Origin of the sequence: Ancylobacter rudongensis, from assembly GCF_900100155.1 — a bacterium.
Lineage (GTDB): Bacteria > Pseudomonadota > Alphaproteobacteria > Rhizobiales > Xanthobacteraceae > Ancylobacter > Ancylobacter rudongensis.
The window spans coordinates 395,127-452,309 of record NZ_FMTP01000002.1 but is presented as its reverse complement, the minus strand read 5'-3'; the positions used below and the strand labels follow the sequence as shown (position 1 = coordinate 452,309).

At 65.9% G+C, this 57,183-nt stretch carries 46 protein-coding genes, 1 tRNA gene and 4 pseudogenes (2 of these 51 running past the window's edge); 26 read left to right on the top strand and 25 right to left on the bottom strand.

From position 1 onward, the window contains the following. Positions 1-1,195, bottom strand: the 5' portion of a protein-coding gene (locus tag BLO63_RS07085) for a winged helix-turn-helix domain-containing protein (RefSeq protein WP_162841778.1). 437 nt of this gene lie to the left of the window's left edge; 1,195 of the gene's 1,632 nt are visible here — the first part of the coding sequence; its start codon is at positions 1,193-1,195; its stop codon lies off the left edge, out of view. 509 nt (positions 1,196-1,704) lie between these two features. On the opposite strand from BLO63_RS07085, the gene BLO63_RS07080 reads away from it, so the two are divergent. Then, positions 1,705-2,529, top strand: coding sequence for an AraC family transcriptional regulator (locus tag BLO63_RS07080; protein WP_244517706.1), 825 nt, complete (start codon positions 1,705-1,707; stop codon positions 2,527-2,529). A gap of 67 nt (positions 2,530-2,596) precedes the next feature. Here the strand turns inward: BLO63_RS07080 and BLO63_RS07075 are convergent, their stop codons facing one another. After that, a complete protein-coding gene (locus BLO63_RS07075) occupies positions 2,597-8,272 on the bottom strand; it encodes an autotransporter domain-containing protein (protein ID WP_091438179.1) in 5,676 nt (1,891 codons plus the stop codon). A 414-nt stretch (positions 8,273-8,686) separates the two neighbouring features. Between BLO63_RS07075 and BLO63_RS07070 the strand changes: the two genes are divergently transcribed. Further along, complete coding sequence (locus BLO63_RS07070; protein WP_091438176.1) at positions 8,687-12,304, top strand: autotransporter outer membrane beta-barrel domain-containing protein; 3,618 nt, start codon at positions 8,687-8,689, stop codon at positions 12,302-12,304. Between the two features lie 91 nt (positions 12,305-12,395). Beyond that, complete coding sequence (locus BLO63_RS07065) at positions 12,396-13,916, top strand: serine hydrolase (RefSeq protein WP_244517704.1); 1,521 nt, start codon at positions 12,396-12,398, stop codon at positions 13,914-13,916. Positions 13,917-14,047: 131 nt separating this feature from the next. Here BLO63_RS07065 and BLO63_RS21515 read toward each other — a convergent pair. Beyond that, positions 14,048-14,558, bottom strand: a pseudogene (locus BLO63_RS21515) (integrase core domain-containing protein). Then, positions 14,555-15,244: pseudogene (locus BLO63_RS07050) on the bottom strand (ferric reductase-like transmembrane domain-containing protein); the annotation flags it as partial. The pseudogenes BLO63_RS21515 and BLO63_RS07050, both read right to left, overlap by 4 nt. A gap of 77 nt (positions 15,245-15,321) precedes the next feature. Here BLO63_RS07050 and BLO63_RS07045 point away from each other — a divergent pair. The 4 genes from BLO63_RS07045 to BLO63_RS07030 all read left to right on the top strand — a co-directional run bounded on the left by BLO63_RS07045 (position 15,322) and on the right by BLO63_RS07030 (position 18,931). After that, positions 15,322-15,642: a nuclear transport factor 2 family protein gene (locus BLO63_RS07045; protein ID WP_091438169.1), complete on the top strand. Its 321-nt coding sequence runs from the start codon at positions 15,322-15,324 to the stop codon at positions 15,640-15,642. Beyond that, positions 15,642-16,421, top strand: coding sequence for an SDR family oxidoreductase (locus tag BLO63_RS07040; RefSeq protein ID WP_091438166.1), 780 nt, complete (start codon positions 15,642-15,644; stop codon positions 16,419-16,421). The genes BLO63_RS07045 and BLO63_RS07040 overlap by 1 nt, the downstream gene beginning before the upstream one ends. Before the next feature lie 382 nt (positions 16,422-16,803). Then, positions 16,804-17,535 (top strand): alpha/beta fold hydrolase, encoded by a 732-nt coding sequence (locus tag BLO63_RS07035; RefSeq protein ID WP_244517751.1) that lies wholly within the window; start codon positions 16,804-16,806, stop codon positions 17,533-17,535. A 277-nt stretch (positions 17,536-17,812) separates the two neighbouring features. Then, entirely contained in the window at positions 17,813-18,931 is a 1,119-nt protein-coding gene (locus tag BLO63_RS07030; RefSeq protein WP_425284320.1) for a GAF domain-containing protein, read from the top strand. 139 nt (positions 18,932-19,070) lie between these two features. On the opposite strand, the gene BLO63_RS07025 is transcribed toward BLO63_RS07030, so the two are convergent. Both BLO63_RS07025 and BLO63_RS07020 read right to left on the bottom strand, forming a co-directional pair. Continuing rightward, the gene (locus BLO63_RS07025) at positions 19,071-20,687 is read right to left on the bottom strand and encodes a GMC family oxidoreductase (RefSeq protein ID WP_091438159.1); all 1,617 of its coding nucleotides are present in this window, start codon (positions 20,685-20,687) and stop codon (positions 19,071-19,073) included. A 297-nt stretch (positions 20,688-20,984) separates the two neighbouring features. After that, a complete protein-coding gene (locus BLO63_RS07020; protein ID WP_091438156.1) occupies positions 20,985-21,410 on the bottom strand; it encodes a nuclear transport factor 2 family protein in 426 nt (141 codons plus the stop codon). Positions 21,411-21,623: 213 nt separating this feature from the next. Here BLO63_RS07020 and BLO63_RS07015 point away from each other — a divergent pair, with 213 nt between their 5' ends. From BLO63_RS07015 to BLO63_RS07000, 4 genes are all read left to right on the top strand, one after another. Then, positions 21,624-22,133 carry a DUF305 domain-containing protein gene (locus BLO63_RS07015; RefSeq protein ID WP_244517702.1) on the top strand — a complete coding sequence of 170 codons (510 nt, stop codon included), beginning with the start codon at positions 21,624-21,626 and terminating at the stop codon, positions 22,131-22,133. Positions 22,134-22,143: 10 nt separating this feature from the next. Further along, on the top strand, positions 22,144-23,601 hold the full coding sequence (locus tag BLO63_RS07010; protein WP_091438152.1) for a YncE family protein: 1,458 nt from the start codon (positions 22,144-22,146) through the stop codon (positions 23,599-23,601). Between the two features lie 78 nt (positions 23,602-23,679). After that, a complete protein-coding gene (locus tag BLO63_RS07005) occupies positions 23,680-24,198 on the top strand; it encodes a sigma-70 family RNA polymerase sigma factor (RefSeq protein ID WP_091438810.1) in 519 nt (172 codons plus the stop codon). Next, positions 24,195-24,974 carry an anti-sigma factor family protein gene (locus BLO63_RS07000; RefSeq protein ID WP_091438149.1) on the top strand — a complete coding sequence of 260 codons (780 nt, stop codon included), beginning with the start codon at positions 24,195-24,197 and terminating at the stop codon, positions 24,972-24,974. Before BLO63_RS07005 ends, BLO63_RS07000 begins: the two co-directional genes overlap by 4 nt. Positions 24,975-25,138: 164 nt before the next feature. Here the strand turns inward: BLO63_RS07000 and BLO63_RS06995 are convergent, their stop codons facing one another. From BLO63_RS06995 to BLO63_RS20925, 3 genes and pseudogenes are all read right to left on the bottom strand, one after another. Continuing rightward, positions 25,139-25,561 (bottom strand): cupin domain-containing protein, encoded by a 423-nt coding sequence (locus BLO63_RS06995; RefSeq protein ID WP_091438146.1) that lies wholly within the window; start codon positions 25,559-25,561, stop codon positions 25,139-25,141. A 177-nt stretch (positions 25,562-25,738) separates the two neighbouring features. After that, positions 25,739-26,638, bottom strand: coding sequence for a helix-turn-helix domain-containing protein (locus BLO63_RS06990; RefSeq protein WP_091438143.1), 900 nt, complete (start codon positions 26,636-26,638; stop codon positions 25,739-25,741). 326 nt (positions 26,639-26,964) lie between these two features. Next, positions 26,965-27,088, bottom strand: a pseudogene (locus tag BLO63_RS20925) (IS3 family transposase); the annotation flags it as partial. Between the two features lie 2 nt (positions 27,089-27,090). Here BLO63_RS20925 and BLO63_RS06985 point away from each other — a divergent pair. Next, on the top strand, positions 27,091-27,354 hold the full coding sequence (locus BLO63_RS06985; protein WP_091438141.1) for a hypothetical protein: 264 nt from the start codon (positions 27,091-27,093) through the stop codon (positions 27,352-27,354). A 323-nt stretch (positions 27,355-27,677) separates the two neighbouring features. Here the strand turns inward: BLO63_RS06985 and BLO63_RS06980 are convergent. From BLO63_RS06980 to BLO63_RS06970, 3 genes are all read right to left on the bottom strand, one after another. Further along, positions 27,678-27,754: transfer RNA gene (locus BLO63_RS06980), tRNA-Arg, on the bottom strand. Positions 27,755-27,895: 141 nt separating this feature from the next. Then, entirely contained in the window at positions 27,896-29,581 is a 1,686-nt protein-coding gene (locus tag BLO63_RS06975) for an alpha-keto acid decarboxylase family protein (protein WP_091438807.1), read from the bottom strand. A gap of 111 nt (positions 29,582-29,692) precedes the next feature. Then, on the bottom strand, positions 29,693-30,916 hold the full coding sequence (locus BLO63_RS06970) for a glycine hydroxymethyltransferase (protein WP_091438139.1): 1,224 nt from the start codon (positions 30,914-30,916) through the stop codon (positions 29,693-29,695). Between the two features lie 93 nt (positions 30,917-31,009). Here BLO63_RS06970 and BLO63_RS06965 point away from each other — a divergent pair, with 93 nt between their 5' ends. Then, positions 31,010-31,858 carry a HesA/MoeB/ThiF family protein gene (locus BLO63_RS06965; RefSeq protein WP_425284319.1) on the top strand — a complete coding sequence of 283 codons (849 nt, stop codon included), beginning with the start codon at positions 31,010-31,012 and terminating at the stop codon, positions 31,856-31,858. 395 nt (positions 31,859-32,253) lie between these two features. On the opposite strand, the gene BLO63_RS21205 is transcribed toward BLO63_RS06965, so the two are convergent. Together BLO63_RS21205 and BLO63_RS06960 are read right to left on the bottom strand one after the other, a co-directional pair. Then, entirely contained in the window at positions 32,254-32,646 is a 393-nt protein-coding gene (locus tag BLO63_RS21205) for a hypothetical protein (RefSeq protein ID WP_205409278.1), read from the bottom strand. Between the two features lie 295 nt (positions 32,647-32,941). Continuing rightward, positions 32,942-33,223, bottom strand: a pseudogene (locus BLO63_RS06960) (transposase); the annotation flags it as partial. A 322-nt stretch (positions 33,224-33,545) separates the two neighbouring features. On the opposite strand from BLO63_RS06960, the gene BLO63_RS06955 reads away from it, so the two are divergent. Further along, positions 33,546-33,797, top strand: a complete 252-nt coding sequence (locus BLO63_RS06955) for a hypothetical protein (protein WP_091438136.1) — start codon at positions 33,546-33,548, stop codon at positions 33,795-33,797. Between the two features lie 796 nt (positions 33,798-34,593). On the opposite strand, the gene BLO63_RS06950 is transcribed toward BLO63_RS06955, so the two are convergent. After that, the gene (locus BLO63_RS06950; protein ID WP_091438134.1) at positions 34,594-35,595 is read right to left on the bottom strand and encodes a 2-hydroxyacid dehydrogenase; all 1,002 of its coding nucleotides are present in this window, start codon (positions 35,593-35,595) and stop codon (positions 34,594-34,596) included. 201 nt (positions 35,596-35,796) lie between these two features. Here BLO63_RS06950 and BLO63_RS06945 point away from each other — a divergent pair, with 201 nt between their 5' ends. Next, positions 35,797-36,381 carry an SH3 domain-containing protein gene (locus BLO63_RS06945; protein WP_244517700.1) on the top strand — a complete coding sequence of 195 codons (585 nt, stop codon included), beginning with the start codon at positions 35,797-35,799 and terminating at the stop codon, positions 36,379-36,381. A 3-nt stretch (positions 36,382-36,384) separates the two neighbouring features. Here BLO63_RS06945 and BLO63_RS06940 read toward each other — a convergent pair whose 3' ends face one another. Further along, a complete protein-coding gene (locus BLO63_RS06940; protein WP_091438129.1) occupies positions 36,385-36,789 on the bottom strand; it encodes a tautomerase family protein in 405 nt (134 codons plus the stop codon). Between the two features lie 96 nt (positions 36,790-36,885). Here BLO63_RS06940 and BLO63_RS06935 point away from each other — a divergent pair, with 96 nt between their 5' ends. After that, positions 36,886-37,752 (top strand): LysR substrate-binding domain-containing protein, encoded by an 867-nt coding sequence (locus BLO63_RS06935; RefSeq protein ID WP_091438128.1) that lies wholly within the window; start codon positions 36,886-36,888, stop codon positions 37,750-37,752. Positions 37,753-37,844: 92 nt separating this feature from the next. Here BLO63_RS06935 and irrA read toward each other — a convergent pair whose 3' ends face one another. Then, positions 37,845-38,369, bottom strand: coding sequence for an iron response transcriptional regulator IrrA (gene irrA, locus BLO63_RS06930; RefSeq protein WP_091438125.1), 525 nt, complete (start codon positions 38,367-38,369; stop codon positions 37,845-37,847). A gap of 451 nt (positions 38,370-38,820) precedes the next feature. On the opposite strand from irrA, the gene fabA reads away from it, so the two are divergent. The 3 genes from fabA (at position 38,821) to fabI (BLO63_RS06915) (ending at position 41,499) form a co-directional block, all read left to right on the top strand. Further along, positions 38,821-39,327 (top strand): 3-hydroxyacyl-[acyl-carrier-protein] dehydratase FabA, encoded by a 507-nt coding sequence (gene fabA, locus BLO63_RS06925; protein ID WP_091438124.1) that lies wholly within the window; start codon positions 38,821-38,823, stop codon positions 39,325-39,327. Between the two features lie 83 nt (positions 39,328-39,410). Continuing rightward, positions 39,411-40,631 (top strand): beta-ketoacyl-ACP synthase I, encoded by a 1,221-nt coding sequence (gene fabB, locus BLO63_RS06920; RefSeq protein ID WP_091438120.1) that lies wholly within the window; start codon positions 39,411-39,413, stop codon positions 40,629-40,631. A gap of 34 nt (positions 40,632-40,665) precedes the next feature. Continuing rightward, entirely contained in the window at positions 40,666-41,499 is an 834-nt protein-coding gene (fabI, locus tag BLO63_RS06915; protein ID WP_091438117.1) for an enoyl-ACP reductase FabI, read from the top strand. A 133-nt stretch (positions 41,500-41,632) separates the two neighbouring features. Here the strand turns inward: fabI (BLO63_RS06915) and BLO63_RS06910 are convergent, their stop codons facing one another. Further along, complete coding sequence (locus BLO63_RS06910) at positions 41,633-42,484, bottom strand: prephenate dehydratase (protein WP_091438115.1); 852 nt, start codon at positions 42,482-42,484, stop codon at positions 41,633-41,635. Next, the gene (locus BLO63_RS06905) at positions 42,481-43,263 is read right to left on the bottom strand and encodes a 3-deoxy-manno-octulosonate cytidylyltransferase (RefSeq protein WP_091438112.1); all 783 of its coding nucleotides are present in this window, start codon (positions 43,261-43,263) and stop codon (positions 42,481-42,483) included. Before BLO63_RS06905 ends, BLO63_RS06910 begins: the two co-directional genes overlap by 4 nt. 217 nt (positions 43,264-43,480) lie before the next feature. Between BLO63_RS06905 and BLO63_RS06900 the strand changes: the two genes are divergently transcribed. The 7 genes from BLO63_RS06900 to BLO63_RS06870 all read left to right on the top strand — a co-directional run bounded on the left by BLO63_RS06900 (position 43,481) and on the right by BLO63_RS06870 (position 53,236). After that, complete coding sequence (locus BLO63_RS06900) at positions 43,481-44,275, top strand: c-type cytochrome (protein ID WP_091438109.1); 795 nt, start codon at positions 43,481-43,483, stop codon at positions 44,273-44,275. Between the two features lie 244 nt (positions 44,276-44,519). Further along, complete coding sequence (locus tag BLO63_RS06895; protein WP_091438106.1) at positions 44,520-46,394, top strand: extracellular solute-binding protein; 1,875 nt, start codon at positions 44,520-44,522, stop codon at positions 46,392-46,394. Positions 46,395-46,501: 107 nt separating this feature from the next. Then, entirely contained in the window at positions 46,502-48,430 is a 1,929-nt protein-coding gene (locus tag BLO63_RS06890) for an extracellular solute-binding protein (protein WP_244517698.1), read from the top strand. A gap of 252 nt (positions 48,431-48,682) precedes the next feature. Continuing rightward, the gene (locus BLO63_RS06885) at positions 48,683-49,789 is read left to right on the top strand and encodes a microcin C ABC transporter permease YejB (RefSeq protein ID WP_091438100.1); all 1,107 of its coding nucleotides are present in this window, start codon (positions 48,683-48,685) and stop codon (positions 49,787-49,789) included. Positions 49,790-49,791: 2 nt separating this feature from the next. Continuing rightward, positions 49,792-50,958, top strand: a complete 1,167-nt coding sequence (locus tag BLO63_RS06880) for an ABC transporter permease (RefSeq protein WP_091438097.1) — start codon at positions 49,792-49,794, stop codon at positions 50,956-50,958. Next, positions 50,955-52,592, top strand: coding sequence for an ABC transporter ATP-binding protein (locus BLO63_RS06875; protein WP_091438093.1), 1,638 nt, complete (start codon positions 50,955-50,957; stop codon positions 52,590-52,592). The genes BLO63_RS06880 and BLO63_RS06875 overlap by 4 nt, the downstream gene beginning before the upstream one ends. Continuing rightward, positions 52,589-53,236 carry an NUDIX domain-containing protein gene (locus BLO63_RS06870; protein WP_091438090.1) on the top strand — a complete coding sequence of 216 codons (648 nt, stop codon included), beginning with the start codon at positions 52,589-52,591 and terminating at the stop codon, positions 53,234-53,236. Before BLO63_RS06875 ends, BLO63_RS06870 begins: the two co-directional genes overlap by 4 nt. Here BLO63_RS06870 and BLO63_RS06865 read toward each other — a convergent pair. The 6 genes from BLO63_RS06865 to fabI (BLO63_RS06840) form a co-directional block, all read right to left on the bottom strand. Next, complete coding sequence (locus BLO63_RS06865; protein ID WP_205409276.1) at positions 53,233-54,090, bottom strand: C40 family peptidase; 858 nt, start codon at positions 54,088-54,090, stop codon at positions 53,233-53,235. The genes BLO63_RS06870 and BLO63_RS06865 overlap by 4 nt on opposite strands. Continuing rightward, positions 54,087-54,437, bottom strand: a complete 351-nt coding sequence (locus BLO63_RS06860; protein ID WP_091438086.1) for a MarR family transcriptional regulator — start codon at positions 54,435-54,437, stop codon at positions 54,087-54,089. The genes BLO63_RS06865 and BLO63_RS06860 overlap by 4 nt, the downstream gene beginning before the upstream one ends. 113 nt (positions 54,438-54,550) lie before the next feature. Continuing rightward, positions 54,551-55,930 carry a leucyl aminopeptidase family protein gene (locus BLO63_RS06855; RefSeq protein ID WP_091438083.1) on the bottom strand — a complete coding sequence of 460 codons (1,380 nt, stop codon included), beginning with the start codon at positions 55,928-55,930 and terminating at the stop codon, positions 54,551-54,553. A gap of 21 nt (positions 55,931-55,951) precedes the next feature. Beyond that, entirely contained in the window at positions 55,952-56,539 is a 588-nt protein-coding gene (locus tag BLO63_RS06850) for a histidine phosphatase family protein (protein ID WP_091438081.1), read from the bottom strand. Then, on the bottom strand, positions 56,536-57,153 hold the full coding sequence (locus BLO63_RS06845) for a hypothetical protein (RefSeq protein ID WP_091438078.1): 618 nt from the start codon (positions 57,151-57,153) through the stop codon (positions 56,536-56,538). Before BLO63_RS06845 ends, BLO63_RS06850 begins: the two co-directional genes overlap by 4 nt. 25 nt (positions 57,154-57,178) lie before the next feature. Beyond that, a protein-coding gene (gene fabI / locus BLO63_RS06840) for an enoyl-ACP reductase FabI (protein WP_205409285.1) crosses the window boundary here: on the bottom strand, positions 57,179-57,183 show its 3' end. 811 nt of this gene lie beyond the right edge of the window; the window shows 5 of its 816 coding nt (coding positions 812-816); the start codon falls outside the window, past its right edge; the stop codon is at positions 57,179-57,181.

Here is a 57,183-nt window from a genome sequence, read left to right as displayed (position 1 = left end):
CGAAGAACGCTACCGCAGCAGCGAAGTCGCCGCGTGCCTGCCGCAGCTGCCCGAGCACGGGCAGCGCGGCGGGAGAGTCTCCCATATGAGCGAAGGCCCTGTCCGCAAGATCCTCGGCAAGCTCGAGATGGCCGCGGTCGACGAAATAGAGCAGCTTCGCGGCAGTCAGCACCAGCAGCGGGTTGGTGTCGATGAGCGGTAGGCAGTCCAGCACCGTCGCCTCGATCTCGTTCTCGATTTCGTCGCGCTCGTCGCGGCTTATGCCGGTGAAGGGATTGGCGAGGACAAGGCGCGCAAAAAGATGCAGGCACCATTGCAGGGCAATGTCGGCGCTTGCAGGATTCTGCGTCCGCGCGTCGCGCAGCTCCCGGCCCTTCTCCAGCCATTTGGGATTGGACGCCGACAGCAGGGTTGACGCCTTGAGCTGGCGGATTTCGTGCGGTTGGTCAACGGGCGTGCCAAGCCCCTCCGAGGCCTCTGCCAAGTTGCGCTGCAACGCCTCGCTGATGCCGATCGAGGCGCGTTCCACCACCGGCGCGAACGAGGCCATGTCGGCGTCACCGAACTCGAGCCGGAAGGCCCGGATAATGCGCCGTGACGGCCCCTCGCGCAGGGTGGCGGTGCAATCCAACCGATTCCCGCTGTGTTGGAAACTCACCTTCAGGACATAGCGCATCGCCTGCATCACCGTGCCCTCGTCGCGCTTCACGACGATCACGCTCTCGTCGGTGCTGAGCCGGCCCGCTATCATGTCGCGCATTTGACCGGTAATGACCTCGGCACGTTCGGCAAGGTGCTTGTCATGCGGTGGAATGACAGCCGCTATCGCCAGAAATCCGCTGACCGGCGTCGGATCGTGCTTCGGTGCAACGGCCGGCAGTTTCGCGGCGATCCAGACATAGCCCTCGCCATATTGCGTGGCGATGAATCTTGGCGACCGAGCGTTATCGCCGAGCTTGGTGCGCAGGCGATTGACGAGAAAGTCAACGTTGCGGTCGGACGCATCGGATTGGGTTGGCGCGATCGCGTCGAGCAACTGGCTGCGCTGCATCAGGCGATGCGGATTCCGGGACAGCACAAGAAGGAGTGCGCGCTCGCTGCGCGTGAATCGAATCTCCTCCCCGTTGCGATGGGCGAACAGGCACGTCTCATCCAGTACGATGTCGCCGAAGAAAAGGCGGTCCGTCGGCAGCATTTTTGATTCCATCCGCACTCGCCTCCGATTGCCGGTCGGCACGGCATACAGTCCCGAAAACACACGATACCAGAATGTCCCAAGCCTGACCTTCGGCCCATGCCGTTAGGGCATGCATGTGCGCTGTCGTTTCCCTGCGACCGCGCAACGGATGGGCGAGATCGGCCCAAATGTGCCGAGAACGGCATCCCGCGCAACAGCGTCGCCCACCCAACGATGTTTGCTTTCAAATATCAGGCAAACAATCGCCTGATATAGGCCGATCCATGGCTGCGTGGACATGCTGCCCGCCACCATCTTTGCGCTAAAGAGGGAGCCTTGTTTCGATGAGCGAGCGGAGGGGCAGGGCTCATGTCAAAATGGTATTCCCGCAGGAGGGCGATACTGGTCTCTACCGCCTGAAGAGGCTATCCACCTCGGACTTCGACCTATCCGAGCGCTTCGATGCCTGGCGCGAGACGGCCTACAGTGTCGTCGATCTTGAGCCCCCCCCTGCCGGGGAGGCCGACTTGTTCGCCATCAAGCGATCGGTCAGCGGCGAGATGGGTGTGTTCGCCAGCCAGGAAGGATCTGAGCACAGGACGGTATTCTCGCGGGCCGCCAGCCTCAGCGGCGCAGGCGATGCCGTTGTGATTTCAATGAGGCCGGTAGGCGAACTCGGGCTGGAGAGCCTCGGCGGCGCGCAGTCGATCTCGCCGCATGGCCGGCTCGCCGCCTATGATGCGACACGTCCCATGCGCTATCATTGGAGTTCGGGGAGGGAGATTTATCTTCTTCTTCCGCGTGCCAAGGCGCTCGAAGCTCTAGGCGGTAGCATTCCTGGCCTTTTCCTGCCGCTCGACACGATCCCGCTTGGCGTCATGGTCCGTGAGCAAATGCTGGGCCTCGATCGCCATGCCGAGCATCTCGAGCCAAAGGAGATGGCGACCGCGCTCGACGCACTTCACACGCTGGCGCTGCTCCTGCTCCAGCGCATAGGGCGCGATTTGAACGGCTCGCGTGTGGCCGACGCGAACGCACTCTTCCTTGCGGCAAAGCGCTATATCCAATCCCACTACAACATGATCGACCTCTCCCCCGAAGCGATCGCTCGGGCGCTCGGATGCTCGCGCGCGACCCTTTACCGGGCCTTCACGCAGCACGACGCGACGATCATGGATACCGTTCGCGAGGTAAGGCTCGCAATGTCGCGCAAGTTGATCGAGGCGGCCACCGGCCGAAGCATATCGGTCATTGCTTATGATTGCGGCTTCAAGGATGCGTCCTCGTTCGGAAGGCTGTTCCGTAGCCGGTTCGGCGTCTCGCCCAGCGAGTGGCGCGACCAGTTCAGTTGAGCCCGCGCCGCAGCAGCGCTGACGCCGGGATATGCGGAACCGCCAAAACAGTAGTCCCGCATCCCGCTCACCACGAGAAGCGGATGCCGCCCCAGAGCTGATGGTTGTCGCTGCCGCCGCCCAGTTCCGCGTCGTAGCTGGCGAACAGCGTCGTATTTTCCAGGATTTGGGCCTGCGCGCCGACACCGATGAGGGCGCTGTCGCGCGGCTCCGGCGCTCCGTACACGGTGAACGACGCCCAGGGCGCGGCGGTGAAGGCCGCGGTGAATGGGCGGGTGGTGTCACCGAACTCGTGCACCCAGCCGAGCCGGGTGCTGAGTTCCACCGCCGTGCCTCCGACGTCGAGCCGGGTGCTGAAATCGGCGCCCAGCGTGGTGCGTACCGAGGTCAGGGTCTGCCCGCTCGCGGTGAGATTGAAATCGCTGAAGCCGGTTTCGGTGAACCCGCCCTGATTGACGCTCACCACCTGCAGACGGCCGAACGGCGTGATCGTGCTGGTGGAGCTGGCGTCGATGGGGAAGCGGTAGCCGGTCTCGATCTGGCCGAGGAACTGGTTGGAGGATGAGGCGCCATTGGCGATGCCAAAGACGCCCGGTACCGCGATCTTGCGCTCCAGATCATTGCTGGCATAGGCATAGCCGAGCAGACCGTCGACATAGAGCGGGCCTTCCGCGAAGGAGCCGTGCAGGGCGACGCTGCCCGCCTCCGTGTTGCCGTCGCCCATGAAGCCGTCGACCGACTGCGAGCCGCCGACATAGGCGCCGGCGATGCCGATCTGGACGCGCGGATCGACCCGATAGCCGATGCCGAAAGCGGTGCCGCCCAGCGAATAGGAGAGATCGGCGGCGTTGCCATTGCCGTCGACGCTGCCCTTGGTGCCGATGGCGCTGACCCAGGCGCTGAAGCGTGACTGGCCGTCGAGGCCCGGCGCATCGAGAGCGACGCTCTGCCCGCCGCCAAGGCCCGCGCCGCGATCATTCGCCATCTGGCGGCCCACCGTGTTCATGAACAGCTGGCTGCCGCGCATGTTCACCGTGGCGAAGTCGGCATAGGGCTGGCCGCTGAGCTGCTGCAGCGCGGCGGCGCCGGAGCCAACAGGCACGTTGGCGAGCGCGTTGACGAGGGCTGGAGCACTGCCGCTGGCATTCACCAGATCGAGGATGCTGCCGACTGCCTGCTGGTTGGCCGTGACACCGGCGGACCGGAAGGCGTCAGCTGCGAAATCGAGGGTGAGGTAGAGGTTCTGCGGGTCCGAAAACAATTCGGGCGAAAGAAAAGCGGTGCCGCCGGTGATGGAGTCGAAATGCGCCGTGCCCCCGCCCTCGGCGGTGACGATGGTATAGATGGTGCCGGGCGTGTAGTCGCCGGGCTCCATTATGACGCTGAGGGTGCCGGCGGTGATGGTCGCCGTATGGCCGGCGCCGACGACGATGACGCGGTCGCTCTCGCCTTCGGCATTCACCTCCACCACCATCTCGCCATCGTCGAATTCGAAATCGCCGTTGATCGTGATGTGGCCGATGGAGTTGCCGGGGTTGATCTTGCCACCCTTATTGGTGACCTTGCCGTTGATCCGGCTGCTTCCCTCAAGCGTGCCACCCTTGTTGACAGACACGTCGCCGTTCAGCGTGCCATTCACGGAGAGGAGGCCGTCATATTCGATGTTAGTGCCGTCGCCGGCGCTGTTCAGGGTGCCGTTCAGGGCAAGGGTGCCCCAGACAGTGGTGCCTTCGCCGGCCGTGTTCAGGGTGCCGTTCAGGACGAGGGTGCCGGTATTGATCGTGGTCCCGCCAAGGGCGCTGTTGATGCCATTGAAGATGAGCGTCCCCTCGCCGTTCTTGGCGAGCTGGCCTTCGCCTTCAAGACCGCCTGCATAGGTGCCGTCGACAATCTCCTTGAAGGTCAGCTCCGCTCCTTCGGCGATATGGATCTTGCCGACGAGATTCTTGCTTGAACCCTCAAGATAACCTTGCTGCACATCGAAGGCGTAGCCGTCGGCCAGCCCCGCGAACTTGGTCTCGCCGGTCAGGACGAGGGTGCCCGCGCCGGTCTTCACAACGGTGCCGTACCCTGTCTCGGTGCCGAGGCCTGTGATGTTGCCCGCAAATATACTGTAGACTGCGTCTTGCTGGAAGACGATCGAGCGGGCGTTGGTATTGCCTGCATTGTAGTCGAATATAATGTCGCCCTTCAGCGTGTCGGTGTTGCCTATGATGGTGCCGCCGCTGTTGGTGATGCCGGCATAGGTGCTGGTGCCGTTGAGTACGAGCGTGCCGGTGCCCAGCAGGCTGAGTGTGGTGCCGCTGATCGCGCCCGTGAGGGTGAGCGTGGTGCCGCTGTCGAGCTGGAAGCCACCGCCCGCGACTCCGCCGAGGGTGATGTCCCGCGAGGTGGTGAAGCTCTCGGTCGCCCAGAGGTGCCCGTTCTCGGAAAGCTCCAGCCCTGCGCCCGCCGCACCCAGCTTATCGTCGGAGGCAACCTGCAGCGTGCCGGCGCGCACCGCCGTGCCGCCCGTTGCGTTATTGGTACCGGTGAGGTTCACGATACCGCCGCCGGACTTAATAAAGGTGCCGTTGCCGCTGATGGTGCCGGCATAGACCAGCGGATGGAGCGCGGAGGAGAGCCCCCCCGAGCCGATGATGTTGAGGTTGCGGGTCATGGTGAGATTGGGCGCGGCATCAGCCGTTGTTCCGACGACGCCGCCATTCTGTAGCGTGATCGCCTGACCGGCCGCTCCGAGATTGGCGTCGGTGGTGAAGAGCGCCTGGGCATTGCTGCCGATGACGCGCAGGCCGCCGGTGAACGTGTTGTTCGCCGCCAGAATGACGGTGTTGCTGTTGACGTCCAGCTGGCCGGCGCCGCTGATGACGCCGCTCATCGTCGCGACGGCGTTGTTCGGGGTGGTGCCGCCCGTTGCAGCGATGCCGCCAATGCCGGTGACCGTGACCGCCTTGTTGAACGCGGTCGCTCCCGTGCCAAGCATCAGCGTGCCGCCGTTGAGGCCGAGGGTCGAGGAGGCGCCGAAATTGCTGGCGGTCGTGGTGACGAGGATGCCGCCGCCGGTGACGGAGGTGGCGCCGGCAATCGTGCTGGCAGCGTCAAGAGTGAGCTTGCCGGCGCCACTGACGGTCACAGACCCGGTGCCTGTGATCGCGCCGGCATAGGTGCCATCGAACGACTGATCGAAGATCAGCGCCGCATTGTTCTCGATATTGCCGGCGAGGCTCTTGCTGTTGCCCTGCAAGGTGCCTTCCTGCACCTGGAATTCCGCCGTACCGGCCACCTGGGACTTGAAGTTGCTCTCGCCCATCAGGGTGAGCTTGCCGGCGCCGGTCTTGACGACATTGCCAAGACCCGGGGTGGAGCCGGTGCTCCCGATATTACCGGTGAACGTGCCGTCCGTGGCTTGCGCGAAGACCACGGTGCGGGAATTGGTGTTGGAGACATCGCTATCGAACCGGATGGCCCGCCCGAGCGTGGCGGAACTGCCCTCAAGCGTGCCGCCATAATTCGCGAAGCCGGCGTTGGAGTTCGCGCCGGTGACGACGAGCGTGCCCTGGCCCGTCTGATTGACGACGCCGCCGGTGATTGTGCCGCTCAGGCCGAGGGTCGTCCCTGCACCCAGCTCAAACCCGCCTCCGCCCGTTCCCACATTGATGTCACGTCCGGTCGTGAAGGACTGGGATGCCAGCAGGCGGCCATTGTTGGAAAAGGCCAGCGTGCCCGCGAGGTCGCCGAGCCGTGCGTCGGAATCGACCTTCAGTGCGCCACCCTGGATCGAGGTTCCGCCGGAATAGGTGTTGGTCCCGCTGAGTTCCACGACATTGGCACCGCTGACGACGAGAGTCCCGGCGCCGCCGACGGCGCCCTTCCAATTCACGGCGTGTTGCGCGCCGGAAATGCCCCCCGTGCCGGTGACGGTCAGGTTGCGGTTCGTCTCGAAATTCGCCGCCGCATTCGCCGCCGCGCCGACCATGCCGCCGTCTGTCACGGTGACAGATCCGCCGGCGGCTCCGAGATTGGCATCGGCGGTGAAAAGCGCCGTCGCGCCGCCGGTGACGTTCAGGCCGCCGCTGAAGGTGTTGTTGGCCGCCAAAGCAACGGTGCCGGCATTCACGTCCAGCGCCCCGGAGCCGCTGATGACGCCGCTCACCGTCGCGATGCCGCCATTTGAGCCGAGGCCGCCGCGATTCGTCACCGTGATGGCGTTACTGATGCCGACCCCGCTGCCAATCAGCAGCGCGCCATTGTCGAGTGCGACGGTGCTCGCCGCCGCGAGCGTGTTGGCGGCGGTGACGTCGAGCGTTCCGCTGCCGGTCACCGAAGTGAGGCCCGTATAGGTGTTGGCGCCGGTCAGGGTCAGCTTGCCCCCGGTAACGGTCAGCGCGCCGGTGCCGGACATGCTGCCGGCATAGATCCCGGCGGCAGTCTGGTCGAACACCACGCTGGCATTGTTGACGATGCCACCCTTCAGGCTTGTCGAATTGCCGCGCAGCACGCCGCCGCTCACCGTCGTGCCGCCGGTGTAGCTGTTGGCGCCGGTGAGGGTGAGGGTGCCTGCACCGGTCTTCACCAGCCCCCAGCTGCCCGCATTCGCCCCGGTGCCGCCAGCGCCGGTCTGATCGGTGATGGCGTCGGAAATCGTCTGCGTCTCGCCGGCCACGGAAGAGAGACCAAGGGTGCCATTGCCGGCAAGGAAAAGGCCGGCACCGGCGGCGGCGCCGTTCCCTCCGGCTCCCGCTGTGCTGCTGCCGCCGGTTCCCCCGGCAACGCTGTTGTCAATAATGGTCAACGTTCCGGTGACGGAGAGTTTCCCACCATCCTGAACGAAGACAGCGCCGCCCATGCCGGCGCCGCCGCCGCCGCCGCCATTATACCAGTTACTGCTCGTGCCTCCGGCAGCCCTGCCCGCGCCGCCGTTTCCACCCAGAAATCCTCCGGTGCCGATATTGTTGTCCTGGCCGCCGCCGCCACCGCCGCCGAACCCGCCATTGCCGCCCTTTGCGGCTCCGACACTGCCACTACCGCCGCCGCCAGCACCCCACTGGCCATTCCCGCCATTGCCGTCGCCGCCCCCGATAGGGCCGCCATGCCCCACGGCGCCGCCACTGGATGTCTGTCCGTTGCCTGCATTGGGGCCACTGCCGCCGCCCCCACCGCCCTGTGCCGTCGTCCGTCCATACTCCGTGACTCCAACGCCGCCATTGCCGCCGACGGCGCTGTTATTCTGCAAGGCCACGTTGGCGAGGGTCACATTCGCTGCCGCTCCGACAAAAAGTCCGGCGCCCGTCCCAGCCCCGCCGCCGCCGCCGCCGCCGCCATTTCCGCCACTCGTTCCCTTGGTGGTCAGGCCGGACAGATCGAGATTCTGGATCGTCACCGTGCCGGACTGGACATAGAGGCCGTTGGCGTTTGCCCCCGCCTTGCCGAGCAGCTTGTGGCCATTGCCGTTGATGGTGACATTGGTCGTGATGGTGCCGGCCTTGCCCTTGGCGCTGAGCTCGATATCGGCCGTAAACGTAATGGTGTCGCCATTGGCCGCCTTCGCGACGGCGTCGGCCAGCTGGGCCTCATTGGCGACATTGAAATTCGCCGCCTGCGCCGGCGCCGCCACTACGCCCAGCCCCAGAGCCAGAAGCAGCGCGGGCAGCGTGCGGCCAAAGTTGCAGGATAGAAACGTTTGGCCGAGAAGCGCCGTCGCATTCGCGTTCAGAGGGCGGCGGCGATTGTGGAGCGGGGACATCGGCAGCTTCCATAGCATTACGAGGCATGGATCATGGGTTCAGCTGCGCGGATTCCGGCAGCCAATGTATTTCCACGCGGATCCACGCAGAGTGCTCACGGCACGCTGCGATGCATCCTCATTTCAACTGGAAAGCATCATCGCTGCCGGCGACGCAACGGTATTTTTACCTCGGCGGGCCAGCTGATACACCAGGACGAATATTGAGACGCGTAGCCGGATCGTTGGCTCACAGAAGGCGGGCCGCGGCCCTGGCTCGGCGAGGCGCGGCATCCGTGTCGGGGGGGCTGACTGCCCAAGCGCTGAGACCCGGCGCCGTGATTTGGGACGCTCCGACGATTGCCGCCCAATCGTGGGTCGATACCCTGAGCCGCCTGTGATGGGCTGCCGTGCCCGAACGCTCGGGGGCGGGTATTGAACGACATTTCGGCTGTGAAGAAGAACCGGCGCCTCTCCCGGCTTGCGGCTCTCCTGATCTTCTCCGCTCATGGCACGATCGCGCTGGCGCAGGCCCCTGTCGGCAGCGCGCCATGGGACGATTCAACCACCGCGGCGCAGCTTCAGGCCGCCATCGATCAGGCCCTGATCGAAAAGCGAATCCCGGGAGCCTCGGTCGCGATCCGGCAGGGCGACATTCGCTGGACGTCCAATTCCGGCCTCGCAGATGTCGCCAACGGCGTTGCACCCACCGCAGACACCTATTTCGGCTATCGCAGCATCACCAAGTCGTTCGTGACCACGGTCATCCTGCAGCTGGCGGAAGAGGGGCGTATTGGCCTGGATGATCCGGTCGGCGACTATGTCGACGGCGTGCCCGGCGGCGACGTCATGACGATCCGCCAGCTCGCACAGATGCGATCCGGCCTGTTCAACTATACAAGCTCAGCCGCCTTCGCCGAACAGTTCGGCGTCGATCCGAGCAAGGCATGGACGGCGCGCGAGCTGCTCGCCTTCGCCTTCGCCGAGCCGCTGCAGTTCACGCCCGGCGCCTCCTACGAGTATTCCAACAGCAACACGATCCTACTCGGCGAGGTCATCACGGCCGCGACCGGGAATGACTGGTCCGACGAAGTAAGTCGCCGCCTGACAGGCCCGCTTGGCCTGAGCTCGGTGATCAACCAGGGCGCCGGCTCGATGCCGACGCCAAACGCGGTCGGCTACATCGACCTCGATGACGGCAACGGCCCGGAATCGCTCGCCGCCTTCAACGCCACCGGTGCGGGCGCTTCGGGCGCGCTGGTCGGCGTCATCGCCGATGCCGAGCGCTGGGGGAAGGCGGTTGGCAGCGGCGAGCTGCTGAGCAAGCGTGACTTCGTCGAACGGTTGAAGTCGTTCGGCTCCACCAAGACCGATCCGCAAAGCCCCGAATATGACAGCTACGGCTTCGGCACGGGCGAGATTTCCGGCTATATCGGCCATACCGGCAACGGCCTCGGGTTCGAGGCGCTCGTCATGTATGACCGGGCAAACGACCGCACGATCACCATCCTCATCAACTCCAGCAATCCTGACGATCCCGATGCGCCGGCGCATCTGTTCAAGGAGTTTCTGGCCATTCTCGGCTGGACCCCGACCGGCCAGATTCAGGTGGTGGCGGATGGCGCGAACGCGGTGGTGGGAGCGGGTACAGTCTGGACCGGGCTGGTGAGCGGACCCTTCGGTGCGCGCGCCGCCGTCTACGCTGCCAATGGCGGGTCGGCGGTCGCGGATGGGCGGGTGGCACTCGCGCCGATGCAGGACTATGTGCCCGCTATCTTCGTCGGCAGCGGCGGACGCGTCGAGCTGGGCCTTGGCGGCGACATCACCGCGTCGCCGGGCGGCGACGGCGCGTTCCTGCGTGCCGAGACCGGGATCGCCTCGCTTGTCCTTACCGACGTGAACATCGTGCTGACCGGCGACGAGGTCAGCGGCACCGGCATTGATGCGCGCGACAACTCAGGCGCCGTGTTGAACCGTGTGAACATCACCGGCAGCGCCCTTGCCGGCCTGCATGCGGGCGGTGAGGCGCCGGCCGCTATCGGCGGTGTTGGTGTCGACATCAACCTCACCAGCGGTGACGGCGTTTGGGTCGAGCCGAACGGCACGGTCGACCTCGTCGACAGCTCCATCCGTCTGAACGGCGCCGGCAGCGGCCTGCGCGTCACTGGTGGCGATGGTTCGGCGCAGCTGTTCGGCACGCGCCTCACGGTCGAAACGCAGGCGGCGGGCAGCGTCGGCATTCTCGCATGGGGCGACGGTGCGGCGGTCGCGCTAAATGAGAGCGCGGTGACAACCCACGGCGCCGAGGCGCATGCGATCGTGATCGGCGAAGGCGGGCAGGTCGATCTGAGTGGAACGAGCGTGCTCGCCTCTGGAGAGGCGGCAGCGGCGGTTGCCGCCATATCGATCGAGGGCGCTTCGACCAGCCGGACCGCCTACCTTTCCATGAGCGACAGCTCCCTTGCCGCAGTGAGCGGCACGGCGGTGGTCGCGGCCGGCACGGACCTGCGGTTCATCGCCTCGAACGCGCAGGTGATCGGTGCCATGACCCGCTCGAACGATGCCAGCATCAGCCTCGCGCTCCAGAACGGCAGCACCTGGCTGCTTCCTGCCGCTGGAAACGCCGTGAACTCTCAGGTCGACCAGCTGACGAACGACAACAGCACAATCGCATTCGCGCCGCCGGCTGGCGCATCGCCGGCCCTCTTCCAGAGCCTCACCGTCGAAGACTATCAGGGAGTCAACGGCACGCTGCTCATGAATGCCGCCTTCGCAGGCACCGGGGTTGCGGACCGGCTCGTCATCGACGGCGGAACGGCCACGGGTCAAACGAGCATTATTGTCCAGTCGCACGGCACCGTGGCCCCAACCTCGGGCGACGGCATCGGCCTGATCCAGACGATCAATGGCGGCCAGACCGATCCGGACGCCTTCACCCTTGGTCGTCGCGTCGCTGGCGGCGCCTACGAGTTCGGCCTCTATCGCGGCGGCGCGTCGGGGGCCGATGACTGGTTCCTGCGATCGACTCAGGCGGGGGCCACCGGGCCCGGTGCGCTGCCGAACCTGCGGCCGGAAGTTGCCGTCGATACCGCCATCCCTGCGATTGCCTCGCAGTACAGCATGGCGATGCTTGGTACCTATGCCGAACGCGCGGCCGCACGAGCAGCCCAGCCTGACGGTCACGCAGGTTCGGGCTGGGCCCGCCTGTTCGGTGAGACGGGCAGCCAAGGCTCCAGCGGCGGCAATCCCGCGACCCAGCTCAATCGCTTCCTAAGCAACGGCCCGAGCTACAGCATCGACCTTGCCGGCTTCCAGGCGGGATATGACGTTCCGGTCTCGGAGCCAGGCGAAACGGTGCAGAATGTCATCGGCTTCTATGTCGGTGCCGGTGAGGCACGCGGAAGCGTCGATGCCGTCTATGGCGGTCCGGCCGGCAAGGTGTCGATGAACGCTTACTCGCTCGGCGCTTACTGGACGCATGCGCGGGAGGGCGGCCTCTACATCGACACGGTGCTCCAGGGCACTTTTTTCGCCGAGGCAAATGCGAGTTCAGTCCTCGGGCAGAAACTGAGTACGGACGGTTTCGGCCTGATCGCCTCGCTGGAGACAGGCTACCGGTTCGACCTTGGCGGCGGCTGGGCGATCGAGCCGCAGGCGCAGCTCATCTATCAGCGCCTATCCTTCGAGGGTGGCACCGACAGTTTCGGCTCGATCGACTACGACGCGGCCAGCGATATTCTCGGTCGCGTCGGCGCCCGTATCAGCCATGCATGGATGCTGGAGAGCGGCACGAGGCTGACCGGCGCGGCACGGGCCAGCCTGTGGCACGCTTTCGGCGACGGCACGGAGGTCACATTTGCCGATCTCTCCGGTAGCAATGCGGCTTCCTTCGATTCAGGCCTTGGCGGCACATGGGTGCAGCTTGGCCTCGACACTTCGATGACGATATCCGAAACCGTGCGCCTGTTCGCATCAGGGGACTATGATCTGCGCGTGGATAGCGAGCAGGGACACGCTATCGGAGGACGCATCGGTGTTAGCGTTAGCTGGTGAGAGGGTCCGCCTTAGCGGCGGTTCATGTTTAGACACGGCAGGGGAATGCTGGATGAAGACACGTAGTGTAGTTGCGGTCGGATCGGCACTTATGTTCGCTGTCTTGCCGGCAAACGCCGAAGATCTTCCGCCGCCTCCGTACATCTCCGCCGTTGCCATTCCTGACGGTCAGATCGACGCGGCCGTAAATCAACTCGACGGTCTTGCCGACGCCGTGATGAAGAAAACCGGAATTCCGGGCATGGCGGTTGCTGTGGTGAGGGACGGCAAGACAGTCTACGCGAAGGGCTTCGGCATCCGCGAGGTGGGCGAGCCGGGCAAAGTGGACGCCGACACCGTGTTCCAGCTGGCCTCACTGTCAAAGGCGGTCGCCGGCACGGTCGTCGCCCACGAGGTCGGCGCCGGCACAGTGAGCTGGGAAACCCCGGTCATCAAACATCTGCCCTGGTTCCGCTTGAAGGACCAATGGGTCAGCGAGCACGTCACCATTGCCGATCTGATGTCTCATCGTTCCGGTCTGCCGGACCATGGCGGCGACATTCTCGAGGATATCGGCTTTGACCGGCGCGCGGTGCTGGAGCGCCTGCGTCTTCTGCCGCTGGACCCGTTCCGAATCTCCTATGCCTACACCAATTTCGGCTTTACCGCGGGTGCGGAAGCGGTGGCTGTAGCGGCAGGCAAGGACTGGGCGGCGCTTTCCGAAGATGTGCTCTACACGCCGCTGGGCATGACCTCGACCAGTTCGCGCTTCGCCGATTTCGACAAGCGCGCCAACAAGGCCGTGAACCATGTCCGGGTGAATGGCAGCTTTGTTCACAAATATCAGCGCGAGCCCGACGCGCAGTCGCCGGCCGGCGGCGTCAGTTCGTCGGTCAACGACATGGCCCGCTGGATGGCCATGGTACTGCAGGGCGGCACCTATGCCGGCACGCCGGTCATCGACCCCACTGCGTTGCTGCCGGCGGTCTTGGCCGAGACGATCTCCAGCCCTTCGCCGGCCGTCGTCGCCCGGCCCGGTTTTTATGGCTACGGCTTCAATGTGAGCATTAACCCCGCAGGTCGGGTCCAACTCTCCCATTCCGGCGCCTTCTCCAGTGGCGCCGCTACGGCATTCACGATGCTTCCGTCGGCAGGCGTCGGCATCATAGTGCTCACCAATGCGTGGCCCCTGGGGGCGCCGGAGGCGCTGGCCGCCGAATTCACCGATCTGGTGCAGTTCGGCAAGATCGAGCGGGACTGGCTGGCGGCTTATGGCCCCAGACTGATGGTTGTGAATCGGCCGCTGGGCAGCCTCGTTGGCAAGGAACGGCCGAGCAACCCGGCATCGGCCGCCAGACTTTCGGATTATGTCGGCACCTACCAAAGCGACTATTATGGCAGCCTCGATATCGTTCGGAGCGGAGAGGGGCTGGCGGTAAGGCTCGGTCCGGCGGCGAAGCAATACGCGCTGGCGCATTGGGACGGCGACGCCTTCACGTTTGAACCGTCCAGCGAGAATGCGACCGACGGCTCCATCTCCCTCGCGACCTTCCACAAGGAAGGCACAGGTGTTGGTGCGGTTACCATCGAATATCTCGATGAGAACGGACTGGGCACGTTCGCTCGGAAGTGAGGTCCGGCTCCAGGTAGCTTCAACCGGCAGCGATCCCGCCGTGTCGGCCATTCTTCAGCCTGTGCCCATGAACAGCTGAATCGCTTCCCGTTTCTAGGCCCGCCGGAGCTGGAATTCTCCGGGGGTAGGGCTCATGCGGGCGGAGGTGCCTGAGAGCCACCGATCAGCGCGATCGATGGCTCGTTGCCGATGGCGCCGCGTGGCCGGATCTCATTGTAGTCTCTACGCCAAGCCTCCGTTTTCGTGCGGACGTCGTCAAGGCTGATGAACCAGCGGGTGTTCAGGCATCCCGCGCGGAGCTTGCCGTTGAACGATTCGATGAAGCTGTTGTCTGTCGGCTTTCCGGGGCTGGCGAAGTCGAGAATGACAAACTTCTGATAGGCCCAAGCCTCAGATTCTTCGGCGGTCGATAGCCTGCAAAATTTCCCGGTCCAGCGTGAGGTCGGCAACGAGCGTGCGCAGCTTCGTGTTCTCATCCTTGATCTGCTTCAGCCTCCTAATCTCGAGCGGCGCGAGCTTCTGATATTGCCTCTTCCAGTTGAAGTAGGTCGCCTGGCTGATCCCCGCCCGCCGGTAGATCTCCGCCACCCCGTTGATTCCGACACCTGATGGCGCCCGCGTCACTGAGAACCGGTCATTCACCGCATGTCGAACAGTTCCTGATGGAAGCGCGCCTCGACGGGAAAGCCCTGAGCGGCGAAGTCCCGTCGCAGTGATTCCCCGAAGCCGGCGGGGCCGCAGAACCAGATGCTCGCCTCGCGCCAGTCCGGCACTTCCTCCCGGATGCGGGCACCGGTGAGTCGGCCATCGCGGGCACTGATCAGGACATGCAGGCGCACATCGGCGGCCCGCGCGTCGTGCGCGAGCTTCGCAAGTGCGACCTCGTCTAAATCCGCGGTGGTGTGGAACAGGTCCGCCGTCTGACCTTCCGGCCCGTCGGGCGCGTCGCCGCGCAGGGCCATGTGCTTCATCCGGGCGATGAACGGCGTGATGCCGATGCCGCCGCCGATCCAGATCTGGTGGCGGCAATCGTCGTCGAAGGTGAAGCAGCCATAGGGGCCTTCCACCCGCACCTCCTGGCCGGCGCGCAGTTTCTCGCGCAGCCGGCCGGTGTGGTCGCCCAGCTCCTTGGTGATGAAGGCGATCCGCGGATGGTCCGGGTGCCAGCCGGAGGCGATGGTGTAGGGATGCGCGCCTTCGGACGCATCCGACATGGCGAAGGCGAACTGGCCCGCCCGATGCCCCGGCCAGCCCCTGGGCACATCGATGATGGTTTCGAGCGCCTTCACACCCGGATAGTAGTTCAGCTCGGCGATCCGCCCCTTGATGCCGATTTGTCCCACTTATCTCAGTAATCGTCGAGCCCTATCCTGACAATCAGACATTGCCAGTGAGGAGCCGCACGATGGATATGCCCGAGAGTGTGAAGGCCTATTTCGACGCCGAACGTCGCAACGACCCCGAGGCGCTGGTGGCGGCGTTCGCCGCCGGAGCGGTGGTGCGGGATGAGGGCGCCGTCCATGAGGGGCTGCCCGCCATCCGCCGCTGGTGGGTCGCGGCCAAGGAGAAGACCCACCACGTCACCGCCCCGATCGAGATGTCCGGAGGGGGCGACAAGGTTTCCGTCTGCGCGCTGGTGTCAGGCGATTTCCCCAACAGCCCGGCCACGCTCGATTTCGCCTTCACCATCGCGCAGGGCAAGATCGTCGCGCTGGAGATCGGCTGATGACCGATTTCCTCAATCTCGACGGCAAGCGCGCCCTGATCACCGCGGGAACGAAGGGCGCCGGTGCGGCCACCGTCGAACTGTTCCGCGCGCTCGGTGCCAGAGTGCTGACGACGGCCCGCTCGCGCCCCGAAGAGTTGCCCGAGGAGCTCTTCATTGCGGCGGACCTGACCACCGGGGAGGGCTGCGCGCGCGTGGCCGAGGCGACCCGCCGGCGGCTGGGCGGCGTCGACATCATCGTCCACGTGCTCGGCGGGTCCTCGGCACCGGGGGGCGGCTTTGCCGCGCTCACCGATGCCTTGTGGCAGCAGGAACTCGATCTCAACCTGTTGCCGGCCGTTCGGCTGGATCGGTTGCTCGTTCCGAGCATGGTCGAGCGCGGAAGCGGCGTCGTCATCCATGTCTCGTCGATCCAGCGCGTCTTGCCGCTCCCGGAATCGACAACGGCCTATGCCGCCGCAAAGGCCGCGCTGTCGACCTACAGCAAGGCCCTGTCGAAGGAAGTATCGCCAAAGGGCGTGCGCGTGGTGCGCGTCGCCCCGGGCTGGATCGAGACGGAAGCCGCCGAACGCCTCGTCCAGCGTTTGGCCGAGCAGGCCGGCACGGACTATGAGGGCGGCAGGAAGATCATCATGGACGGTCTGTGCGGCATTCCGCTCGGCCGCCCGGCCAAGCCGGACGAAGTGGCCAGCCTCATCGCCTTTCTCGCCTCGGACCGCGCGGCGGCGATCACCGGCACCGAATATCTCATTGACGGCGGCACGGTTCCCACCGCCTAGGCCGGGGCCGAACAAACCCGGGGCCGCCCGGAGAAAATCCGTACCGGACGGGAATAAGCGGCGCGGCACGGAGTCCATCCTTCAGACGCCACCATGCCACCGAAGGACAACGCCATGCGACACCGCGAAACACGCGCGGCGCGATTGATCGGCTGACCACCGCCGCCGGCAGCGCCGATCCGGCCTCGACATCCACCTCACCAAGTAATGGCCACGTAACCGCGGAAGTCGTTTTCGCGATTGCAGCCGCGCGCGGCCGTCACAACAGCGGATCAAGCAGAAATTGCCGATAATGGTATCGGGCAAGAAAAGGAAAAGCCTCATGAACACCAAGACAAGAAACATCCTTGCCGCCACCGCGGCCGCCGCCGCTGTCCTCGGCATGGACCCGGCGCGCGCGGCCGACCCCATCCCGCAGAGCCAGGCGGTCAAGAACGTCGTGCTTGTGCACGGGGCGTTCGCCGACGGGTCCGGCTGGCGCGGCGTCTATGACGAGCTGACCCAGCGCGGTTATCGCGTCACCATCGTCCAGAACCCGCTGACCTCGCTCGCAGACGATGTCGCGGCCACCACGCGCGTGCTGGAACGGCAGAGCGGCCCGGCCATTCTCGTCGGGCACTCCTGGGGCGGCACGGTCATTACCGAGGCCGGCGACACTCCGAAGGTGGCAGGGCTCGTCTATGTCTCCGCGCTGTCGCCCGACGCGGGAGAAACGACCGGCCAGCAATATGAAGGCTTTGCGCCGGCGACGGAGTTCGTGCTCGACAAGGCGGCGGACGGCTTCGCCTTTGTCGACCGCGAGAAATTCAAGGCCGGCTTCGCCCATGACGTCAGCGATCAGGACGTCGCCTTCATGCGGGACTCGCAGGTGCCGATCAACCTGTCCGCGTTCGGCACCAAGCTGACGCACGCGGCCTGGCGCTCCAAGCCGAGCTGGGCGGTGATCGCGACGGAGGACAAGGCGTTCGACCAGGCGATGCTGCTGCACATGGCCAAGCGGATCGGTGCCGACATCACCACGGTCTCCGCCAGCCACGCGCTCTTCATGACCCAGCCCAAGGTCGTCGCCGACACCATCGACAAGGCGGCGCGGACGGTTTCCAAGCGGCCGTGAGCGGTCGATGCGGCCGCCTTGCCGGGCCGGCACCCTCAGGGGGCGCTGGCCCGGCAAGGCGGGGCCGCTTCCTTGACGCCACGCACTGGTTGCGCCTTCTATCGTTTTAATCAAATCCAGCAACTCTCCCATTTTGCCGCCGCGCGCCCTATAGTGCGGGATCCGCGCCCTCCCGGTGCCTTTGCCGGGTGGTGCGCGATCTCCGCGTGTGGGGAAGGCGATGGGAAAGACCGACAAGGACATCCTGACCACGGCCGAGACCGCCAGAATACTCGGCGTGTCGGTCCGCACCGCCCAGCTGCTGATCGAGGGTGGCTCGGTGCCGTCGTGGAAGACACCGGGCGGGCACCGCCGGGTCTACCGCGCGGACGTCATGGCACTGATCGAGCGGCCCGCGCCGGGCGCGCCCGGCGCGCCGCTCCCGTCCGCCACCGTCATCCTTGTCGCTTCGTCCGAACGGCTTGCCCACTATGATCGCCTGTTGGCCGGCATTCCCGAATGCACGGTGGAAGCCTTCGACAATGTCCACCGGGCGCTGTTTGCCATCGGCTCCGTCCGGCCGCACGCCATCATCGTCGATCTCGCGCCGCCCGATGCCGAGCGGGTGAGGCTGCTGCACAGCCTCTCTGCCAACCCGTCGTTGGGTCACAGCCGGATTCTCGCGGTCGTGGCCGCAGGCACGATCGCCAGTGGCGATCTGCCCGGCCGCGTCGTGCCTGTCGAGACCGCCGAACAGGCAGCCGCCGCGATACGCGTGTCGCTGATCGACACCGGCACGCCGACCCCGCCGCCCGCCGAGGCGCTGTTTCCAATCGCGCTCAATGAGAGCCAGAGGCTGGTGGCACTCGAGCGCTCGGGGCTGTTGGACACGCTTCCCGAGGAAGCGTTCGACCGCCTGACCTGGCTGGCCTCCCGCACGCTCGACGCGCCGATCGCGCTGCTGACCCTGCTCACTCCCACACGGCAATGGTTCAAGTCGCGCATCGGCGTTGATGCGCCGGAAACCCCGCGAAGCTGGGCGTTCTGCAATCATACGATCCTGCAGAAGGCGGTGTTCTCGGTCGAGAACCTGCCGAGCGATCCGCGCTTCGCCGCCAATCCGGCCGTCGCGGGTGATCTCGGCTTCCGCTTCTACGCCGGCGCCCCCGTCCATGACGGTGAGGGCTTCACCGTGGGGTCGCTGTGCATCATCGACCGGAGGCCGCGCACGCTGGACGACGGCGAGCGGCGGGCCCTGATGGCGCTTGCGGCGCTGGCATCGGACGAGGTGCGGCTGCGCGCCATCGAGCGGCAGCTGCGGAACGCGCTCGGCAAGGCGGAGCGGCACACAGCTGGCCAAGGCCACAGCGCCCCGGCCGCGCCCGCCGGGCCTGCGCGTCTTCCGGATCGGGTATGAGCTTTCCATCACCCCGCAGGGCTTGAAACCTCCCAAGGCCGGCTTCACCCGACGGAGGTGGAGGGACGCGCGCGATGCCTTCCTGACCCGCAGCCCCGGCGCCGGCCCGCCCCTCATGGACGGCCCCGGCGCGAGGACGTCAGAGGTCGTAGGTCCGGCGGATCAGCTCGGCGGCACGCTCGCCGATGACGGCACAGGGGGCCTGCGTGTTTCCGGTGGTGACGCGCGGCATGATCGAGGCATCGGCGATCCGCAGACCCTCGACCCCATAGACATTGAGAGAGGCGTCCACGACCGACATCGCGTCACGCCCCATCTTCGCCGTGCAGCTCTGATGCCAGTAGGTGACGGCGGACTCGCGCACGAACTGCTTCATCGCTTCGCCCTTGAGCGGGCCCGGCAGCGCCTCGCCCTTCACCAGAGGCTGGAAGGCCCTGGCATTGCCAAGCTCGCGGCAGAGCTCGATGCAGGCGAGCGCCGTCTCCATATCGGCGGGGTCCGACAGCATGTTCGCGTCGATCTCGATCGCCGAGAGCGGATCCGCGCCGGTGAGGCGAAGCCGGCCACGGCTGCTTGGCCGCGCCAGGCCGGCGAACATCGTCCACCCCTGCGCGGGCACGCCCCGTGCCGCCGTCCGTTCGCTCGGCACCGGAAACTCGGCCTGGCAGAACAGCAGGTCGGGCGATTCAAGCTCGGGACGCGTCTTCCAGTACAGTTTCGCTTCGCTGCCATTATTGCGCGGCGCGAGAGCGTCGCGATACTCCCAGATGCAGCAGAAGGCCGTGTGATCCTGCAGGTTCGCGCCGACGCCGGGTAGATGCTGGCGGACGGGGATGCCATGCCGGCCAAGTTCCGAGGCGTCGCCAATGCCCGAATACATAAGGACTTTCGGCGTATGGATGGCGCCGAGCGACAGGACCACTTCCGCACTGGCGCAAATGCGCGAGACCTCTCCGTCGCGAACCACGTCGATCCCAACGGCGCGCCGGCCCTCGAAGATCACCCGGCGCACCGTCGTTCCGGTGAGCACCGTCAGGTTGGGCCGGTCCATCCAGGGCCGCGCATAGGCGCGGAAAAGGGAGTGGCGTCGCCCATCCCGCACCAGCATGTCGGAGAGGGCGACGCCTCCAGCGCCTTCCATCATCGCGCCATTGGGATGATCGAAGCGCGGGATGCCGATTTCGGTCGCGGCATCGAGCAGGGCGAGCGCCACCGGGCTGGGATCGCGCGGCGGCTGCACCCACACCGGGCCCGCTGTGCCGCGATAGTGCGGATCGGGCGTGCCCTGCCAGTTCTCGATCCGACGATAGATGTCGAGCACCGCCGGGTAGCCCCAGGCGGGATCGCCGCTCTCCTTGGCAAAGAAGTCCCAGTCGCTGCGGTGCCCGCGCGCCCACACCATCACATTGATGCTGGACCCGCCGCCCAGGCCCTTGCCCATCGACATCGACAGGGTCCGGCCGTCGAGGTGTGGATTGGGCGTCGCCTGAAAGCCCCAGTCACGCGCGCTGCCGAGATTGAGCGGCCATTGCGAGGGGTCGAGCACCGTGTCGGCTTCGTCATCGCCCCCCGCCTCGACGAGGAGCACATCGACATCGGGGTTCTCGGCCAGGCGCCTCGCCACGACCGAACCGGAAGACCCGGCGCCGCAGACGATGAAATTGTACTGCGCCGGAGGCCGCTCCCGCAGCCGGTTCTGGTTCTCGGCGACCCGCCTGGCGAAGTCCGGCGCGTCGTCCTTGTCGATCTCGCTCATGTCGCAAACTCCTCTGAATGGCGACGTGGTATCAATTTTATCAAATTAATCAAATATAGCCTTTATGCTAAATCGCGGCGGCGAACCGCGACGCGAGACAGCAGGGCCTCGTTGCCGTGGCGTCGGGGCCCCGCTCGTGTCCGCGCCAGCCGTGCGCAGCCGATCGCCCGGGCAGCGGCCCGGTCGGCTCACGCCGGCATGGGGGTGGACGTGTCGGCCGTCCGGCGTGGACCTGTGCCGCGCCAGCTCGCCCGTCCGTTGGGGGGACGTGAACGCCCCCCCGCGCGATCGGTCCGTTCAGTAAGTCGCGGTCGGATTGACCTGCCAGATTTCGTCGACCAGCCTGTCGCCGCGATAGAGCAGCACGTAGCGCACCTTGACCGTGTTCTTGCCGGCGAAGGTGACATCGGCCGTGACCGTGCCACCCTTGGGATTGGCCGCCGCTACCGCCATGGCGATGGTCGCCGTCTGGGCGCCCTGGGCGGCGAAGAATTTCGACCAGATCTCCCTGATCGCGCCCGGCTGGCTATAGGTGCCGTCGAGCGGGCCGCCGACCCAGTGCAGCGTCGCGCCGGGGCCGTAGGCCGCCGACACAACAGCGAGGTCGCCGCCGGCAATGGCGGCGATGCGCCACCTGGCGAGGTCTTCGGCAGAACCCGCCAGCGCGGCCGAGCCGGAAGCGGCGATAAGGACGAACGTCGCGGCGAGGGTTGAAAGGCGCATGTGCCTGAATCTCCAATGTGGCCTGCATCGGGAGACTCTCGTCGCGGCGCTTTATTCCGCCTGACGGGGCGTGCGTTCCGATTTTCGCGTCGCACGGGGTGGGCGTCGGGCGGGTCAGGCGAAGGCCGGAGAAAATTCGCGCCGGGGCGGAATAATCGCGCCGGCTGCGAGTCCAACCTCCCGAAGGCGTCATCGCCCGAAGGAGAAAAGTCCATGCGACAACGACACCTGTCTCGTGTCGGCGTGCTGCTCGCGCTCTGCCTGACTGGGAGCGCGGTCGCGGCGGGCGACCACAGCCATGGCGCCGACACGGCTTCCACAACCCGCGCCGAATCGCCGTTTCTCGCCGAGAACGCCGCCGCCATGGACAAGATGATGGCGGACATGGAGGTGACGCCGACCGGCGACATCGACGCCGACTTCACGGCGATGATGATCCCGCACCATCAGGGCGCCATCGACATGGCGGTCGCCTATCTGCGCTACGGCCAGAACCCGCAGCTGCGCCGCCTCGCGCAGGAGATCGTCATCGAGCAGCAGCAGGAGATCGCCGCGATGCGGCTTGCGCTCGGCCAGCCCCTGCCGCCTTCCGCGCCGGCGCCAACCCTGCCCGGGACCGGCGCCGCCCATGACCCTTCCGCCATGCCCCCAGGCACCCTGTCGCTCCGCCCGATGCCCGCCAGCACCATGGCGATGCCGGCCCTGTCGGCCCCGGCGAATTAGGAACCGTCCCATGAACACATCCGTCCTCACCGGCGTGCTCGCCAGCGTCCTGCTCGCCTGTGCGGTGCCCGCCTTCGCCGGACAGGCGCCGTTCGCCGCCTCCGCCCCGGACATTCCGCTGAGCAGCCGCGACCGCGTCTATGCCGCCGAGCAGTTCTCCAACACCATCTCCGTCACCGATCCCGCGACCAACAAGCTGGTCGGCATCATCCGGCTGGGTGAGCCGCAGCCGACGAACTTCAGCCCGCTCTACAAGGGGCAGGTGCTGGTGCACGGCATGGGCTTCTCGCCGGATCGTAAGACGCTCGCCGTGGTGTCAATCGGCTCGAACGCTGTCACCTTCATCGACACGTCGACCAATGCCGTGAAGCACACGACCTATATCGGCCGCTCGCCGCACGAGGCGTTCTTCACGCCTGATGGCAAGGAGGTCTGGGTGACGGTGCGCGGCGAGGACTACATCGCCGTGCTGGACAGCGCGACCTATGAGGAGAAGACGCGCATCAAGGTGCCGAACGGCCCGGGCATGCAGATCTTCTCGCCCGACGGGAAATACGGCTATGTCTGCTCCTCCTTCATGCCCGAGACCGTGGTCATCTCGGTCGCCGACCATAGGATTGTCGGCCGTGTGAAGCAGGAAAGCCCGTTCTGTCCCAACATCGCGGCGACGCCGGACGGCAAGCAGGTCTGGTTCACGCTGAAGGATATCGGCAAGGTGCAGGTGTTCAACGCGCAGCCGCCGTTCGAGGTCATCAAGACGCTAGAGACCGGCCCGATCACCAACCATGTCAACTTCGCCCGCAATGCCAAGGGTAGCTTCGCCTATGTGACGGTGGGCGGGCTCAACGAGGTCAAGGTGTTCCGCACCGACGACTTCACGCCGGTGGCGACCATTCCTGTCGGCAAGCTGCCGCATGGCCTCTGGCCGTCGGGTGATGGCTCGCGCGTCTATGTCGGGCTGGAAAACGCCGATGCTCTCGCGGCCATCGACACGCTGACCAACACGGTGGTGGCGACCATCCCGATCGGCCAGGCGCCGCAGGCGGTCAACTACGTGCCCGGCGCCGTGCCGGAGGGCGAGGGCACGCAGAACCTCCAGCCGCTCGGCGTCGCCGGGCAGGCGGCCCATCTCAGCCTGACCACGGACGGCAAGGCCGCCGACACGCCCCCGACCAGCATCACGCTGTTCGACCAGGGTCTGATCCAGGTCCTGCAGGCGTCAGTAACCGGCCTCGCGCCGAAGAAGCCGCATGTACTGGCGCTGGCCAGCCAGCCCGACGGCACGGGCGCGATCGAACCGCTCTCGGCCTTCATGTCCAATCCCGCCGGCTCGGCGATCGTCAACGCCGCCGGACCCATCCGCCAGATCGTGCAGAACGCGGCCAAGGCCGAGCGCCGCTATCTCGTCATCACGCAGGGCACGGTCGCCCAGCCCGGCGCCGTCGTCCAGCGCCAGACGCTGGATTGACGCGCCCCGCCTGCGCCAGGACAGTCGCTGATGGGGGAGGCGCGCCTCTCCTCGAAAGGAGACACCGTGAACCACGAGATGGTGCGCCTCATCGAGCCGCTGATTCCGGCATTGCGGCGCTATGCGCGGGCGCTGATGCGCGAGCGGACGGCGGCGGACGATCTGGTGCAGGATTGTCTGGAGCGCGCCATCAGCCGCTGGCATCAGCGGCGGCCGGGCGAGGACCCGCGGGCCTGGATCTTCACCATCCTGCACAATCTCGCGATGACGCGGCTGCGCCGGTCGACGCAGCGCCCGATCCATATCGGGCTCGACGACGCCGATCCGGCGAGCTTCGCCTCGGCGGCCCGACAGGAGGACGGGCTGCGCTGCCAGGACCTCGTCAACGCGCTGGCGCAGCTGCCGGATGAGCAGCGGACCGTGCTTCTGCTGGTCACGGTCGAGGAACTCTCCTATGCCGACGCGGCGCAGGTGCTGGGCGTGCCGATCGGCACGGTCATGTCGCGTCTGTCGCGTGCCCGCGAACGCCTTGCCAGGCTGATGTCCGCCGACCCGCGCGCAGCCCGTCCGTCGCCCCATCTCCGGAGCGTGAAATGAACCCTCTTCCGATCACCGAAGACGACCTGAACGGCTTTGTCGACGGCACGCTCACGCCCGAACGCCACGCCGAGGTGAGCGCCTATCTCGACGCCCATCCGCATATTGGCCGACGCATCGCGGTCTATGGCGAGCAGCGCGACATGCTGCGCGACGCCTTCGCGCCTGTCATGGACGAGCCGGTGCCGACGGAGCTCGACCTCTCGCGCATGATCGAGGAGCGCCGCCTGCCACGGCAGGCGCCACGCTGGGCGATGGCCGCGGCGGCGGTGCTGCTGCTGTCGGTGGGCGCCGCCGGCGGCTGGTCGCTGCGCGACCTGAGTCCTCCGACCTCCGAAGGTGTCCAGGCGCTCGCCCGCGAGGCGGCCGCGAGCTATGCGACCTATGTGCCGGACCAGGTGCGGCCGGTCGAGATCCGTGCCAGCGATCGCGACGTGCTCGCGGCCTGGACCGCCAAGCGCATTGGCCGTCCGATCGGCATTCCGGACCTGACGGCGGCGGGCTATCGGCTGATGGGCGGGCGCGTAGTGCCGACCGAGCACGGCCCTGCCGCGCTGTTCATGTTTGACGACGATCGCGGAACGCGGCTCGTGATGCTGGCGCGCCCGATGAAGGCCGATCCGGCCCTGCCAATGTCGCCTCACACCGACGGCGCACTCAACGGCTTCGCCTGGGCCGATGATGGCCTCGGCTACAGCCTCGTCGGAGCGGTGGCCCCGGACCGGCTGCATCCGCTGGCCGATGAGCTGCGCCGGCAGATACGCAGCGAGGCCTGAGCGACGTGTTTGCGACATACCCGAAAGGGTCGATTGATCGGTCACTGATCGTGCGCTGGAGAATGGCGCATCCGGCGCGATTTGAAGGTGAGACCTCTGCTTTTCGGATTAAATAGTCGGCTAACTTAATTATCAGAAAAGAGAGGGCGCTTCAGCGCCGGACGTCAGCCGTCCCGGTTCGGCGTGCCGAGCACATGTGTATCGGGCGGCAGCATCACCTGGTCGAAGGTCTGCGTGAACATGGCCGCCGCGAAGAAGGCTACCGCATGCAGCGTCTCGCTGCCCGTATTGACGATGTCGTGCCGCACGTTCGGCGGCAAGGCAAAGACGCTGCCCGCGCCGATGGTGCGGCTGCCGTCCTCCATCAGGAGTTCGCCGGTCCCGGCGAGGATGTACTGGGTCTCTTCCGTGGCATCGGTGTGCCAGCCCAGGCGCCCGCCGGGCGGAATCTCGTAGACGATGGTGGAGGACTGGCTCGCGCCATGCCCGCCGCAGGTGGCGAAGGCTCCGAGCCAGTTGACGGACGGGTCCGTCGCGCCGTGCACATGGATCCGCGCGAGCGTGTCGGCGGCAACAATGGGTACCATGACATCCCTCCGATACTGATGCTTCAATCGCCACGGGGCGCTGCTGGCCACCTGATGAGCCGCGCGCCACGTCCCGACGCACCGACACTAAAGGCACCAACGTAGGGGCGTTACGGAACTTTTCGCCTGCATTGGCGAAGGAAAGCGAAAGGCGGTGCTGCAGGTTACTTTATACCGTCAAAGGGCTTCAACGGTCGCGATTGGGGCCGCTGCGGCGTCTTCGCCAGGGGCCATGCGTGCTTTCGCCATGCGATAAATGAGATCATGGCCAGCCATGGTGTCGGCCAGGAATCGGTCGAAGCCGGCGCGACATTTGGGCGTGACGTCGACGCTGTTGCCCGACAGCCGCACGAAGCCGAGTTCCGCCGCCCCCTGCAGCAACTTGCGCACATGGGTACGGGACACGCCGAAGCTGTCGCCGATCTTGAGAAAGGACACCTGCGGCGGCGCCTGATCGTCCTGATGGGCGCACACATGCATGAGCTTGGTCAGTATCATGTGGCCGGCCTGCCGGGGCAGGAAGAAGGCGATCACCGGATTGGCCAGGATGAATTGCTGCGCATGGGCCAGGAACGCGGCACATATTTCGCGCGCCATGCGATGAAAGGCCGGGTCGTGGTTGACCGGTTCGGGATATCCGGGGTCCGGAAAGAGGACGTGCAGCGGGTGATAATAGACGCGGAGCGCGCGGCGATCATGGATGAGCATCCTGTCCGTGGGCGCCAGCAATGTGACGCGGCGATCGTTCGGCGCCCGGTAGGCCGAGATGTATCCGGTATCCGCAAGACGGCGGACGATATCGTGGGTGCGGCGCCAGCTCGCGATGCCATGGGCCTCCATCTGCCTTTTAAGCAGTTGCATGGTCGGCCATGTCGCGCGGTCGTGGGGTCGATGTCCGGCGTCCATGATGATGACGCTCATGAAGATCGTCGCTGCGCCGCCATCGATCAGCAGCCGGTTCTCGGCCGGCTGGTTCTCGTGCAGTTCGAGCATGTCGCGGACATAGATCTCGCGCGCCAGCCCGAAGCGCGGTTGCGCCAGGATGTCGTTCGCCGACAGCAGAGGCTGGATCTCCATCACAGGGATCTCATTCGACGCAGCGCCTTCCCAATCGTCGGCACAGTCTTACTCAAACGGGACAGAATTGGGAGGTGCCATACACAGAGCTGGCGCTTTTGATACTCAAGCGGCCCTCCCGGCACGCCGTTGTAACTGGCCGCTTTGCGCCGCCTTCTCGGTCGTTCAGGCCTTGCTTTCTATTTCTTAAAAGCAGACCTGAACCGCCGGCAGGTGAGACGTCCCGTTTTCGCGGTCGTTTTCCGGGGGGCTGCTTTAGGAACGCGGCATCCCAAGGACGCCGGACGCAAACCTCGGGCTGCGTGTTGCCAGTCTTGCCATTCGGTCAGATCCTTCAGCACCACATTGTCGAGCATGGCAAAGGCCAGCATGCGCGGTCCGATTGCCGTTTTCGTCCTCGAGAACCCGACGTCGTTTGGCCTCCGACACATCCATCCCACCGAAACGGGCGGATGGGCAAGACGGAGTGCAAGGGCCTTGCCGTCCGGATGGACCGGTTTGACCGCGCCGTCATCGATCATCTGGAACGGCGCATCCTCGATCCGGAACGCCTGTCCACCCTTCTGGAGCAGCTTCTCGACCGGCGCGAGGAATGGGTCGAGCGGCGGCGCAGCCACATCACCGAGCTCAATAAGCGGGCGACCGAAGCTGAGGCCAAGCTGCAGCGCCTTCATGAGGCGATCGAGAACGGCCTGATCAACCTGGCCGATCTCTGATTGAAGGACCGCATTGCCGAACTGGCCGCGATTCGCGACCAGACCGAGGCAGACGCTGAGCGTGCGCAAGCCGCGGTCGAGCGGGTCGGCCCCATCGTCACCGCTGAGGCCTGAAGCGCTTCTCCGAGATCGCCAGCGCCATGCTGCGCATCGAGACCGGCGAGTATCACCGTGACCATCTTCGAGCGCTCGCTCAGCGCGTCTAGGTGGTGAGCAGGTCGGAGATTCAGCGGATGGGAAACAAATCGGACCTGCTGCGCACGCTTGCGGCCGGATCAAGTGTAGGAGCGGCGGCGAACGGCGTTCGCAGTTTTGTGCCGAAGTGGCGCACCCGGCACGATTCGAACGTGCGACCTCTGCCTTCGGAGGGCAGCGCTCTATCCAGCTGAGCTACGGGTGCCGAGGCGCGCGAGGCGCCTGTGCCGCGTCTTCATAATCGAACCATGGCCCCCCGGCAACCGGGTGCGAGGGGCCTTTCGTCGGGAGCGCACCTAACCGTGCCGGCACGCCCCGCATCAGGGCCGTGCCGGCAGGCCTTGGTTCACTTCGGCTGCGGTGGGCGCGCATTGGCGGTGGCGACGCGGCGTCCCCAGGAAATGAGGTCGGGCGAACAATCGTCGCGGTCGAGGGCGCATTCGATCAGGGTCGGCCCCTTGGTGTTGCCGAGCGCCCGCGTGATCGCCTCGGCGAGTTCGCCGCCGGTGCCGGCGCGCAGGCCGAGCCCTTCCCCGTCCTCGGCGTTGAAGACGTTGATCAGCCCGGCATAGTCCCAGTTCTTGATGTTGTTATACGGGCCGTCATGGATTTCGACCTCGATCGTGTAGCCGCGATTATTGATGAGGAAGATGATGATCGGCAGCTTGCGCCGGATCATCTGCGCCACCTCCTGCGCGGTGAGCTGGAACGAACCGTCGCCGATCATCGCGATCACGCGCCTGCCGGGCGCGCCCACCGCATAGCCGAAGGTGGCCGGCACCGCCCAGCCAATCGAGCCCCACTGCATCTCGATCTCGAAGCGCGCGCCTTCGGGCAAGGCGAGGCGCATGCCGTTGAACCAGGAATCGCCGGTCTCGACGAGGACCGTGCTGTCGCCGGTCAGCAGCCCCTGGATCTGGCGCATCATCTCGGTGCGCGAGAGCTTGGCCTCCGGCGGCGCCTCCGGCACCGTGGCCGGCGCGGCGCGCAGCCGGTGGAACTCGTTCAGGGCGGTGGGGTTCGCGTCCACCCGTGCCGCCAGGCCGTCCAGCACCTCGGCAAGGTGCAGGCCGCTGAAATCATGCCCGGCAAGGGTGACATGGTCGATATCGAGGGTGAGAACGTTCGCCCCGGCCGGGTTCGAGGTCCAGCCGACGGTGGAATAGTCGTTGAACAGCGTGCCGATGCAGATCAGCCCGTCCGACCAGTCGACGATCTCGCGCGTGCCCGGCGCGGAGACCTCGCCCCAGTAGATGCCGGCAAATTGCGGGTGCGTCTCGGGGAAGAAGCTCTTGGCCGCCGCCATCACCGCCACCGGGCAGCCCAGCGCCTGCGCCAGCGCCAGCGCCGCGCGCTCGGCCTTGGCCGCGCGCAGCTTGCAGCCGATGAGGATGACCGGTTTCTTGCGGCCCTTGATGAAGTCCGCCGCGGCCGCCACCGCCGCCTCAAGCGTCGCGGCATCGCTGGGCGCGCCGGCGAGAAGGCCGCTCACCGGCCCCGGCGCGGCGCAGGGAGCGCCGGCAATGTTGCAGGCGATCTCGATATAGGCCGGCTTGCTTTCGCGCAGGGCGGTGCGGATCGCCGTGTCGATCTGGGAGGGCGCCTGCTCGGGCGAGGTGATCGCCACCGCGCAGCAGGTGATCCGGGCGGCGATGTCCAGCTGGTAGGAGAGATCGGAGGTCGCCATCGTGTGGTGCAGCAGATGGTCGGTGGCGCGGTCATTGGTGTTCGGCGCGCCGGAGATCAGGATCACCGGCAGGTTCTCCGCATTGGCGCCGGCAATGGCGTTGATGATCGACAGACCGCCGACGCTGAAGGTGACGACGGCCGCCGCGGCGCCATTGGCCCGGGCATAGCCCTCGGCGGCATAGCCGCAATTGAGCTCGTTGCAGCAATAGACCTGCTCGGTTTCCTCATTGGTCAGCAATTGGTCGAGCAGTGCCAGATTGAAGTCGCCGGCCACGGCGAAATGGTGCTTCAGCCCGATCTGGGCGAGACGGGCGGCAAGATAGCTACCTACGGTGTACGTCATGTTGCGCTCGGTCATTGCCTTGAGGAAGGTCCCCGGAACCTAGCAGCATCCCCGGCCCGCCGGTATCTCGAATGAACGCCGCGCGCGCTCTCGGGCCGGCCTCAGGCGCGCTCACGCCGGCCCGGCGAGCAGGTCCTCGATCCGCGCCGGGGTGCCCGGCGCCGGGTCCGGGCGCAGGCCGACACCGTCGTCGCCTGACAGCAGGCCGGCGAGGATGTCGGCGACGGCCTCCATGTCGGGGGCGAGAAGCCCCAGCGTCGCCAGAAACTGCGTGCCGACCCGCAGCGCGGTTCCCCCCGGCCGGGTGATGTCGGGGCAGAGGCCGATGATGACGCCGCTTTCCGCCAGCGCCGCCACCAGCGCACGCGGCGCGGCGCCCGCCGCGATCGGGATCAGCATCTGGTGCGTGTGGCCGGCCTCGGGCGCGATCACCGGCAGGCCGCGCGCGCGGCAGGCCTCGGCGAGGGCGGCGGTGTTGGCCACCACGCGCCCGGCGTAGTCAGTCGCGCCGGCGCGCATGTCGGTGAGCAGGCGCAGCAGCGGCGGCAGCAGGGCGGCGTTGGAATTGGCGAGGAAGCGCGCATCCAGCAGCCGCGTCAGCGCCTCGCCCTGCGCCGGGTCGCGGCCGAGGATGAGGCCGTGCGGCAGGCCGGGCAGGGTCTTGTAGGTCGAGGTGACAAGCACGTCGACGCCGGCCTCCAGCGGGTTGGGATAGGTGCCGCCCGCAATCAGCCCGGCGACATGCGAGGCGTCGAACACGGTGGTTGCCCCCACCGCGCGCGCCGCCGCGACCACGGGCGCGATATCGTCCGCCCGCACCATCGCGCTGCGCCCGAGCATGACGAGGCGCGGCCGCCGCTCTTCCACCATCCGCGCGGCGCCTGTCGCGTCGAGGCACAGGCCGGCGGCATCAAAAGGAAGCTCGTCGCAGACCAGCCCGGCAAGATCAGGCGTGCCGCCGCGCCGCTGGCTCAGATGCCCGCCCTGCGCCTTGTCAGGCGCCAGCATCAGCTCGCCCGGCCGGGCGAAGGCGTGGAACACCGCGAGATTGCACAAAGTGGCGCTCGGCAGGCGCGGCTCGGCCCAGCCGGCGCGAAAGAGGGCGCAGGCCTCCTGCCGCACCGCCACCTCGAACTGCGAGACGAGTTCCGTGCCCGGCTGCTCCTTGTCGAAGCTCGGCCCCATCGAGGGCATGGCACCGAGCCCGGGCGCCGTGGCGGCGATCACCTCCGGCGAGGGCAGGTTGGCGCCGGCATAGAGCACGAGGCGCTGGCGGGCGAGCGTGTCGCCATGGCGCGCGGCGGCGGCGAAGAGCGTTGCATGGTCCGGTGTCATGCCACGGAGATAGCCGCTAATCGCCGCGCGGCCAATGCGGCCTCGCCACGCAGAGTGTGGCGAGCGGGCGGCGGGTTGTTATATAGCTCAGCCATGACAGACACTCCCGCCGCCTCTGCCCCGCCGCCGCGCGCGCCGCTGTTCTCCCCCGAGGAGGTGGAGCGTTATGCCCGCCATCTCGTGCTCGCTGAAATCGGCGGACCGGGCCAGCAGAAGCTGAAAAAGGCGCGGATGCTGGTTGTGGGCGCGGGCGGGCTCGGCGCGCCGGCGCTGATGTATCTCGCCGCCGCCGGGGTCGGCCATCTCACGGTCATTGATGATGACGAGGTGTCGCTGTCCAATCTGCAGCGGCAAATCATCCACACCACCGCCGCCATCGGCCGGCGCAAGACCGAGAGCGCGGGCGCGTTCATCGCCGCGCTCAACCCGCATGTGGCGTTTGAAGGCATCAACGCCCGGCTGACGGCGGAAAACGCGCTGGCGCTGGTGGGCGGGGCCGATGTGGTGATCGACGGTTCGGACAATTTCTCCACCCGCTATCTCGTCTCGGACGCCTGCGCGCTGGCCGGCGTGCCTCTCGTCTCCGCCGCGCTGGGGCGTTTTGATGCCACGGTGACGACGCTGCGCCCGCATGAGAAGGCGGCAGACGGCACGCCGAACCCGACCTATCGCTGCCTGTTCCCGCAGCCGCCGCCGGCGGGGCTGGTGCCCAGCTGCGCCGAGGCCGGCATTCTCGGCGCGGTGGCCGGGGTCGCCGGCACGCTGGTGGCGCTGGAGGCCGTGCGCGCCGTGGTCGGCTTCGGCGAGGGGCTGGTCGGGCGGCTGTTGATGATCGACACCCTCACCATGCGCTTCGAGACGCTGAGCTATGGCTGGGACCCGGACAACCCGCTGACCGGCGAGAACCCGACGATCAAGGATCTGTCGGGTCATAGGCGCTGACCGGCAGCGGGTGGGTCCTTCTTCGAGGCCCATCCTTCGAGGCCCGGGCTTCGCCCGGGCACCTCAGGATGACGCTGCACCCAGGCAGGGCTGCGTTATGCTGAGCCGCAAGCGAAGCGTCGCACTGGGGACGATCTGCCAGAGGCCGGACCACGCCATGCTGAGGTGCGCGCGCAGCGCGCCTCGAAGCACGCAGATGCGTAGGTGTGAGGCTGAAGACGCTCTCCCGGGTCCCGGATCGGCGTCGCGCGAGGCGCGACGTGTCCGGGGAAGCCGAGCGCGCGGGGGCTGTACTGTCCCTCCGGCGAGCGGGCCGAACAGAGACCTGAGCAATGTGCGGCGATCTACGTCAGGCCAGTAGCGCGCGGGCCGCTGTTGTGGATGTAGATGAGTGCTCAGTTGAACATATAAATGTAAATTTGAATTAAAAAATCGAATATAATCATAAATGGATATATTAAATCATATCCCCAGACATACTTTATATGGCAGCCATCTATTTCAATGTATATAAACTGATCAAGTAGAGGTAGAAAATATCCATCTCTATCTACAGATTCTGCGCACTTCAAGGTGACGCCGGAGCCGCTATTTAATTGTTGGATGAACGCTATATATCCATCTTTTTTTGAAATATGCCGGGTGCCGTCGCCTATTTCGATGGTGCCACCAGGAAAATTTTCCACATGTACGACAAATACTATAATATTTAAGCTTATCATAAATATAAATAATGATATATATAATGATAAGAATCCAAATATAGCAAATAATGCACGTTTTATCATATGCGGCTCCGTGCATAGACCGATTAGCTCGGCAAAATCTGCGATGTGAGGCCGTAATCGCTAAGATCATTACCCTTTGAATGGACGCGAGGCAACGCGACAGGGTGTTCACGTGCCATGGGGTGGCTCGGTCGGGCGCGGATCTGTCGGGGGGGGGGGGCATAGGCGCTGAAGCGGCGCATCCCGCATGGCTTCAGGCTGGCGTCATCCCGGCCGGGCGGCGCGAGAACCGGGATCGGGGTTATCGTTGCGCGCGATCCTTCGGCGTGATCCCGGATCGGCCTTCGGCCGTCCGATTGATCGGCGTGAAGACGCCAGCGTCGCGCCAGTTGCAGAAATAGCCAAACACAGTGCTCTTGGGAGGAAGGTCTTTCGGGATCAGGCGCCATGGGATGCCGCCCCGCAGAACATAGAAGATGGCGTTGACGATTTCGCGCAGCGGCCAGACTGGTTTACGCCCTCTCGACGCTCGGTCTGGAAGAAGCAGAGCGATCACTTCCCATTCAGCATGCGTCAGGTCGGCTTCGTATCGTGGCCGACCGCGACTATACTGTCGCCGGGTGGTCGGGTTCCACATAGCGTTTCCGTTTAGGCATAAGTCGGCCTGGAATCAGTAGTTAGGCGACCATTCCGGCCATCTGCGGGAGAACTATGTCATCGGTTGCCGGACTGAAGTTGACGTCAGGCTCAGGGGAGTTCTATCGTCGCGCTATTCAGGGGAGAGGTAGGGTATGAGGTTGCTCTTGCTCGGAATAGCATTACTACAATCAGGTATTGCATTGGCGGGCGAGATCGCCCCTATGAATTCAGCCTCGCTGTTCTCGCAGAAGTGGGCTGTTTGCTCAGGGCTCTACAGCCGCCTTCAAGCCAAGATGAGTCACCGCTTTGAAGGATGTTCCATGAGCAAGGACGAATATCTCATTATCTATCCAATTCCCAGTCTTGTCTCCACTCTAATCAGCCGGGAGCGAGACAAGGGAAGCCCTTTGACTGAGGAAGAGGTGATCGAAATCCGCGACAATTGTGAAGCGGTTGCTGTTCCGCCCGACGTTGCCCGGAAGATCGATGAAGCACGAGGTTACCTCGATATCGATCCCGAAAATTGCTGGGAGGAGTGGCAACGAGCCCGAAAAGAGCCGATGGACAGTTAAGTGCCAGTTCCCCATCCGACTATCGAATTTTCGCACAGGCTCTGAGGCGGCGCCGGCGAGGAACGGACATGCGTTGCCGGACAGGGTGTTCGCACACACTCATCGTGGCAGCGCCGCGCGATGGTCGCGAAGCGCCCAGAGGCGCGTGCAACTAGTGTATGCGGCGCCGCTTACATGCCGTGAGGTGGCTTAACGGAGCTCCGAGATCAAATCATCTTCCAAGAAAAGGCTGTAAAAAATATCCGTTATCTCGCTACCCTCCTTTGGAGTATGAAAATAGCCACGAAAGTTATTAGCAATTGATAATTTCAGAGAATTCGGAAATAGACATTTTTCGACTTTCCGCAAATTCGATAAATGTTATCTCATCAATCAATACAGTATTATTTTCAAAATCGATTATAATATTATATCTGTTCAAATTTATTGTTTCAATAATTATTGATGTTCTGTTAAATATTTTATCGCATATCATTTTTCTGATATAGGGGGTCACTTCTTCTCTCATGAATACAGAGATGAATTCATCCATGAAGCTGACCTCGTTACTGGAGTGGAATGGCTTTATCAATCTCGCCTCCGCGATGATGGGCGCGAAACGAATTGTCATCGTTCCCTCGGTCCTCCCGCCGAAAAAAGGCCCCATCATGCTGATGTGCGCGCGCAGCGCGCCTCGAAGCACGCAGGTACGAGGGGTGAAAGCCCAATGCGCTGGCGCGAGGCCTCTCCTGGGCCCGGATCGGCGCCGCGCGAGGCGCGGCTGGTCCGGGGGCACGCATGCAGGCCTCAGCCCGCCCTACAGCATCGCCGGCAGCACCCGGTCGGGCGGGCGGTGGCCGTCCATGAACGCCTTGATGTTGACGATCACCTTCTCGCCGGTGTCGACGCGGGCCTCCACCGTGGCCGAGCCCATATGCGGCAGCAGCACCACCTTGCCGGCGCGGGCGAGCTTGAGCAGCTTCGGGCTTACCGCCGGCTCGCGCTCGAACACGTCGAGGCCGGCGCCGGCGATCTCGCCATGCTCGATCATGCGGATCAGCGCATGCTCGTCGATCACCTCGCCGCGCGCGGTGTTGACGATATAGGCGTCCGGCCGCACCAGCTTCAGCCGGCGGGCGGAGAGCAGATGGAAGGTGGCCGGCGTGTGCGGGCAGTTGATGGAGAGAATGTCCATCCGCGCCAGCATCTGGTCGAGGCTGTCCCAATAGGTCGCTTCCAGATCTTCCTCGATCTGGGCGGGCAGGGGACGGCGGTTGTGGTAGTGGATCTGCAGGCCGAAGGCGCGGGCGCGGCGGGCGACCGCCTGGCCGATGCGGCCCATGCCGATGATGCCGAGCCGCTTGCCCCAGATGCGGTGGCCCAGCATCCAGGTCGGCGACCAGCCGGGCCAGGCGCCGTCATCGCTGGTAATCAGCGCCGCCCCCTCGGTGAGCCGGCGCGGCACGGCGAGAATCAGCGCCATGGTCATGTCGGCGGTGTCCTCGGTGAGGACGCCCGGCGTGTTGGTGATGGTGATGCCGCGATTCGTCGCGCCCGTGACGTCGATATGGTCGACGCCATTGCCGAAATTGGCGATCAGCTTGAGATTGGGGCCAGCGGCCTCGATCACCCGGGCGTCGATCCGGTCGCAGATGGCGGGAACCAGCACGTCGGCGGTGGCCATCGCCTCGCACAGGTCGGCCTGGCTCATCGGCACGTCGTCGACATTGAGCCGCGCGTCGAACAGCTCGCGCATGCGGGTTTCGATCTTGTCGGGCAGCTTTCGCGTCACGACGACCAGCGGCTTCCTGCGGGCCATGTTGCTCCCCGTACGATTCACCGTGGCGATCAAGCTCCCGTTAACGCTACGGGCCCCACACTCGCGCCAAAACCGGGCGAGGCGTTCCTTAGCAGACAGGTCCGGGAAACACAAAAATGCACCGATTCGCAGTGCAGGCGTGTTTTCACGATCGTGCTGCCGGACAGGTGCCGCCGCGATGGGCGAAGGGTGATTGAGACGATGCATAACAACAAGCTTCGAGGCCGGACGAAGCTGCCGATGACGAGTTTTCTGCTGGCCTGTGTGGTCTCTTCGGCCTCACTGTCCACCACATCGTACTCACCGGCCAGGGCTCAGGAGCCGGCGCCAGCCGATATGGCGGGCCCGGTTGGGCGCACCAGCGGCCTGCCCGTGCCGCGCTTTGTCAGCCTGAAGGCCGACAAAGTGAACGTCCGCTCCGGCCCCACCCGCGATCATGGCGTGGCCTGGGTGTTCACCCGCGCCGGGTTACCCGTTGAAATTACTGCCGAATTCGAGACATGGCGGCGGATCCGCGATGCCGATGGGGCGGAGGGCTGGGTCTATCACTCCATGCTGTCGGGTCGGCGCACGGCACTGGTCAATCCGTGGAAGGCCGGCGAGGAAATATCGCTTTATGCTGAACCTTCCACGGGCTCGCCGGTCCGCGCCCGGCTCGAGGCCGGCGTGCTCGGCAAGGTCGAGCATTGCGACGGCAAATGGTGCCGCTTCTTCGACAATGGCTTCGACGGCTATATCGAGCAGGAACGCCTTTGGGGCGTCTATCCCGGCGAAAAGCTGGAGTGAGCGTCACCCCAGGCGGGCGGCGATATAGCGCCGCTCCTGGGTGAGCCCGCCATAGCCATAGGCGTCGCCGCGCGCTTCCACCACATGCACATAGCTCTCCATGTGGAGCGGCCCCAGAAGTTCGCCCATCGCTGCGAAGGAAGCGGCGATGAAGGCGGCCTTCTCGTCCTTGGTGTTGGTCCCTTCGGTCACGCGGATGTCGAGCCAGAACGCAGCAAGGCCTTGTTCTGCCAAGCTTTTTCCGGCGCAGAACCAGTGCGCCGGATCGGCCGGCTCTACCAGAACGGCGGTCACCGAAGGGTCCTTGCCCAGCCGGTCCTGCGCCAGCTGCGCGGCGCGTTGAGCGATCGCGGCCTCCAGCCCCGGGACGCCCGAGGGCGTGGCGAATCGTATCTGGATCATCGGCATGGCAGGGCTCCCTTCGCGGTGTGTGAGGGGAGTCGTAGAGCGTGCCGATACATGATAGAATGCTATCATTAAAACTATCAATGATAGCATTTCATTATGACTGATCGCCCCCTCGATCTCGACCTCGTCCGCGCCTTCGTGCATGTGGCCGAGCTCTCCAGCTTCACCCGCGCCGCCGAGGCGCTGGGCGGCACGCAGGCGGGGGTGAGCCTCAAGCTGCGCAAGTTGGAGGCGCGGCTCGGCCGCACTCTGCTGGAGCGCACGCCGCGCCTGGTGCGTCTCACCGCCGATGGCTCGCAGTTTCTGGAGCGCGCCCACCGCTTGCTGGCGGCGGATCGTGAGGCTCGCCTGTGGGATACGGCGCCCACGCGCAGGCTGCGGCTGGGCATCAGTGACCACACCACCGGCGATACGCTGCCGGCACTGCTGCGTCGACTTGCGGCGGTCAGTCCCGGCATCGTGTTCGACATCCGCATGGGGTTCTCGCAGGTGCTTTGCGACGCCTTCGATGCTGGTGAACTCGACGCGGCCGTGGTGCGGCGCGAGGGCAGCCGGAGGGAAGGGGAGAATCTGCGGCAGGATCGCTATGGCTGGTTTGCCGCCGGCGACTGGCAGGCGCGCGGCGATTCGCTGCCGCTGGCGTTGCTGGCGTCACCCTGCGGCGTGCGCGCCAAGGCGATCGAGGGGCTCGATTCCGCCAGTATCGCCTGGCACGAGGCCTTCACCGGCGGTAGCGTCTCTTCGGTCGGCGCGGCAGTTGCCGCGGGGCTGGCCGTGGCGCCGCTGGCCGCCCATCTTGCGCCCCTCGGCAGTGTGGATGTCGGCCCGGCGCTGGGCCTGCCGGCGCTCCCGGCGGCCACGGTGATGCTGGTCGCCCGCACCGGCGACGCGTCCGCCAAGGCGGCGCTGCGCGAACTGGCGGCGTTTCTGCGGGCCGGCCAGAGCGCGATACGATCCGATTGAACCACGCCGACCGGCGCCTGCTCTGCGGGACCGCAATGAAAAAGGCCGGTCACCCGACCGGCCTTTGAAAGCAATGCGGAGCGCCTGTGGTGCTACGAGCGGCGCTTGGGGCGCAGGCGGACCACCACGTCGACACGCGCAACCTCATAGCCTTCCGGCGGCTCGGGAATGCGCTCCACCTCGACCGAGGCGCTGGGAATGTCGACGAGATTGTTCTCGCCTTCCAGGAAGAAGTGGTGGTGATCCGACGGATTGGTGTCGAAATAGGTCTTCGACCCGTCGACCGCCAACTCGCGCAGCAGGCCAACCTCGGTGAACTGATGCAGCGTGTTGTAGACAGTGGCCAGCGACACCGGGAAGCGCGCCTTGATCGCCTCTTCGTGCAGGATTTCCGCCGATACGTGGCGGTCGCCCTTGGCGAATAGCAGCCAGCCGAGCGCAAGGCGCTGGCGGGTGGGGCGCAGGCCGACATCGCGCAACATGTGCCGCACGTCGTGGAACGGGCAGCCGGTACGGCCGGCGCCGTCACGCAGCTTGGCGACGGGCAGGATGGGGCCATCTTCCTCCACGACCATGCGGGAGAAGGCCAGGTTCTGGGGGCGAAAGCCTTCGCTCATCTTTTCTTCCGAACCATCATTACCGCCTTTCCCGCCCCGAAGGGGGTAAGGTCGATCCGCAGCACAACAGGCATCAGGCGCACCGCCCGGCGACGCGGGAAGCACGCGCACGGTGCCATTTTCACCAAGCATTATATCGGTACGCCGGGCGGTGGGGCAATATCGTGCGGAATAATCGTAATGGTTCCAATCTGCGCCGCCATCGACGCCGCAATGCCGCGAGGGGCGGCTGTACTTTTCCCGTGTCATGGTGCCAGGGTGCCGTCACCTAGGTGACATTTTGAATGCTCCCGCCGGGGCGCAGCGGCTTTGAGCGGGCGGGGCGCTGTGATAGGAAGCGCGCTGCGTCAGGCGGCCGGAGCGGGAACAAGCCCGCGCCCATGCCGCGAAGAACGGCGGCCGCGGGTCGCTCAAGGCAATGGAAACAGCAAGCGTGGGTATTACCGAAACGATGGTCGAGCGGCAGACGAGCTTCACTTACGAGGAACTGCTCGCGTGCGGGCGCGGAGAGCTTTTCGGACCGGGCAACGCGCAGCTTCCCGCGCCGCCGATGCTGATGTTCGATCGCATCACCGAGATTTCCGAGGATGGCGGCCCGAACGGTAAGGGCCATGTGCGCGCCGAACTCGACATCCGGCCGGACCTCTGGTTCTTCGGCTGCCACTTCATTGGCGACCCTGTCATGCCTGGCTGCCTCGGCCTCGATGCGCTCTGGCAGCTGGTTGGCTTCCATCTCGGCTGGCTCGGTTCCCCCGGCCGCGGTCGGGCGCTCGGTGCCGGCGAGATCAAGTTTTCCGGTCAGGTTCTGCCGACCGTAAAGAAGGTTGTGTACGGGATCGATTTCAAGCGCGTCATGCGCTCCAAGCTGGTTCTCGGCATTGCCGATGGCTGGGTGGAAGCCGATGGCGAGGTCATCTATCGGGCGGGCGACCTGAAGGTCGGCCTGTTCCAGTCCTGACGCCCGCGCCCTTGCGGGGGTGTACCCGCAGGGCCATTTCGCGTGCCTAGATCCCCTCGCGTGCTTTGAAGGAAAGGAAGCCTATGCGCCGTGTTGTCGTAACCGGAATGGGCATCGTCTCGTCCATCGGCAACTCCACGCAGGAGGTTCTCGCCTCGCTGCGTGAGGGCCGAAGCGGCATTCGCCGGGCCGAAACCTATGCCGAACTCGGCTTCCGCAGCCAGGTGCATGGCGCGCCTCAGCTGGACGCCAGCGAGGTGGTCGACCGCCGCGCCATGCGCTTCCATGGCGGCGGCACCGCCTGGAACCATGTGGCCATGGACCAGGCGATCCGGGATGCCGGGCTGGAAGAGCACGAAATCTCGCATGAACGCACCGGCCTCATCATGGGCTCGGGCGGCTCCTCCACCCGCACCATCGTCGAGGCGGCGGACATCACCCGCAAGAATTCGAGCCCGAAGCGCGTCGGCCCCTTCGCTGTGCCGAAGGCGATGGGCTCGACGGCGTCGGCCACGCTGTCCACCTGGTTCAAGATCAAGGGGCTGAGCTATTCGATTTCGGCCGCCTGCGCGACGACCAATATCTGCATCGGCAATGCTGCCGAGATGATCCAGTACGGCAAGCAGGACATCATGTTCGCTGGCGGCTGCGAGGATCTCGACTGGACGCTGTCCTGCCTGTTCGACGCCATGGGCGCCATGTCGTCCGATTATAATGACCGTCCGGCCGTTGCCTCCCGCCCCTATGACAAGAATCGCGACGGCTTTGTCATCTCCGGCGGCGCCGGCGTGCTGGTTCTCGAAGAACTGGAACATGCCAAGGCCCGTGGCGCGCGTATCTATGCCGAGATCGTCGGCTATGGCGCCACCTCGGACGGCGCCGACATGGTCGCCCCTTCGGGCGAGGGCGCGGCCCGCGCCATGAAGCTGGCTATGTCCGGCGTGAAGGGCGGCATCGACTACATCAATCCGCACGCCACCTCGACCCCGATCGGCGATCTCAAGGAGATCGAGGCGATCCGTGCCGTGTTCGGCGACAAGGCGCCGCCGATTTCGGCCACCAAGTCGCTCACTGGCCATTCGCAGGGCGCGACCGGTGTGCATGAGGCGATCTACTCGATGCTGATGATGCAGAACGGCTTCATCTCGGCCAGCGCCCATATCGACGAGATCGACCCAGCCTTCGCCGACATGCCGATCGTGCGCGAGCGCGTCGACAATGTGCGGCTGGAGCGGGTGCTCTCCAACGGCTTCGGCTTCGGCGGAGCCAATGCGGTGCTGGTCTTCCAGCATCCCGAAGCTTGATCGACGCGGCGCGGCGGCGGAAGGGACAGCCAGCATGAGCCTGATGCAGGGGAAGCGCGGCCTTATCATGGGCGTCGCGAATGACCATTCCATCGCCTGGGGCATTGCCCGGACGCTGGCGGCGCAGGGCGCCGAACTCGCCTTCACCTATCAGGGCGAGGCGCTCGGCCGCCGGGTCAAGCCGCTCGCGCAGAGCCTGGGCAGCGACACGCTGCTGCCCTGCGATGTCGAGGACCTTGCCTCTGTCGACGCGGTCTTCGCGGCGCTGAAGGAAAAGTGGGGCACGTTGGACTTTCTCGTCCATGCCATAGGCTTCTCCGACAAGAACGAGCTGAAGGGCCTCTACGCCGACACCACGCGGGCGAACTTCACGCGCACCATGGTGATTTCCTGCTTCTCCTTCACCGAGCTCGCCAAGCGTGCGGCGCCGCTGATGACGGATGGCGGTTCGCTGATCACGCTCACCTATGGCGGTTCCACGCGGGTGATGCCCAACTACAATGTGATGGGCGTCGCCAAGGCGGCGCTGGAGGCGAGCGTGCGCTACCTCGCCGCCGATTACGGTCCGCAGGGGGTGCGCGTGAACGCGATTTCCGCTGGCCCGATCCGTACCCTGGCGGGTGCCGGCATCGCCGATGCGCGCCTCATGTTCAACTACCAGAAGCGCCATGCCCCGCTGCGCCGCACCGTCTCGATCGACGAGGTCGGCGGCGCCGCGCTGTATCTGCTCTCGGACCTCTCGACCGGCGTTACCGGCGAGGTCCATTTCGTCGATTCCGGCTACAACATCATCTCTATGCCGCATCCCGACGCCTTGAAGACCATCGAGGATGCCGAGGAACGCGCCGCTGGTGAGGCGGCGGAGTAGGGCGGGTCCACCGCTCTTCGTTGCATTGTCATCCCGGACGGTCCGCAGGACCGATCCGGGATCGCGAGACGCCGGAGAACGATTCCGGCTCTCGCCGTGCTCGGCCGGGATGACGTCGGCGCCGGCGTGCCCCTCAGGCCCTCAGCGCGATCCGGTAGGCGTGGGCGGGATAAACCCCCAGAATCCGTACTTCCTTTGAGAAGAACGACAGCTCCTCCAGCGCCAGCTTGAGGGCCGGATCGTCCGGATGGCCGTCGACATCGGCATAGAACTGGGTGGCGAAGAACTCGCCGTCGAGCTGGTAGGATTCCAGCTTCGTCATGTTCACGCCATTGGTGGCGAATCCGCCCATCGCCTTGTACAGCGCCGCCGGCACGTTGCGCACGCGGAACACGAAGGTGGTCACGGTCGGCCCGTTATTGGCCGGAGCCCATTCGCCCTCCTTCGCCAGTATGACGAAGCGGGTGGTATTGTGGGCCTCGTCCTCGATATTCTCGGCGATAATGTCGAGGCCATAGATTTCGGCGGCGAGGCGCGAGGCGATGGCGGCGCGCGTCGGGTCCTGCGATTCCGCCACCAGACGCGCCGAGCCGGCGGTGTCGGCACCGACAATGGCCTTAAGCCCCAGCTTGCGGATGATGTTGCGGCACTGGCCGAGCGCCATGACATGGCTCTCCGCCGACTTCACCGTCGCCAGCGAGGCGCCCTTGATGGCCATCAGCTGGTGGGAGAGCGGCAGGAAGAACTCGCCGATGATGGTGAGCCCGGAGGTCGGCATCAGGTGGTGGATGTCCGCCACCCGCCCGGCGACCGAATTCTCGATCGGGATCATGCCGAGATCGGCCTCGCCATTCTGGAGCGCGGCGAAGGCGTCCTCGAAGGTAGCGCAGGGCAAGGCCTCGTGATCGGGATAAACCTCGCGGCAGGCGATATGCGAGTTCGCGCCCGGCTCGCCCTGGAAGACGATGGTGCGGCGGCTGGTCATGAGAGTGTCCTTGATTCGTGAGCGGCCTGAACATGCGCCGCTTCCCGGGCGAGCATGGCGCGCGCCTTTTCCAGATCTTCCGGCGTATCGACCCCGAGCGGGACGGTGTCGACGATGGCGACATCGATCCGCATGCCGGCCTCCAGCGCACGCAGCTGTTCCAGCTTCTCCCGGCTCTCGAGTGGTGACGGCGGCAGGGTGACGAAGCGCTCCAGCGCGCTGCGGCGATAGGCATAGAGGCCGATATGGTGGAACAGCGGCCCCTCGCCGTAAGGGGCGGTGGCGCGGGTGAAATAGAGCGCGCGCAGCCGCCGCGGGGTGATCGGGCTGCCGACGGCCTTCACCACATTGGGATTGGTGCGCTCGCCCGCATCGGTGATTTCGGCGGCCAGCGTGCCGATGTCGACCGCCGCGTCGTCGAGCAGGTCCAGCGCGGCGCGGATGAGCGAGGGGTCGAGCGTCGGCAGGTCGCCCTGCACATTGACGATGCGCGCCACCTGTCGGTCCGGGTCGAGGCGCCCGAGCGCCTCAAAGATTCGGTCCGAGCCGCTGGCATGGTCGGCGCGGGTCATGGCGACCTCGAATCCGGCGCTCTGAACCGCAGCCTGCACGCCGGCATCATCGGTGGCGACGACCACCCGGCCGATGCCTGCCGCGGCCGAACGCCGCGCCACTTCGACGATCATCGACCGGCCGCCAAGATCGGCGAGCGGCTTTCCCGGCAAGCGGGTCGAGGCCATGCGGGCTGGAATAAGAATAAGTGTGTCCTGGGAGGACATGTTGGTGCCTTGTCATCGTCCTGCGCGGTGACGGGCGCCTCTCTCAGAGTGGCGAAACGTAGCACCGCAGCGCGCTTATACGGGTTGCACGCGAACCGTCAAAATGATTAGTTCCCGCGCGCCATTGGCGGTCGTAGGCGAGCGCTGATACATTGCGCGCAGGGTATTGCAGGCCAGCCGGATGGTCCGCGTGCCGGGTGAGGGAGCGAATATTTCGATGGACAGCTTCGAGCTGAACAAGGTTGCTGGTGCGGTCCTGGGCGTGCTGACGTTGACGCTCGGTCTGAACGTGTTCGCCGACATCCTGTTCTCCAGCCATGGGCCGGAGAAGGCCGGCTACGAGATCGCCGTGCAGGAGGAACTGACGGGCGAGGCACAGGCCGAGCCGGCCGCGGTTCCTCTGGCCCAGCTGCTCGCCGCCGCCAGTCCTGAGAAGGGCGAGGCCCAGTCGAAGAAGTGCGCGGCCTGCCACAATTTCGTGGAAGGCGCCGGCGCCAAGGTTGGTCCGGACCTCTACGGCGTTGTCGGCCGTCCGGTAGCGAGTGCAGAAGGCTTCGCCTATTCCGCCGCTATGAAGGCGCATGGCGGCGACTGGACCTTCGAGGAGCTGAATGGCTTCATCAAGAGCCCGAAGACGCATATTCCCGGTACTTCGATGGGCTTCGCCGGCATCGCCAAGGACACCGACCGCGCCGATCTGATCGCCTACCTCAACACTCTGTCGCACAACCCTTTGCCGTTGCCCTCGCCGGAAGCGACGCCCGCCGCCGCCGAGCCTGCGGCCACACAGCCGGCTTCTGGCGAGACGGGCGGCAATGTGCCGCCGCCGGCCGGCTCCGCCGCGCCCGCCACCACCGTGCCGGCACCCGCGCCGGCTGCGCCGGAGGCCCCCGCGTCCGAGGCGCCTGTGGCTCCCGCTCCCGAGGCCCCGGCTTCCGAAGCACCTGCCGCTCCCGCGCCAGCGGAACCGGCTCCGGCCGAGCCTGCTCCGGCGGCGCCCGCCACGCCTTGAGGCGACCGCCCGACAGGGCACATTCTTTCACGATCACGTCAGGCCGGCGGCGCAATGCGTCGCCGGCCTTATTCTTTTCCGGACTGCCCCCTTCATAATCGCCACCAATGTTCATAATCGTCATGAGCGGCCGCGCGGCCGCTCCGCCAGACGACGTGCCAGAGGGAAGACGCGCATGACCCCGTTCCGCCGCTCCGACCGACCCGCCGCTTATGGCCGGCGCCCGCCAGCATGGAGCGGCGCGATGACCCGGTCCCTGGCGGTCGTCGCCCTCGGCGTCGGACTGCTCGGCCCGGCCATGGCTCAGGAGACCGCGCCCGCCCCGGCCGCCGCAGCGCCGTCGGGGGCGGGTGAATGGCGGCATGGTCTCTCGCTGATGGGCGAGCCGAAATACCCGGCCGGCTTCAAGCATTTTGCTTATGTGAATCCGGATGCGCCGAAGGTCGGCCTCGTGCGGCAGTCGGTCGACGGCACGTTCGATTCGCTGAATGACATCATTCCGCGCGGGACGCCGGCCGCCGGGCTTCACCTGATCTACGATACGCTGATGACGTCGGCCTATGACGAGGTGGCGACCGAGTATGGCCTGATCGCAGAAAGCGTGCGCTATCCCGCCGATTTCTCTTCCGTGACCTACCGCCTGCGGCCGGAGGCGAAATGGCATGATGGTCAGCCGATCACGGCGGACGACGTGGTGTGGTCGTTCGAGCAGTTGACCAAGAACAATCCCCGGCAGGCTTACTACTACAGCCATGTGAAGGGCGCAGCCGTCACTGGCGAGCGCGAGGTGACGTTCACCTTCGACCAGGCCGGCAACCGCGAACTGCCGCAGATCGTCGGCCAGTTGCGCGTCATGCCCAAGCACTGGTGGACGGCGAACGGGCCGGACGGCAAGCCGCGCGACATCAGCCAGGGTACGCTGGAGGTGCCGCTCGGCTCCGGTCCCTACAGGGTCAAAGAGGTGCAGCCCGGCCGCTCGATCTCCTTCGAGCGCGTGCCGGACTACTGGGGCAAGGACCTGCCGGTGAACATCGGCACCGACAATTTCGCCGAGCAGCGCTACGAGTATTTCCGCGACTCGACGGTTGAGCTGGAAGCTTTCAAGGGCGACCAGTATGATTTCCGCATCGAATCGTCGGCCAAGGACTGGGCCACAGCCTATAATTTTCCGGCTGTGAAAGAAGGCAAGGTCATCCTTGAAGAATTTCCCAACAGGTCTTCAGGATCGATGCAGGCGTTCATTCCCAATCTGCGCCGCGAGAAATTCCAGGACCAGCGGGTGCGGCGCGCTCTCAATCTCGCGCTCGACTTCGACGGCATGAACCGAACCCTGTTCTTCGGCCAGTACAAGCGGACGTCGAGCTATTTCCAGAACACCGAGCTGGCCTCTTCCGGCCTGCCGCAGGGGCTGGAGCTGGATATTCTGGAAAGCGTGAAGGACAAGATCCCCGCCAGCGTCTTCACCGCACCCTACACCAACCCCGAGGGCTGGAGCGAAGGGCTGCGACGCAAGAATCTGCGCGAGGCGGCGAACCTGCTCAAGGAAGCCGGCTATGAGGTGAAGGGTGGCAAGCTGGTGAATGCGAAGGGCGAGCCCTTCACCATGGAGATTCTGATCTCCAATCCCGCTTTCGAGCGTGTCGCTCTGTTCTACAAGCCCTCGCTGGAACGACTTGGCATCACCGTTACTGTTCGTCAGGTCGATACGTCCCAGTACATCAACCGCCTGCGCGCCCGCGACTACGACATGATCATCACGGGTTGGGGCCAGTCGCTCTCGCCGGGCAATGAGCAGCGCGATTTCTGGGGTTCCAGCGCCGCTGATCGCGAGGGCTCGGGCAATTATGCCGGCATCAAGGATCCCGGCGTCGACGCCCTGATCGAAAAGGTCATCTACGCCACCAGCCGCGAGGAACTGGTCGCCGCGACCCGCGCGCTCGACCGCGTGCTGCTGGCGCATGACTATGTGGTTCCAAGCTGGAACTACCCAAACACCCGCACGGCGCGCTGGAACCGTTTCAGCCACCCCGACCAGATGCCTGAATATGGTGGGGACTCTTTCCCCACCATCTGGTGGTGGGACGCGGAGAAGGCGGCCAAGACCGGAGCGGCACGGTGAGCGGCGGCGGGACGCGCCGTTTGCCGTCATCCCGGCCGGAGGCGGCGCCGGAGAGCCGGGATCGTCATCCTCATTGGCCGTCGACGGAGCGCGGTCCCGGATCGGCCGTGGCGGCCGTCCGGGATGACGGCTTTGGGGTCTCCCGCCGCGCCCTGCTCGCTTTCGCCGCCGGCGCCTCGCTCGTGCCCTGGCTCGGCCGGCAGACCTTTGCTCAGGAGGCCGCGCCCCCTTCCGCCGCTCCTCAGGCGACCGGCGCTCCCGGCTACGGTCCGGAGCGTCACGGCCTGTCGGTGTTCGGCGACCTGAAATATCCCGCCGATTTCGTCCATTTCGACTATGTCGACCCCGCCTCACCCAGGGGCGGCACCTTCTCGCAGATTGGCCCTACCGCAGCGTTCAATCAGTCGTTCCAGACCTTCAATTCATTGAACGGCTACATCTTGAAGGGCGATGGCGCGCAGGGGCTCGATCTCATCTTCGACACGCTGATGGCGCGGGCTTTCGACGAGCCGGACGCCATTTACGGTCTGGTGGCGCAGAGTGTCGCAATTTCGGAAGACGGGACGGTCTACCGCTTCCGCCTGCGGCCGCAGGCGCGCTTCCATGACGGCTCAAGGCTGACCGCCGAGGATGTCGCCTTCTCGCTCACTCTTTTGAAGAGCAAGGGCCATCCCATCATCGCCCAGAACCTGCGCGATTTGGAGAGCGCCGAGGCCGATGGCACCGAGACGGTCGTGCTGCGTTTCGCGCCCCGGCGTGCACGCGACGTGCCGCTGTTCGCCGCCTCGCTGCCGATCTTCTCCAAGGCCTACTACAGCGCCACCCCCTTCGACGCGAGTTCGCTGGAGCCGCCCCTCGGCTCGGGTGCCTACAAGGTCGGGCGGTTCGAGGTCGGGCGTTTCATCGAGTATCGTCGCGATCCCGATTATTGGGGCAACGACCTGCCGGTGAATGTCGGCGTCAACAATTTCGACGTGCTGCGCTACGAGTATTTTCGCGACCGCGAGGTCGGCTTCGAGGCGTTCAAGGCGCGGGCCTATCTGTTCCGGCAGGAGTTCACCGCCCGCACCTGGGCCACTGGCTACGATTTCCCGGCGCTGAACGAGGGAAGGGTGAAGCGCGAGATCCTGCCCGATCGCACGCCATCGGGTGCGCAGGGCTGGTTCCTCAATCTGCGGCGGTCGAAATTCGCCGATCCGCGCGTGCGCGAGGCGCTGTCCTACGCCTTCGATTTCGAGTGGACCAACAAGAACCTGATGTACGACGCCTACAAGCGCACGACATCCTTCTTCGAGAATTCTGACCTGAAGGCGGAAGGCCCGGCCGGCCCGGATGAGGTGGCGCTGATCGCACGCCTGGGCGACCGGCTGAGCGCTGAGGACGTGGCGGTGCTCAAGGCCCCGCCCTGGTCGCCGCCGGTTTCCGACGGGTCGGGCCAGGACCGGGCGCTCCGGCGCCGGGGTACGCAGCTACTGCGCGAGGCGGGCTGGACGGTCAAGAATGGCCGCCTCGTCGACCCGCAGGGCGAGGGTCTCACCATCGAATTCCTCGATGACGAGAACGGGCTGGAGCGCCACACGGCCCCCTTCATCAAGAACCTCGAACTGCTCGGCATCCAGGCGCATTTCCGCCTGGTCGATTCCCCGCAATACCAGCGCCGCCTCAACGACTTCGACTTCGACACCACGGTGCGCCGCTTCTCGCTCTCCACCGTCCCGGGTGAATCGCTGCGCAACTATTTCGGCTCGTCGGCGGCAAACACGCCCGGTTCCAACAATCTGTCCGGCATCGCCGATCCGATCGTTGACCTGTTGATCGAGGAGGTGATCGCGGCGCCGACGCGCGATCAGCTGCGCACCGCCTGCCGTGTGCTCGACCGCCGGCTGCGCGCGGGGCGCTACTGGGTGCCGCAATGGTATTCGGCCGAATTCCGCATCGCTTTCTGGGACGAGTTCGGCTGGCCCGCCGCGCCGCGCCCCACCTATGCCCGTGCCATTCCGGAACTCTGGTCGGCACGCACGAGGTCGGCGAGGTGATGGGCCATGCGTGCGCAACGTCATCCTGAGGTGCGAGCGAAGCGAGCCGCGAAGGATGCCGGCCTCGGCGTGCCGGTGGTCCCCATCCTTCGAGGCCGGCCTGCGGCCGGCACCTCAGGATGACGGCGATCCATGCGGCAGACATTTCGTAACGCCTGTAATCGCTCGAGCCGCCGCATGAACGGACGTTAAGTTGACGCGGGTGCGCCCGCCCTCCACCTTGTGCCCGCCTCGCGGAGGAAACCTGATCGTATGCTGGCCTATATCGTCCGACGCATCGCCCTGATGGTGCCCACTGTCATCGGCATCATGCTGGTTTCCTTCGCCGTCGTGCAGTTCGCGCCGGGCGGGCCGGTCGAGCGGGTCATCGCCGAACTGACCGGGCAAGGTAGCTCCGCCACCGCCCGCATCTCCGGCGGCGGCGGTGATTTCGGCGGCATGCAGCAGAGCGCGCCGGGCGGCGACCCGGTCTCCTCGAAATATCGCGGCGCGCAGGGGTTGGACCCGGCTTTCATCAAGGATCTGGAGAAGCAATTCGGCTTCGACCGGCCGGCGCATGAGCGCTTCCTGAAAATGATGTGGGACTATGTCCGCTTCGATTTCGGCCGCTCCTATTTCCGCGACGTGTCGGTGATCGACCTGATCGCCGAGAAGATGCCGGTGTCGATCTCGCTCGGCCTCTGGATGACGCTCATCACCTACGCCATCTCCATCCCGCTCGGCATTGCCAAGGCGGTGCGGGACGGCTCGCGCTTCGATGTGTGGACCTCGGCGGTCATCATTGTCGGCTATGCTATTCCGAGCTTTCTCTTCGCCATCCTGCTCATCATCGTGTTTGCTGGCGGCTCGTTCTTCTCCTGGTTCCCCTTGCGCGGGCTGACCTCGGAGAATTGGGACGAGCTTTCGCTGGGAGGGAAGATCCTCGACTATTTCTGGCATCTGGCGCTGCCAATCACCTCCATGGTGCTCGGCGCCTTTGCCACCATGGCGCTGCTGACCAAGAACTCGTTCCTCGACGAGATCCGCAAGCAATATGTCGTCACTGCGCGCATGAAGGGGCTGTCGGAGCGGGCGGTTCTTTACCGGCATGTGTTTCGCAACGCCATGCTCATCATCATCGCCGGCTTTCCCAGCGCGTTCGTCGCGGCCTTCTTCTCCGGCTCCTTGCTGATCGAAACCATCTTCTCGCTCGACGGGCTGGGTCTGCTCGGCTTCGAGAGCGTGCTCAACCGCGACTACCCGGTCGTGTTCGCCAATCTCTTCATCTTCTCGCTGGTCGGGCTGGTGGTGAACCTGATTTCCGACCTCACCTACACCTGGGTCGATCCGCGCATCGACTTCGACACGCGGGACGTCTGAGCATGGACGCCGCCAACACCGCCCTGACGCCCACCCCGGTGGATACCGCGTCCGACCGACCGCGCCGCCCCTTTCTGTCGCCGCTCAACCAGCGCCGCTGGGCCAATTTCAAGCGCAACCGCCGCGGCTGGTGGAGCTTCTGGCTCTTCTCCGTGCTGTTCATCCTCAGCCTTGGGGCGGAATTCATCGCCAACGACAAGCCATTCCTGATCGAATATGACGGCGGCTATTATTTCCCCGGCCTGATCGCCTACCCCGAGACCACTTTCGGTGGCGATTTCGAAACCGAGGCGGACTACCGCGACCCCTATCTGCAGAACCTCATTCATGAGAAGGGCGGCTGGATGGTGTGGCCGCCGATCCGCTATTCCTATTCCACGCACAATCTCAATCTCCCGACCCCCGCCCCGTCGCCGCCGACCTGGATGCTGACCGACGCGCAATGCGCTCCGGTGGTGGAAAGGCTCGGGCGCAGTGGCGGCTGCGACGCGCTGGAGTGGAACTGGCTGGGTACCGATGACCAGGGACGCGACGTGTTGGCCCGTCTGATCTACGGCTTCCGCCTCTCGGTCGTGTTCGGCCTCGTGCTCACCATCATCTCCTCCGTCATCGGCGTCGCCGCCGGCGCGGTGCAGGGCTATTTCGGTGGCTGGACCGACCTGATCTTCCAGCGCTTCATCGAGATTTGGACCTCGATCCCCGCGCTCTATCTCCTCCTCATCATCTCCTCCATCCTCGCCCCCGGCTTCTGGGTGCTGCTCGGCATCCTGCTGCTGTTCTCCTGGGTATCGCTGGTGGGGCTGGTGCGAGCGGAATTCCTGCGCGCCCGCAACTTTGAATATGTCCAGGCCGCGCGGGCGCTCGGGGTGTCGAATGGCGTCATCATGTGGCGGCACATGCTGCCCAACGCGATGGTGGCGACGCTGACCATGCTGCCCTTTATCGTCTCCTCCTCAGTGATGACGCTGACTGCGCTCGACTTTCTCGGCTTCGGCCTGCCGCCCGGCTCGCCCTCGCTGGGTGAATTGCTGGCTCAGGGCAAGTCGAACGTCCAGGCGCCCTGGCTCGGCCTCACGGGCTTCTTCACCGTCGCCATCATGCTGAGCCTGCTCATCTTCATCGGCGAAGCGGTGCGCGACGCCTTTGATCCCCGGAAGACCTTCCAGTGAGCGAAACGCCGTTGAAAGACGCCCCCCTCCTTTCCATTCGCGATCTTTCCGTCGCCTTCGCGCAGGGGGCACGCTCCACGCTTGCCGTCGACCGCGTGTCCTTCGACGTCAACCGCGGCGAGACGGTTGCGCTGGTCGGCGAGAGCGGCTCCGGCAAGTCGGTCACGGCGCTCTCCATCCTCAAGCTGCTGCAATATCCCGCCGCCAGCCATCCCTCGGGCCAGGTGCTGTTTCAGGGCGAGGACCTGCTCGCCATGGCGGAGGGCGACATTCGCCGGGTGCGTGGCAACGACATCACCATGGTGTTCCAGGAGCCGATGAGCTCGCTCAATCCGCTGCACACGGTCGAGCAGCAGATCGCCGAGATCCTGTTCCTGCATCGCGGCATGCGCGGGCCGGCGGCGCGGAAGCGGGTTATCGAACTTCTCACCGAGGTTGGCATTCCCGAGCCGGAGACGCGGCTCGGTTCCTACCCGCACCAGCTTTCCGGCGGCCAGCGCCAGCGAGTGATGATCGCCATGGCGCTCGCCAATGAGCCGCAATTGCTGATCGCCGACGAACCGACGACGGCGCTCGACGTCACGGTGCAGGCGCAGATCCTCGCCCTGCTGAAGGATCTCCAGCGTCGCCTCGGCATGGCGATGCTGTTCATCACCCATGACCTCGGCATCGTGCGCAAGATCGCCGACCGGGTCTGCGTGATGAACCATGGCAAGATCGTCGAGGAAGGGCCGGTGGCGGAGCTTTTCGCCCATCCCCGGCATCTCTACACGCAGGCGCTGATCGCCGCCCAGCCGCGAGGAAATCCGGCCTCGCCTCACCCGGAAGCCCCCGTGGTCCTGGAGACCACCGGCCTCAAGGTCTGGTTCCCGATCAAGGCCGGGGTGATGCGCCGCACCGTCGGCCACATCAAGGCGGTGGACGGCATCTCGGTCGAGATCCGGCGCGGCGAGACGCTGGGTGTGGTGGGGGAGAGCGGCTCGGGCAAGACGACGCTCGGCCTCGCTTTGCTGCGGCTCATCTCCAGTCAAGGGCCGATCGTGTTCATGGGCGATCCCATCGATACGCTCGGCTTCAAGCAGATGCGTTCGCGGCGCCGGGCGATGCAGGTGGTGTTCCAGGACCCGTTCGGCTCGCTCAGCCCGCGCATGTCGGTCACGGACATCATCGGGGAGGGGCTGCGCGTCCATCAGCCCAAGCTGAGTGCCGAGGAGCGCGATGCCCGCGTTGTCGCGGCGCTTATCGATGTCGGGCTCGATCCCGAGGCCCGGCACCGCTATCCTCACGAGTTCTCCGGCGGTCAGCGCCAGCGTGTCGCGATCGCCCGCGCCATCGTGCTTGAGCCGTCCTTCGTCGTGCTGGACGAACCGACCAGTGCCCTCGACATGATCGTTCAGGCTCAGATCGTCGACCTGCTGCGCGATCTGCAGCAGAAGCGCGGCCTGACGTACTTGTTCATCAGCCATGATCTGCGCGTCGTCGCGGCCCTGGCCTCGCGGGTGATGGTGATGAAGGGCGGGGTTGTGGTGGAGGAGGGACCGGCCGCCGATCTCTTCGCCCAGCCGAAGACCGCCTATACAAGGGCGCTGTTCGCGGCCGCCTTCGACATGGAGACAGCGGTGGACGCTTCATGAGCGGGCCGGCCAAGACGGGCAGGCTCGTTGATCGCTCCATCGACCTCGATCTCACCGGGCCCGAGGAGGTCGCCACGGGCTTCCGGCCCTATCACCGCTTCATCGCGACATTTGAGGGTGCCGGAGGGGCACGGCTGCGCCAGCAGCGCGACATATTGCGGGTCGGCTCGGTGGTCGGCGTGCTGGCCTATGATCCGTTGGCGTCATGCTTCGTCTTTATCCGCCAGTTCCGGCTTGGCGCGCAGCTTGCCACCGGCGAGGGCGAATTGGTCGAGATCGCGGCCGGCATTGTCGATCCGGGCGAAGACGTTGAGACCGCGGCCCGCCGCGAATGCGTTGAGGAGATCGGCGTGGCGCCGCGCGCCCTGCTGCCGATCGCCCGCTTCCTGCCGACGCCGGGCGTGACCGATGAACATGCCACGGTCTATCTCGGCCTGATCGATTCCACTGACGTGCCTGATGTGGCCGGCGAGCCGGGCGAGACTGAGCTGACGCGGCCGTTTTTCGTTCCCGTCGATGAGGCTCTGGCGGGCCTTACGGCGCCGTTTCCCACGTCCTTCGCCAATGGATTCGTGCTGATCGCACTGCAATGGTTCGCGCTGAACCGGGCGCGGGTCGCGGCCTTTGTCGAGGCAAATCGTTAGAGCCGGCGCACGCTGCGCAGCGGCGTGCCGGAGGCCTCGATGCGGGCGAGCGCCGCTCCGAGCGGTTCGCGCACCACAGACATGAAATGGGCGGTGGCGTGCAGCAGGGTGGCGCCGTCCTCGACAATGCCGACATGGCCCGGCCAGTAGAGCAGATCGCCGCGCCGCAATTCGCCAAGATCGCCGGAGAAGGCCACCGGCGCCCCAACCGCATGTTCCTGCATGTCCGTGTCGCGCGGGCAGGGAACGCCGCAGGCATTCAGCGCCACCTGCACGAGGCCGGAACAGTCCAGCCCGAGGCTGGAGCGCCCGCCCCAGAGATAGGCGGCACCGAGAAAGCGGGCGGCAACCGCGACGAAATCCTCCTCGAAGGCATTGAGCGGGGCCAGGTGGTCGGCGAAGACGAAGCCGGCCTCTGCAGTTACCGCGAAGCGCTCGCGGGTACCGGCGAGGGTGAGGCGGCTGCCGAAGGAGAGAAGCTCGTTCGGCGGCAGCTTGATCGAGGGGCCGGGGAAAACCGGGGTCCGCAGCGCGGCCACCTTGTGCGTCGGCACGGGACCCGCCGGAACGAGCGCCTCGGCGGGCAGCCAGCCGACATAGGAATCCGCGTCCAACTGGCCCCAGGCCCAGCCTTCGACGTCAATTTCGTATACGGTCATGGTCTCCCCGAACAGCGCTTCCGTGACCAGGGGCGCCGTCGGATCCGGCGTGCCGCGCACCGGGGTTGCGGGGCGGATGACGCGGTGGGGCTCCCCGGCGACAAAGCGCTCTGCCGTCACCACGCCTTTGAGGTGGTGCGCGGCAAGGTCGGGTCGGGCGGGAGTGAGGCGGGGGTCGAGCGTCACGGCAGTCATCGAGGCAGGGCTTTCGCGGTGGCGACGACGAGATCGCCCAGCCGCTCCAGATAGAGCGCACCCTCCACCGTACGCTGGATGATGACATTGCGTCGATCCGCCTCGTCGCGCCGGCGGGAGACGAGGCGGAGCTGGCCCATCGTATCGAGCGCGCGGGTGATGACCGGCTTGGTGACGCCGAGACGGGCGGCAAGGCCACGCACCGTGTGCGGCGGCGCTTCGAGGTAGACGCTGAGCAGGATGGCGAGCTGGCGGGGGCTTAGATCGGGCGCGTCGTCGCGCACCTGCGCGAGGGAGAGCTCGTGCAGGAGACGCAACGCCTGCGATGGACGCAGCTCGACCGCCATTGCCGTGTTCCCGGTCCGCAATCGTTACGGTTGCGGATTGTTCCCCGGACTATGGCGGCTTCGCGACGAAGAAAGGATTAACGGCGCGGCATATGACGCAGCGTCGCGTGGCCTCAGGTGCCGTAGCGCTCCGCAAGCAGGGAATCGAGCGCGCGAATGGTCTGCGCCTCGCCGCCTTCCGGCCGGCCGGGGCGGGAGGAGGGGTTCCAGGCAAAGATGTCGAGATGCAGCCAGGTGCCGGCGCGGGAGACGAAGCGTTGCAGGAACAGCGCCGCCGTGATCGAGCCGGCAAAGCCGCTGCCGGGGGCGTTGTTGAGGTCGGCAATCTTGCTGTCGAGCATCGAGGCGTAGGGCTGCCAGAGCGGCATGCGCCAGGAAGGATCGGCCTCCGCCGCGCCATGGCGGGCAAGGTCGACGGCGAGTACGTCATCCTCAGTATAGGCCGGCGGCAGCTGCGGCCCCAGCGCGACGCGGGCGGCGCCGGTGAGGGTGGCGAAGTCGATCAGCAACTCGGGCGCTTCCTCATCGGCGAGGCTCAGCGCGTCGGCGAGGATCAGCCGGCCCTCGGCATCGGTGTTGCCGATCTCGACAGTGAGGCCCTTGCGCGAGGGGAATATGTCGCCTGGGCGGAAGGCCGAGCCGTCAATGGCATTCTCCACTGCCGCCACGATGAGGCGCAGCCGCACCTTCAGCCCGCGCCCCATGACCATTTGCGCGAGACCGATGGCGTTGGCGGCGCCGCCCATGTCCTTCTTCATCAGCAGCATGCCGCTCGACGGCTTGATGTCGAGCCCGCCAGTATCAAAAGCCACGCCCTTGCCGACCAGCGTCACCTTGGGCGCATCCGGGTCGCCCCAGCTCAGGTCGATCAGGCGTGGCGCGCGCGGCGAGGCGCGGCCGACGGCGTGGATGAGCGGGAAATTGGCTGCAAGCAGATCGTCGCCGGTGGTCACGCTCACCTGCGCGTCGAAGCGCGCGGCCAGCGCCCGCACCGCTGCCTCGATCTCGGCCGGGCCGAGATCGTTGGCCGGGGTGTTGACGAGGTCGCGGGTCAGCACCACCGCGTCGGCGGTGCGGCGGAGATAGCCCTCATCGGTCCCATCGGGCACCACGAGGCGCACATCGGCCACGGGTCGCTTGCCGTAGCGGGTGAAGCGGTAGCCTCCCAGCAGGAATCCGAGCGCGGCAAGGCGTGGATCGGCCGGGGGGTGGGCGAGGACATAGTCGCCCGCCGGCAGCGTGGTGGCGAGCTTGCCGAAGCTCAGCGGGTCGCGCGGGGCCTCCTCGCAGCTGAACAGCACGCCGGCAATCGCGCCATCCGCCGCCGGCAGCACCAGCAGTGCGCCAGTTTCCGCCTTGAAGCCGCTGGCTTCTGCGAAGGCGAGCGCCGGGGCGGGGAGGTCGCCAGCAACGGTGCGCCAGTTCGTCGGTGTCACGCACCAGATGGGACGGGGCGAGAGGGCCGCGTCGGCATGGATTAGCTGGGCGGCCATGGGTCGTCTCCGCAAGCGCCGTCAGGCGACGGCGAGTTCAAACGCGCCGTTCTCGATCAGGTAGACCGCACCCTGGCGGACGGGAAGCTCGACCGCCTGGGCGGGCGGCATGCCGGCAAAGGCGTGCAGCATGGCCCGCACCACCCCGCCATGCGTCACCACCACACTGTCGCCCTGGAGCTCGCCGATGGCGGCCAGCACCCGGGTCGAAAGTTCGGTGTAGCTCTCCCCGCCGGGCGGGGCGAAATTCCAGGGGTCGGCATCGCGCGCGGCGAGGCTCACCGGGTCACGCCGGCGCAGTTCCGGCCAGGTCGAGCCTTCCCAGCGTCCAAAGCTGATCTCGCGCAGGCGGGGGTCGCGACGGAAGGTGTCGGGCGGCAGGCCGAGCTCGGCGCGCAGGATCGCCATGGTCTGGGCGGCGCGGCTGAGGGGGCTGGCCACGAAATCGAGATGGCGCGCGCCACCGCTCAGGCGCTCCACCACGCGCGCCGTGTCGGCCGCCTGCTCGCGGCCGAGATCGTTCAGCGGAATGTCATGGGTGCCCTGCAGGCGGCCAGCGAGGTTCCAATCGGTCTCACCATGCCGGACGAGGAAGATGCGACGGGTCATTTGGACGGCAAGCTCACGACATGCGTGTAGCTGATCCGCTTGAAGGGATAGGAGACGCGGAGCGTCGCAGTGGCGCCCGCCGGCGCCCGCCCCTTGGCGGTCACGAGGACGCCGCCGACGGTGCGACCCAGGCAGCGATGCGAGCCGCCATCGACGCCCGTCGCGGTGAACTTGCCGATAGTGAAGTTCAGCTTCACCCCCGGCGGTGCGGAGAGCACCTTCACCTGCGGCGCCTGCGTCATCTGGCACAGCGAATCGGCGGAGCCTGCGGCGAACAGCACCCGGCCCTGACGCCCCCCGGTCAGGAAGCCGCGCCGGTCATAATCGTCGCGCCCGTCGCTGGGGCTCACATAGCCGGGGAAAATTGCTCCGCCGAAGCCGAAGATGCGGTTCATCAGCGGGTATTGCTGGAAGGTCGGCGGCACGCCGCTGTCCTGCGCGTCCGGCGGGGGAACATAGGGAAGTCCCGACCCGGGCGGCGGATTGATGATGATGGGGCCGGACTGTGCCGCTGCCGGGGCGGTGCCGGCCACGGCGACCACGAGCGTCGCGGCGGCGGCCAGTGCCGTCAGGGCGCTGGGGCCGAAGAGCTTTTTCAAGCGAGCCTTCATCATGGCGCGTGCTCCGCTGGGGGTCGCCTCAGT

What these genes read in the sequence shown, in the direction of transcription:
- BLO63_RS06935 (WP_091438128.1), top strand. Translation starts at nt 36,886, where the DNA reads ATGACTGATCGCCCCCTCGATCTCGACCTCGTCCGCGCCTTCGTGCAT.
- fabI (WP_091438117.1), top strand. Translation starts at nt 40,666, where the DNA reads ATGAGCCTGATGCAGGGGAAGCGCGGCCTTATCATGGGCGTCGCGAAT.
- BLO63_RS06975 (WP_091438807.1), bottom strand. Translation starts at nt 29,581, where the DNA reads ATGACGTACACCGTAGGTAGCTATCTTGCCGCCCGTCTCGCCCAGATC.
- BLO63_RS06970 (WP_091438139.1), bottom strand. Translation starts at nt 30,916, where the DNA reads ATGACACCGGACCATGCAACGCTCTTCGCCGCCGCCGCGCGCCATGGC.
- BLO63_RS06990 (WP_091438143.1), bottom strand. Translation starts at nt 26,638, where the DNA reads ATGGAGATCCAGCCTCTGCTGTCGGCGAACGACATCCTGGCGCAACCG.
- BLO63_RS06985 (WP_091438141.1), top strand. Translation starts at nt 27,091, where the DNA reads ATGGGCAAGACGGAGTGCAAGGGCCTTGCCGTCCGGATGGACCGGTTT.
- BLO63_RS07010 (WP_091438152.1), top strand. Translation starts at nt 22,144, where the DNA reads ATGAACACATCCGTCCTCACCGGCGTGCTCGCCAGCGTCCTGCTCGCC.
- BLO63_RS06945 (WP_244517700.1), top strand. Translation starts at nt 35,797, where the DNA reads ATGCATAACAACAAGCTTCGAGGCCGGACGAAGCTGCCGATGACGAGT.
- BLO63_RS06860 (WP_091438086.1), bottom strand. Translation starts at nt 54,437, where the DNA reads ATGGCGGTCGAGCTGCGTCCATCGCAGGCGTTGCGTCTCCTGCACGAG.
- BLO63_RS06900 (WP_091438109.1), top strand. Translation starts at nt 43,481, where the DNA reads ATGGACAGCTTCGAGCTGAACAAGGTTGCTGGTGCGGTCCTGGGCGTG.
- BLO63_RS07075 (WP_091438179.1), bottom strand. Translation starts at nt 8,272, where the DNA reads ATGTCCCCGCTCCACAATCGCCGCCGCCCTCTGAACGCGAATGCGACG.
- BLO63_RS06905 (WP_091438112.1), bottom strand. Translation starts at nt 43,263, where the DNA reads ATGTCCTCCCAGGACACACTTATTCTTATTCCAGCCCGCATGGCCTCG.
- BLO63_RS06950 (WP_091438134.1), bottom strand. Translation starts at nt 35,595, where the DNA reads ATGGCCCGCAGGAAGCCGCTGGTCGTCGTGACGCGAAAGCTGCCCGAC.
- BLO63_RS06880 (WP_091438097.1), top strand. Translation starts at nt 49,792, where the DNA reads ATGGACGCCGCCAACACCGCCCTGACGCCCACCCCGGTGGATACCGCG.
- BLO63_RS07040 (WP_091438166.1), top strand. Translation starts at nt 15,642, where the DNA reads ATGACCGATTTCCTCAATCTCGACGGCAAGCGCGCCCTGATCACCGCG.
- BLO63_RS07000 (WP_091438149.1), top strand. Translation starts at nt 24,195, where the DNA reads ATGAACCCTCTTCCGATCACCGAAGACGACCTGAACGGCTTTGTCGAC.
- BLO63_RS07005 (WP_091438810.1), top strand. Translation starts at nt 23,680, where the DNA reads ATGGTGCGCCTCATCGAGCCGCTGATTCCGGCATTGCGGCGCTATGCG.
- BLO63_RS06885 (WP_091438100.1), top strand. Translation starts at nt 48,683, where the DNA reads ATGCTGGCCTATATCGTCCGACGCATCGCCCTGATGGTGCCCACTGTC.
- irrA (WP_091438125.1), bottom strand. Translation starts at nt 38,369, where the DNA reads ATGAGCGAAGGCTTTCGCCCCCAGAACCTGGCCTTCTCCCGCATGGTC.
- BLO63_RS06850 (WP_091438081.1), bottom strand. Translation starts at nt 56,539, where the DNA reads ATGACCCGTCGCATCTTCCTCGTCCGGCATGGTGAGACCGATTGGAAC.
- BLO63_RS07025 (WP_091438159.1), bottom strand. Translation starts at nt 20,687, where the DNA reads ATGAGCGAGATCGACAAGGACGACGCGCCGGACTTCGCCAGGCGGGTC.
- BLO63_RS06855 (WP_091438083.1), bottom strand. Translation starts at nt 55,930, where the DNA reads ATGGCCGCCCAGCTAATCCATGCCGACGCGGCCCTCTCGCCCCGTCCC.
- fabA (WP_091438124.1), top strand. Translation starts at nt 38,821, where the DNA reads ATGGTCGAGCGGCAGACGAGCTTCACTTACGAGGAACTGCTCGCGTGC.
- BLO63_RS06965 (WP_425284319.1), top strand. Translation starts at nt 31,010, where the DNA reads ATGACAGACACTCCCGCCGCCTCTGCCCCGCCGCCGCGCGCGCCGCTG.
- BLO63_RS06895 (WP_091438106.1), top strand. Translation starts at nt 44,520, where the DNA reads ATGACCCGGTCCCTGGCGGTCGTCGCCCTCGGCGTCGGACTGCTCGGC.
- BLO63_RS06910 (WP_091438115.1), bottom strand. Translation starts at nt 42,484, where the DNA reads ATGACCAGCCGCCGCACCATCGTCTTCCAGGGCGAGCCGGGCGCGAAC.
- BLO63_RS07035 (WP_244517751.1), top strand. Translation starts at nt 16,804, where the DNA reads ATGGACCCGGCGCGCGCGGCCGACCCCATCCCGCAGAGCCAGGCGGTC.
- BLO63_RS07015 (WP_244517702.1), top strand. Translation starts at nt 21,624, where the DNA reads ATGCGACAACGACACCTGTCTCGTGTCGGCGTGCTGCTCGCGCTCTGC.
- BLO63_RS21205 (WP_205409278.1), bottom strand. Translation starts at nt 32,646, where the DNA reads ATGATAAAACGTGCATTATTTGCTATATTTGGATTCTTATCATTATAT.
- BLO63_RS07065 (WP_244517704.1), top strand. Translation starts at nt 12,396, where the DNA reads ATGTTCGCTGTCTTGCCGGCAAACGCCGAAGATCTTCCGCCGCCTCCG.
- BLO63_RS07045 (WP_091438169.1), top strand. Translation starts at nt 15,322, where the DNA reads ATGGATATGCCCGAGAGTGTGAAGGCCTATTTCGACGCCGAACGTCGC.
- BLO63_RS06955 (WP_091438136.1), top strand. Translation starts at nt 33,546, where the DNA reads ATGAGCAAGGACGAATATCTCATTATCTATCCAATTCCCAGTCTTGTC.
- BLO63_RS06845 (WP_091438078.1), bottom strand. Translation starts at nt 57,153, where the DNA reads ATGATGAAGGCTCGCTTGAAAAAGCTCTTCGGCCCCAGCGCCCTGACG.
- BLO63_RS06940 (WP_091438129.1), bottom strand. Translation starts at nt 36,789, where the DNA reads ATGCCGATGATCCAGATACGATTCGCCACGCCCTCGGGCGTCCCGGGG.
- fabB (WP_091438120.1), top strand. Translation starts at nt 39,411, where the DNA reads ATGCGCCGTGTTGTCGTAACCGGAATGGGCATCGTCTCGTCCATCGGC.
- BLO63_RS06870 (WP_091438090.1), top strand. Translation starts at nt 52,589, where the DNA reads ATGAGCGGGCCGGCCAAGACGGGCAGGCTCGTTGATCGCTCCATCGAC.
- BLO63_RS06995 (WP_091438146.1), bottom strand. Translation starts at nt 25,561, where the DNA reads ATGGTACCCATTGTTGCCGCCGACACGCTCGCGCGGATCCATGTGCAC.
- BLO63_RS06865 (WP_205409276.1), bottom strand. Translation starts at nt 54,090, where the DNA reads ATGACTGCCGTGACGCTCGACCCCCGCCTCACTCCCGCCCGACCCGAC.
- BLO63_RS07020 (WP_091438156.1), bottom strand. Translation starts at nt 21,410, where the DNA reads ATGCGCCTTTCAACCCTCGCCGCGACGTTCGTCCTTATCGCCGCTTCC.